Below are 53,384 nucleotides of genomic sequence, written 5' to 3' on the forward strand. Positions count from 1 at the left end.
GCGAAAGCGCCGTGGACCAGCACGAACGTGGGAGACATGCGCCGAACGTAGCGGAACGGGGGTCGGGGAGCAGTCCGGTGGGGCGCGCGCGATATGTACGTCCGTACACATGCCCGCTACGCTCCTCGCCATGACCACGGACCACTTCGCCGGAGACCCGCGCACCAACCACGAGCGCATGCTCGCGGGCGACCTGTACATCGCGGACGACCCGGAGATCGAGCGCCGCGCCCTGCGGGCCGCGCGGCTGCAGGACGAGTACGCGCGCACGGCGCCCCACGACCCGGCGGGCGCCCGCCCGGTGCTCGAGGAGCTGCTCGGCACCCTCGGTGAGGGCGCGGCGATCCGGCCGCCGCTGTACGTCGACTACGGCGAGAACCTGCACGTCGGGCCGCGGACGTTCGTCAACTACCACCTCACCGCGCTGGACGTGGCGCCGATCGTCATTGGCGCGGACTGCCAGATCGGCCCGAACGTGCAGCTCCTGACCCCCACCCACCCGGTCGAGCCGACCCCGCGGCGCGACAAGCTCGAGGCCGCGAAGCCCATCACGCTCGGCGACAACGTGTGGCTGGGCGGCGGCGTCATCGTCTGCCCCGGCGTCACGATCGGTGACAACTCCGTGATCGGTGCCGGCTCCGTCGTCACGCGCGACGTGCCCGCGAACGTGATCGCCGTCGGCAACCCCGCCCGGGTGGTGCGCAGCATCGCGGAGGACGGCGCCTGAGCGGCGCGTCGAATCGGCGCGTCGAATCGATACGAGAATCGCGGATACGATGCACCGCATGCCCGACCAGCTCCGCCGACGCCTGTCGCTGTTCTCGCTGACGCTGCTCGTGGGGCTCGGCATGTCGTCGTGGATCACCCGCACGCCCGACGTCCGGGACGCGCTCGGCGCGTCCACCGCGGGGATGGGGCTCGTCCTCTTCGGGCTGTCCGTCGGTTCGATGACCGGCGTGCTGTCGGCGGGGCCGATCGTGCGCCGCCGGGGAGCCCGCCCGGTGATCCTGGTCGGCTCCCTGCTGGTGGTGGCCGGCGTCGGGGTCATCGGCCTGGCCGCGGCCGCGGGCCTCGCGGCGGGGGCGTTCGCGGGGCTGCTGCTCGTCGGGCTGGGCGGCGGGCTCGGCGAGATCGGCCTCAACATCGAGGGCGCGGCCCTGGAGGTCGAGTCCGGGCGGCCGGTGCTGCCCGCGCTGCACGGCAGCTTCAGCCTCGGCACCGTCGTCGGCGCCCTCGTGGGCATCGCGCTCACGGCGCTCGACTTCCCCGTCGTCTGGCACCTCCTCGCCATGGCGGCCGTCATGGCCGCGCTCGTGGCCTGGGCGATGCCCGGGATCCCGGCGGGCACGGGCCGGGAGGAGGCACGGGAGGCGCGGGAGGCCGGCGCCCCGCGCGAGCGCCGCCCCAGCGTGTGGCGCGACGGGCGCCTCGTGCTCATCGGCGTCGTCGTGCTCGCGATGGCGTTCGCCGAGGGTGCCGCGAACGACTGGCTGCCCCTGCTCATGGTCGACGGCCACGGGATGTCGGCCACGCACGGCTCGCTGGTCTACGCCGGCTTCGCCGCGGCGATGACGGTGGGCCGGTTCTCCGGCGGGCCGGTGGTCGAGCGGTTCGGGCGCGCCGCGGTGCTGTCCGTGAGCGCCGTGTGCGCCATCGCCGGCATCCTCGCCGTGGTGTTCGCGCCGAGCCCGGTGGTGGCCGGCGTCGCGGTCGCGCTGTGGGGCCTGGGCGCGTCGCTCGGGTTCCCGGTCGCCATCTCGGCGGCGGGCGACGACCCGGAGCGCGGCGCCGAGCGGGTGAGCGCCGTCGCCACCAGCGGGTACCTCGCGTTCCTGGTGGGCCCGCCGCTGCTCGGCTTCCTCGGCGAGCACCTGGGGCTGCGGCTCGCGATGCTCGCCGTCGTCGTGCTGCTCGTCGTGGCGGTCTTCGCGGCCCGCGCGGCCGCGCCCCGCCCCCGGGTCACGCCTCCCGAGCAGCGAGCACCGCAGCCCGCTCGGCGTCGCTGAGCAGGATGCAGAACTCGTTGCCCTCCGGGTCGGCGAGCACCACCCAGCCGCCCTGGCCGTCCGGGCTGCGCAGGTCGGCCACCTGCGTGGCGCCGAGCGCGAGCAGGCGCTCCACCTCCTCTCCCTGCGTGCGGTCCGTGGGGCGCAGGTCGAGGTGCCCGCGGTTCTTCACCGTCTTGGGCTCGGGCACCTCGATGAACAGCAGGCGGCCGTGGCTCTCGGCGGGCGCGTCGTGGCCGGCCGGCGGCACGATCATGCACTCCTCGTGGCCGGGGAGGTTGGGGTCGCCCGGCACGTCGACGTAGCCGAGCACCTGCTTCCACCACTCGGACTGCGCATAGGCGTCGCGGCAGTCGAACGTCGTGTGCGAGATGCGTGAGGTCATCCCCGCATCGCACCACGACGACGCCTGGCGGTCCCGGCATTTTCGTCCGCGCCCACCTATCCTGCGGGCGTGAGTGCCGAGGTCAACGCCACCGTCTGGTCCGTCGTCGTCTCGGCGGTGATCTGCGGCCTGTGGGTGGCCTGGCTGGTGCACTCGCTGCGGGTGGACCGCCGCCGCCTGCGCAACGGGTTCCTCGCCCTCGCCGTCGTCTACACGGGCGTGGGGCTGGTGGGGCAGCTCTTCGCGCTGGTGCCCGGCGGCACGACCGCCATGGGGTGGCTCACGTTCCTGCTCTTCGGCGTCCTCGGCCTGGGTCTGCTCGCGCTGCCGGTCTTCCTCGTGGTCAACGGGCTGACGATGGTGCGCCGCGAGCGCCGCAGCCTCGGCAACCTCCTGTCGCTGCTGGTCGGGGTGGCGATGCTCGCCGCGCCGTTCGTCGTCGTCGCGCCGTTCGTGCTGCAGGTGCCCTGGACCATGGGGCTGGTGGTGGGCCTGCTGATGGGCACGGCGTGGCTCGGCTTCGTCTTCCTGGGCTTCGTGACCCAGACGCTGCTCTACCGCCGGTACGCGGCCCGGGTGCCCGCGCACGGCGTCGTCGTGCTGGGCTCCAAGGTGGTGGGCGGCCGGGTGCCGCCGCTCCTCGCGGCCCGCCTCACGGCGGGGCGGGACGCCGCGGACCGGCTGGGGTCCGACGGCGTCCCGGTGCCGATCGTCCCGTCCGGCGGGCAGGGCGCGGACGAGGACCGACCGGAGGGCGTCGCGATGGGGGAGTGGCTCGTCGACCACGGTGTGCCCGCCGACCGCGTGCTCGTGGAGGACCGGGCGCGCACCACCCGGGAGAACCTCACCCTCGGCGTCGCCGTCCTGCGGGAGCACGGCACGCCGGGCCCGTACCTCGTCGCGACGAACAACTACCACGCGCCGCGCGCCGCCATGGAGGCGATGGACCTCGGCCTCGACGTGCACGCGGTGGGCGCCCCGACGGCGGGCTACTTCTTCCCCAGCGCGTACCTGCGCGAGTTCGTCGCGGTGCTCCGCCGCCGCCCCGCGGTGCACGTCGTGGCGGCGGCGGGCATCGCCCTCGTGGTGGTCCTGGTGACCGTCGTCGCGGTGGCGGGCCTCTAGGCGAGTCCGACGCGACGGCCGATCCGGTCCGCCGGCCGGGTCAGAGCGCCTTCACCGAGCCTCCGTCGATGAAGTAGTCGGCGCCGGTGATGTTGCCCGCCGCGTCGGACAGGAGGAAGGCGATCAGCGCCGCGACCTCGTGCGGTTCGGTCATGCGCCCGGTGGTGATGCCGAAGGCCTCGGGGATCGCCTGCAGGAACGTGGCGTGGTCCACGCCCGACGCGGCGGCGACCGTCCCGCCGAACCCCTCGGGGTCCTCCCAGATCGCCGTGCGCACGACCCCGGGCGAGACGGTGTTGACGCGCACGCCCTGAGGCCCGAACTCCTCCGCCAGGGACTTGCCGACCGCCGTCAGGGCGGCCTTGGCCGCGCTGTAGGCGACGGGAGCGGCGGCCGGCAGCTTGGAGTTCATGGAGGAGACGTTGACGATCGCCCCGCGTCGCTCGACGAGGCTCGGTAGCGCGGCCCGGGTGGCACGGACCGCGCTCAGGAGGTTGAGGTCGAAGACCCTCGTCCACCGGGCGTCGTCGGTGTCGAGGAAGCCGCCCAGGTGGACGTCGTCGCCGGCCCCGACGTTGTTGACGAGGAGGTCGATGCCGCCCAGCGCGAGGGAGGCCTCGCGCATGAAGGCGTCGACTCCGTCCGCCGTGCTCAGGTCGGCAGCGACGGCGACGGCCCCGGTCTCCTTGAGCTCGGGCGTGATGGTGCGGGCCGCGCCGGCGACGCGCACGCCCTCGGCGACGAGGGCACGCACGGTCGCCAGTCCGACTCCCCGGCTCGCGCCGGTGACGACGGCCGTCTTGTGGGTGAGGTTGAGCTCCATGACGATGACCTTTCTTGAACTGTAGGTACACAACTGAGGTAGGACGAGCGGCTCGACGTCCCCGGGCGGGGACTCAGATGATGGCGAGGGTCGCGTCGATCACGCGGTCGAGCCGGCCGGGTCCGTCGGAGACGCGAGCGATGACCCGCATCCCCACGACGGTGTTCATGAGCAGGCTGCCGAGCGCCGCAGGGTCCCTGTCCGCGGCGACCTCGCCGGTTCGCTGACCCTCCTCGATCAGGGCGCGGAACGCGAGCTCCGTGCGATCGAGCATGCGGCGCACGTGCGCCACGGCCTCGGGGTCGACGCCGGCGAGCTCCGCGGCGGCGTTCACCGCCATGCAGCCGCGGTGGTCAGGGTCGGCCAGGTCCATGGCGGCCAGGGCCCGCAGGGCACTGCCGAGCCGCTCCCGCACGGGCCCGGGCCTCTCGAGGGTCTCCATGAGCGCCGCCGTCTGCGTGTCTCGGTACCGGCGGAGCGCCCGCTCGAAGAGCGCGTGCTTGCTGCCGAACGCGTGATAGAGGCTCCCCTTCCCGATGCCGATCGCGTCCACCAGGTCCTGAGGGGTCGTGGCGCCGTATCCCTGGCGCCAGAACACCTCCATCGCCTGGTCGACGGCGGTGTCCGGGTCGAACGTCCTGGGTCGTGCCATGGGCGACACTCTACCCCCGTTTTGTACCTCAAAGTCAACAACGCCGGACGCGCTCCCCGCGCCGCTCACCGCCCGGGCGCTCGAGGAGGCCCGGGCGGTGCTCGTGCCGGCCCGCCGTCCGGACGAGCCGGCCGACGCGCGGTGTCAGCCCACGAGAGCCGGCTCGTCGTCGGCGTCGGGGACGGCGGCCAGGTGCCGGCCCTCCTCCTGCCCGGCGCGCTGCCGCGGGATGCACAGGACGATCGCCGCGCCGACGGCCGCCGCGGCGGCGCCGATGACGAAGCAGAGCTGGAACGCGCCCCCCGTCGGGACGGCCGGGGTGCCCGGGGCCAGCACGGTGGTGTGGCTGGTCAGCACGATGGCCATGACCGCCCCCGCCACCGTGGTGCCCATGGAGCGCATGAGGCTGTTCAGCCCCACGCTCGCCGCGGACTCGGCGGCGGGCACGTTGGTGAGGATGAGGGTGGGCATCGCGGCATAGCCGATCCCGACGCCCGCGGACGCCACGCACGAGGCGAGCATGAGCTGCCACGGCGCGTCCATGAGGAAGACCGCCACCACGTAGCCGAGCGCGAGGACGCCCGCGCCGATCGCCAGGGTGGTGCGACCGCCGAGCCGGGTGAGCAGCCGGGACGAGACCGGCGTGAAGAGCATCATCATGAGGCCGGCCGGGGCCATCCACAGGCCCGCCTGGAGGATGGTCTGGCCCAGGCCGTAGCCGGTGGCCGTGGGCATCTGGAGCAGCTGCGGCACCACGATCGACTGCGCCATCATGCCGAAGCCGATGAGGACGGCGGCCACGTTGGTGAGCAGCACGGGCCGGCGGGCGGTGGTGCGCAGGTCGACCAGGGGGTCGTGGTGGCGCAGCTCGTACCAGCCCCACAGCAGCAGGACGACGACGCCGCCCACGATCATGCCGAGGGTGCTCGCGGCGCCCCAGCCCCAGTCGTTGCCCTTGGAGACGCCGACCAGCACGCCGACGAGGCCGACGGCGAGCCCGAGGGCGCCCACGACGTCGAGGCGGCCGGGGTGGGCGTTGCGCAGGTGCGGGACGACGACGAGGGTGCCGATCGTCATGACCGCGGCGAGGGCGGCCGAGACCCAGAACAGGACGTGCCAGTCGAAGTCCTGGGCGATCCACGCGGCCAGGGGAAGGCCGAGCGCGCCGCCGACGCCGAGCGTGGCGCTGATGCCGGCGACCGCGGTGTTGCGCAGGTGCTCGGGCGCCGCCTCACGCACCATGCTGATCGCGACGGGGATGTAGCCCATGGCCACGCCCTGGAGCACGCGGCCCACGATCATCGGGCCGACGGCGTCGGACAGGGCGCAGACCAGCGAGCCCACGACGAGGATCGCGGCGGACACGGCCAGGACCGGCTTCTTGCCGTAGAGGTCGGCGAGCCGCCCGGTGACCGGCATGGCGACGGCGCCGCCGAGGAGCGTGGCGGTCACGACCCAGGACGCGTTGCTGGCGGTGGTGCCGAGCAGCTCGGGCAGCTCGCTCTGGATGGGGATGACCAGCGACTGCATGAGGGCGGCGCACAGGCTGCTGAAGCCCAGCACGACGATGACGGCCACCGCGCGGGCGGAGGACCGTGACGCCGTGGCGGCGTCGGGGGACGGGGAAGAACTCACGGCACACCTCGAGATGTGTAAAGTACATATGACTGTGTGTATGCTACCTGCATATTGACCCGCGTCAACCCTGGAGGGAATCCGATGCCGCCCGTGACACCGTCGTCCGCGACGTCGCCCGTCGTCCCCGACCTGCCCGAAGGCCCCGTCCCGTCCGGTGCCGACCTGCCTGCCGACCGTCGCGTCGCGTCGCTCCTCGCGCGCCTCGACGTCTACCGGCGCCTCGCCGAGCACCGCAGCGCGATCGGCGTCGCGGACGGACGGCTGCTGTGGCTGCTCTCCGACGGTCGTCCGCGCACCCTGCGGGAGATCGCCGAGGCGCTCCGGCTCGAGCAGTCCACGGTGAACCGCCAGGTCAACGGGGCGCTCGCGGCCGGTCTCCTGCGCCGGTTCACCGAGGCCGGCCGGTCCGCGCGGCTCGTCGAGCCGACCGAGGAGGGTCGCGCGCGATTCGAGGAGGCGACGAGCCAGGCGCTCGGCGCGTACGCCGACGGTCTCGCCGCCCTCGGTGACGACGTCGACACCTTCCTCGAGCTGTTCGCCCGGTTCGCGGACGCCTACGGCGACGCGGTCCGCGAGCCGTAGCGCCGGGCGCCAGGGTGTGACCCACGTCACCGCGAGCCAGCGGGTGCCGTCCGACGTTGGAGGCGACGGATGGATCACCGCGGGGCCGACGACGGCCCGGCGCCGACGCCCGCCGAGCCTCCTCGACCGGCGCCCGCAGGGCAGGCCGTGACCCGTGGGGAAGGAGGATGCGATGAACTGCTACGAGTGCGCCACGCGCGACCGGCGGGAGAGGGTGGCGCTGGCGAGCTGCTCCACGTGCGGGGCCGCGGCCTGCCTGGAGCACGCGAGGGTCGGCGCGGCCGTGATGCACGAACAGACGCCGGGCAACCCGACCCTGACCCGGCTGCCGGGGCGGCGGCTGTACTGCGTGGTCTGCGCCCCGCCGGGGTCGGTGACGCCCGAGGATGCCGTGCGGTCGGCGGGCGAGGTGCCGGCGCCCTGACGCCGATGCCGCCGGCAATTCCAGATCCTGCCCGATTTCGGGCAGGATCTGGCATGTCGGGAACGAGGGGCGCATGATGTCCCGGTGACCGACGCCGATCTCGTCGCCCGCATCGCGACCTCCACGGGCCTGTCCCCGGCGGAGGCGGAGCGCGTCGTCGAGGACGTCCTCGCCTGGTACCGCGAACCGGTCGAGGAGTACGTCCGTCGCCGGCACGCGTCGCTGCGCACCTACGGGCGCCGCAACGAGGAGATCTACGCGCAGATCGCCGCCGAGCTGCGCGAGCGCCTCGTGGCCGCCCCGGAGCTCAGCGAGCGCCAGGTCCGTCGCACCATCTACGGCTAGACCCCCACGGCAAGGAGCAACCAGACCCATGTGCGGAATCGTCGGCTACGTCGGCCCCCAGCAGGCAGCACCCGTCCTCGTCGAGGGCCTCACGCGCCTGGAGTACCGCGGCTACGACTCGGCCGGCATCGCCGTGCTCAACCCGCGCTCCAGCGCGCACCCGTCGCGCGTCGTGCGGGCCAAGGGCCGCGTGCGCGACCTCGAGGCCGCCCTGCCCGCGCGTCTCGCCGGCACGGTCGGCATCGGCCACACGCGCTGGGCGACCCACGGCGAGCCGAGCGAGCGCAACGCCCACCCGCACACCTCCTACGACGGCCGCGTGCACGTGGTGCACAACGGCATCATCGACAACTTCCACGCGCTGCGCTCGCGCCTCACCGCCGAGGGCGTCGAGCTCACCTCCGACACGGACACCGAGGTCATCGCGCACCTCGTGGCGCGCGAGCTCGCCGGCGGGCTGGCTTTCGAGGACGCCGTGCGCGCCGCCGTCGCGCAGATCGACGGCACCTACGCGCTCGCGGTGACCGACGTGCAGAACCCGGACCGGATCGTCGTCGCGCGCAACGGCTCGCCGCTGCTGCTCGGCGTCGGCGACGGCGAGATGTTCGTGGCCTCCGACGCCGCGGCGATCGTGCGCCACACCAGCCAGGTCGTGCTGCTCGACGACGGCGACTTCGCCTCCGTGACGGCCGACGGGTTCCGCACCTTCACGAACGACGAGGAGCACACGGCGCGCGACGCCGTCACCATCGACCTCACCGTCGAGGAGCTGGAGCTGGGCGGCCACGCCCACTTCATGCACAAGGAGATCCACGAGCAGCCGGAGACGGTGGAGCGGATGCTGTCCGGCCGCCTCGACGACCGGTTCGGCACCGCCAAGCTCGACGGCCTCAACCTCGACCCGCGCCAGCTGCGCCGGTTCACCCGCGTGAAGATCCTCGGCTGCGGCTCCGCGTACTACGTGGGCCAGCTCGGGGCGTCGATGATCGAGGACCTGGCGCGCATCCCCGCCGACGCCGAGCCCGCGAGCGAGTTCCGCTACCGCAACCCGATCATCGAGCCGTCCACCCTCTACGTGGTGGTGAGCCAGTCCGGCGAGACCGCCGACACGCTCTTCGCCGTCCGCGAGGTGCAGCGCAAGGGCGGCACCGTCGTCGGGCTCGTCAACGCCGTCGGGTCGTCCATCGCCCGCGAGGTGGACGGCGGCATCTACCTGCACGCCGGTCCCGAGGTGGCGGTCGCGTCGACCAAGGCCCTCACGCACATGGGCGTCGGGTTCGCGCTGCTCGCGCTCGCGCTGGGCCGCGTGCGCGACCTGTCCTTCGCGGACGGCAAGCGGATCATCGCCGGCCTGCGGGCGATCCCCGGGCAGATCGCGCAGATCCTGGGCGACGAGGAGGACCTCGCCGCGGCGGCGAAGGAGCTGTCCGAGGCGCCGAGCCTGTTCTTCATCGGCCGCGTGCGGGGCTACCCCGTGGCGCGCGAGGGCGCGCAGAAGTTCAAGGAGATCACCTACCGGCACGCCGAGGCGTACCCGACCAGCGAGCTCAAGCACGGCCCGCTCGCCCTCATCAGCCCCGAGCTGCCGACCGTCGCGATCATGCCCGCCGACGACCTGCTGGAGCGCAACATCACCGCCGCGCAGGAGATCCGTGCCCGCGGGGGCGCCGTCGTCGCGATCACGCACCCGGGCGTCGAGCTCGGCGACGCCGCGACCGCGCGCATCGAGGTGCCGCGCAACGAGGTGGAGCTGGACCCGATCCTGCTGACCATCCCCACCCAGCTGCTCGGCTACCACGCGGCCGTCGCCCTCGGCGAGGACGTGGACCGGCCGCGCAACCTCGCGAAGTCCGTCACCGTCGAGTGACGGCGGCGGCGGGGGTGGTGCGGCGGCTCGCGGTGGAGGTCAGCCACCGACCTCGTCGAGGAGCTGCCGCACCCCCTCGCCGTCCATCAGGCCGATGACGTTGCCCGCCGGGTCGGTGAACCAGGCGCCGTCGCCGCCCTCCATGAAGCCGCGGGCGACGCCCTTCTCGTCCTGGTCGAAGCCGTCGTAGCGCTCCAGGCTCACGCCCTTCGCGACGAGGTCGTCCACCACCGGGTCGACGTCGTCCACCGCCAGGTGGAAGACGGTGAACGCCGCCGGGGTGTGGTCCTCCTTCGGGTACACGAACACCGGGGAGCTCGTGTCGAGGTGGAGCACCAGGCCCATGCCGTCGTCCAGGGTCGTGACGCGGAGCCCGAGGGTGTCCGCGTAGAAGCTGCGTGCCGCGTCGAGGTCGTCCACCGAGAAGCTGGAGAACCCGCGCCGAGTCGTGACCATCGCCGATCCACTCCCTTGTGACCGCCGGTCCCCGGGCGTGGGGAGCCGCCACGAGGGTGCCGGACCCCTCCAGGATCCGTCCGTCGGCGGCGCCACGCCGCTGCCCGGCCAAGATGGTGCGGGTGAAATGGTGCGGGCGGCGTGGGTGTCGTCACGCCGGGTCGGGCTGGTCCTCGATCTGCACGGCCTTGAGCTCCGGGGTGAAGGCGAACAGGCCGCCGTCCTGGGTGCCCACCCACCAGCCGCCGCACTGCAGCGTCGCGTCCTGCTCCTGGCCGGTGGCCCACCAGTCCGCCTCGAGCGTCGAGCCGGTGCGGTAGTCGTCGGCGGTGAGGGTGCCGCGCGCGGGCTTCGCGACGAGCGGGTGGTCGGCGTCGACGGACGTGCAGTCGGACGGCAGGGACGTCACGTCGGCGTCCATCGTGAGGATCACCTCGTCGCCGGTGGTGCGGAAGACGCCCTGGACGTCGGAGGCGTCGTCCGGCACCCAGGAGGGCAGCCCCTCGTCGGCCTTGCCGTCCGCGCCGCTGTCGTACGCGAACGCCTTGGTGTGGCCGGAGCCGCGCTCGCTCAGGGCCTCCGTGATCGCGCCGCACGCCGTCGTCGTGACGGCGACGACGGAGGCGAGGGCCAGCACGCCGACGCCGCGGTAGCGGCGCACGGGGGACGTGGTGACCGCCGAGACGTCGGCGCGGTCGGCGCGGTGGGTGCTGTGGTGGTCGTGGTGGTTCTCGTGCTGCGTCATGTCCTCGACGCTACGAACGCGCAGGTGGTGGCGTCGTCGGCCTCGGAGGGGAACCTCGCCGGCGACGCGTACGACCACGGGAGGACGGCGGGCTCAGGGCCGGCTCAGGGGTTCACCGGAGGGATCACCCGAGGAACTCGCGCACGAGCGGCGTCGCGACGGCCTCGCCCTCGTGGAAGTACGCGTGCCGCAGGCCCGGCAGCACCTCGACGCGGGCGCCGGGGATCCGCTGCCCCAGCAGGTCCGCGTTCACCGCGGGGGCGAGCACGTCGTCCGCGCCGTGCAGCACCAGCGTGGGCGCCAGCACCCGGGGCAGGGCCTCCCACGCGTCGTGGCCGTCGCTGGCGCGCAGGTGGTCGCGCCGCGCCTGCGGCGACATGGAGGGGTCGCCCTCGACGGTCGTCGGGCCGGGGTGCGCGGCCACCCAGCCCGGCGTGTACATGAGGTCCAGCAGGGCGCGCCGGGCCGCGCGCCGGTCGGGCTGCACCATCGCGCGGCGCACCTCGAGCGAGCGCTCGACGGCGTGCGCGCCGCCGGGCGTCGTGCAGCCCAGCACGAGCCGCCCCAGCCGGTGGGGGTGGTCGACGGCGAACCACTGCGCCACGCGGCCGCCCATCGACGTGCCGTAGACGTCCGCCCGCTCGACGCGCAGGTCGTCGAGGACGGCGGCGACGTCGCCCGCGAGACGCCGCGTGCTCAGCTCGCGGTCGGTCGGGCCGGACGCTCCGGTGCCGCGCCAGTCCAGGGTGATCGTGCGGCGCCCGGCGCCGAGCCCGGCGCGCACCGGGTCCCACCAGCGGTGCGAGTTCGCCTGCCCGGCCAGCAGCACCAGCGGCGGCCCGTCGCCTCGCACCTGATAGGCGATCTCGGCGGCGTCGTCGGCGATCGCGTGCGGCACGGTCACAGCGTAGGGCGCCGGTCGAGGCGCGCGGCGACGGCGGCGGCGGTGACGGCGACGGCGGTGGTGACGGTCGCCAGCCCGACCACCCCCGCCCAGCCGGCGTCCTCCCAGACGTGCGTCGCGACCGCACCCATGACGGCGCTGCCCACGTAGTACGCGAAGAGGTACGCGCTCGACGCCTGGGCGGTGCCGCGCCCCTGGCGGTGCGCCCGGTCCACGGCCCAGCCGCTGACCAGCGAGTGCGCGCAGAAGAAGCCGACCGTGAGGATCCCCAGCCCGGCGACGACGGCCACGACGGAGGGCGGCACGGTCACCGCGGCCCCGACGGCGAGCAGCACGAGGCCGGCGACGACGGCCGGACCGCGCCCGCGGCGTCGGGCCAGGAGCTGCGCGACGGACGGCGTGACGATGCCGACCGGGTACGCCAGGTACACGAGCGTCACCGCGTGCCCGAGGGAGAACGGCGGCGCCTCCAGCCGGAACGCGACCGCGTTGTAGACGCCGACGAACGTCCCCATGCTCGCGAAGCCGACGGCGCACAGCAGTGCCACGACCGGGTCGCGGAAGGCCGACGCCGTCCCCGTCAGCACGCTGCCGAGCCGCAGCGGCCGCGGCGTGAAGCGCGCCGAGCGCGGCACGAGCGCCCACAGGGCGACGGCGGCGAGGAGCGTCGTGACGCTCAGCACCTCGGTGGCCAGCGGCCACCCGCCGAGCGCGGCGAGCGGGCCGGGCACGAGCCGGCCGACGGCGCCGCCCACCGCCGTGCCCGCGATGTAGGCGGCGTTGGCGCGGGCGTGCGCGCCGGGGTGCATCTCCTCGCGCAGGTAGGCGAGCGCGACGGCGGGCAGGCCGGCCAGCGCCACGCCGGCGAGGCCGCGCAGCACCAGCAGGCTGCCCCAGGTGGGGGCGAAGGCGCTCGCGAGCCCCAGCACGCCCGAGGCGAGCAGCGACCAGCGCATCACCTCGACCCGCCCGAACCGGTCCGCGACGGGGCCGACCGCGAGCAGCGCGACCGCCATCGCCGCCGTCGTCACCGACAGCACCTGGGCCGACGCGCCCGCCGAGACCTCGTAGTGGGCGGCGACCTGCGGCAGCAGCGGCTGCACGTAGTAGAGCAGGGAGAAGTTCGCGAGCCCGCCCGCGGCGAGCCCCAGCAGGGTGCGGCGGTACGCCCGCGACCCGGGGCGGTGGCCCTCGAGCCGGGCGGTGTCGCGCGCCGACGTCGGCGTGGGCGGGGCGGTGGTCACCGGTCCACGATGCGCCCGCCGTTCCAATGCGCCAAATGATCCCGACGCCGGTCGTGATGACAGAATCGCATCAGATCGCGGGACGTGAGTCACGGGAGGTGACGTGGACGAGCAGACCCTGCGGGTGTTCCTGTCGCTGTGCGAGACGGAGAGCACGCGCGACACGGCGGCGCTGCTGCGCGTGGACCAGTCGACGGTCTCGCGCACGCTCGCCCGGCTGGAGGCGGGGCTCGGCGTCGAGCTGTTCCGCCGGCACGGGCGCCGGATCGCGCTCAACCGGGCCGGCGTGAGCTTCCGCGGCGACGCCGCGCGGGTGCTCGACGAGATCGAGGTGGCGCGCCGGCACGTGCGCCAGGAGGCGCTCGGCGCGCGCACGGTGCGCCTCGGCTTCCTCCAGTCCGTGGCGCGGTGGCTGGTGCCGCGCGTCGTGACCGAGCTGCGTCGTGACGACCCGGACCGCCGCTTCGAGCTGCGCCAGGGGTTCGCGCAGGACCTGTTCGGCTGGCTCGACGACGACGTGCTCGACCTCGCGCTCGTCACGCCCCCGCCGCCCGCCCGCACCACGGGCTGGCGGCTGCTGCACGAGCAGGTGCTGTGCGTCGCCGTCCCGCCCGGGCACCGGCTGGCGGGGCGCACGGGCGTGGGCGTCGGCGAGCTGGCGGGGGAGCGGTTCGTCGCGTTCTCCCGCACGACCGAGCTGCGCGGCGTCGTCGAGGGCATGCTCGGCGCCGCCGGGGTCGAGGTGGAGGTCGCGTTCGAGTCCAGCGAGGTCGACACCATCCGCGGCCTCGTCGCCGCGGGGATGGGTGTGGCTGTGCTGCCCCGGCCCGAGCGGCCCGACGCCGCCGACCCGGTGTACGTGCCGCTGGAGCCGCGCACCACCCGGCGGCTCGGCATCGCCTGGGCCGACGGCGCTCGCCCGCCGGACGCCGTCACCGCCGTCTGACCGCCGCCGACGGCTACGCTGCCGTTGCCCGTCCTCGCGCCCCCGGAGGTGCCCGTGCTGCCGTCGCCCGACGAGCTGCGCACGCTGCAGCGCCGCACGCTGACCGTCGTCGTCGCGAGCCAGGTGCTCGGCGGCGCAGGCCTGGCCGCGGGGGTCACCGTGGGCGCGCTGCTCGCGCAGGACATGCTGGGCACGGACCGCCTCGCCGGGGTGCCCACGATGCTGTTCACGCTCGGTTCGGCGCTGGCGGCCTTCCTCGTCGGGCGGATCACCCAGCGCGCCGGCCGCCGCGTCGGCCTGGGGCTGGGCTTCGCGGCCGGCGGTCTGGGCGCGGTCGGCGTGGTCGTGGCCGCGGCCCTCGGCGCCGTCCCGCTGCTGCTGGTGTCGCTGTTCGTCTACGGCGCGGGCACGTCCACCAACCTCCAGGCCCGGTACGCCGGCACCGACCTCGCCGCACCGGACCGCCGCGCGACGGCGGCGAGCGTCGCGATGGTGTCCACGACGCTCGGTGCGGTGGCGGGGCCGAACCTCGTGGAGCCGCTGGGCGGGCTGGCGACGTCGCTGGGGCTGCCCGCGCTCGCCGGACCGTTCCTCCTCGCGGCCGTCGCGTTCCTCGCCGCCGGCGGCACGCTGTTCGCCTTGCTGCGGCCCGACCCGTTCCTCGTCGCCAAGGCGCTGGCGCGCGCGGACGTCACCGAGCCCGGGGGGCCGGACGACGCGTCGCCGCGCACCGCGCGGCGCGTGCCCGCCGGCGTCGTCGTGGGTGCCACGGTCATGGTGCTGACGCAGATCGCGATGGTCGCGATCATGACGATGACTCCCGTGCACATGCGCGGTCACGGCCACGACCTGAGCGACGTCGGCCTCGTCATCGGCATCCACGTGGCCGCGATGTTCCTGCCGTCGCTGGTCACGGGAGTGCTGGTCGACAAGGTCGGGCGGTTGCCGATGGCGGTCGCGTCGGGCGTGACCCTGCTGCTCGCGGGGATCACCGGAGCCGTGGCGCCGGGTGACTCGATGGCACTGCTCGTGCTGTCGCTCGCGCTGCTCGGGCTGGGGTGGAACTTCGGCCTCATCGCGGGCACGGCGCTCATCGTCGACGCGACGACGCCCGCCACCCGGGCCCGCACCCAGGGCACGGTCGACGTGCTCATCGCCCTCGCCGGAGCCGGCGGGGGTGCGATGTCAGGGGTCGTGATGGCCGGATCGAGCTACGCCACGCTGGCCCTCGGCGGCGGCGTCCTGTCGCTGCTGCTGATCCCGGTGCTGTTCCTCACGCGGAGGCCGTCGCGGGCGTCGGCGTGAGCGCGGAGAGCGAGCCGGCGAGGCCCGCGACGGCGCCCGGCACCGCGCGGTAGTACGCCCAGCGCCCGCGCTGCTCGCGCTCGAGCAGGCCCGCCTCGACGAGGATCTTGAGGTGGTGGCTGACGGTCGGCTGCGCCAGGCCGACCGGCTCGGTGAGGTCGCAGACGCACGCCTCGTGGCCCTCGTGGGCGGTCACGATCGACAGCAGCTGCACGCGCGTCGGGTCGGCGAGCGCCTTGAACGTGCGGGCGAGGTCGCGCGCCTCGGCGACGTCCACCGGGGGAGCGGCCGTGCCGCAGCAGCCGCCGTCGGTGGACACGGGCGTCAGCGGCAGGTCGATCGTCGTCATGCCTTCATCTTGCCACGCATCGAAGAATGTGGATACGTTGTCCCCGTTCAGTCATCGAAGTTCATCGATACGAGGGAGTGCGAGATGGTCGAGACGGTGCGGAGCGAGCTCCCGGTGGTCGTGATCGGCGCGGGCCCGGTGGGCCTGGCGGCGGCGGCGCACCTGCTGGAGCGCGGCCTCGAACCCCTGGTGCTGGAGTCCGGCGAGAGCGCCGGCGCGGCCGTCGCCTCGTGGGGGCACGTGCGGCTCTTCTCGCCGTGGCGGTACGACGTCGACGCCGCGGCCCGGCGGCTCCTGGAGCCCACCGGGTGGACCTCGCCCGACCCCGACGCCCTGCCGACCGGCGGCGAGCTCGTCGAGGGCTACCTCGCCCCGCTGGCCGCGACCCCGCAGATCGCGTCCCGGCTGCGCACCGGCACGCGTGTGCTCGCCGTCGCCCGGGACGGGGCGGACAAGACCCGCTCGCTCGGCCGTGAGCGCCGCGGCTACCGGGTGCGGACCATGGACGCCACGGGCCGCGTCGCCGACGTCCTGGCCCGCGCCGTCGTCGACGCCTCCGGCACCTTCTCGACGTCGAACCCGCTCGGCGTCAGCGGCCTGCCCGCGGCCGGCGAGGCCGACGCCGCGCCGTTCGTCACCGGGCCGCTGCCCGACGTCCTGGGCGCCGACCGCGCCCGCTTCGCCGGGCGGCACGCGCTGGTCGTCGGGATGGGCCACTCCGCGGCGAACACCCTGCTGAGCCTCGTGGAGCTCTCCGAGTCCGAGCCCGGTACGACCGTCACGTGGGCGATCCGCGGCGGCTCCGCGCGCCGTCTGTTCGGCGGCGGCGCCGACGACGAGCTGCCCGCGCGCGGGCTCCTCGGCACCCGGCTGCGCGAGGCCGTCGACGCCGGCCGGCTGCGCCTGCTGACCCGGGTGTCGATCGAGCAGCTGGTCCCCGGGGCCGACGCCGTGCAGGTGCTCGGCACCGCCAAGGACGAGCCGCTGGCCCTCGAGGTGCACGCGATCGTCGACGCGACCGGCTTCCGGCCCGACCTGGGCATGCTGCGCGAGGTGCGCCTCGACCTCGACCCCGTCGTCGAGGCCCCGAGCGCGCTCGCGCCGCTCATCGACCCGAACCAGCACTCCTGCGGCACGGTGCCGCCGCACGGCGAGGCGGTGCTGCGCCACCCCGACGACGGGTTCTACCTCGTCGGCATGAAGTCCTACGGCCGGGCCCCGACGTTCCTCCTGGCCACCGGGTACGAGCAGGTGCGCTCCGTCGCCGCCGCGCTGGCCGGCGACCGGGCCGCCGCCGACGCCGTCGAGCTGGACCTGCCCGCCACCGGCGTCTGCTCCAGCGACCTGGCGCTGGCGGCCGACGGCGAGTCGTCGGCCGGGTCGTGCTGCGGCACCGCCCCGGCGGAGCCGCAGCTCGTCACGCTGGGCGTCGGCGCGCCCGCCGGGGTCGGCTTCGCCTCCGGCGTCGCGCACGGCCGATCCGGCGACGGCGAGGACGCCTGACGGCGGCAGCGGGGTCAGTGGGCGACGGGGTCGACGCCCAGGGACGCGAGCAGCCCGAGCACCCGGCGCCGGATCTCGTCGCGGATGGGGCGGACGGCCTCGATGCCCTGGCCGGCGGGGTCGTCGAGCTCCCAGTCCTCGTACCGCTTGCCGGGGAAGATCGGGCAGGCGTCGCCGCAGCCCATGGTGATCACGACGTCGGACGCCTGGACGGCGTCGGTCGTGAGCACCTTGGGCTGCTCGGCGGTGATGTCGATGCCGGCCTCGGCCATGGCCTCGACGGCGACGGGGTTGATGCGGTCGGCGGGCATGGAGCCGGCCGATCGCACCTCGACGGCGCCGCCGGACAGGGCGCGCAGGTAGCCCGCGGCCATCTGGGAGCGGCCGGCGTTGTGCACGCAGACGAACAGGGCGGCCGGCCGGGCGCCGTCGTCGGGGAGGGTGGACATGCCCTCATATTGATCGACGTCGATGCGCGACGCAAGGGCGCGGCGCGCCGGGCTCAGGACTCCGGCTCCACCGGCCCGTCCTCGCCCACGGCGAGCTCGCCGCAGCTCGTCCCCTGCGCCGTGACGACCACGGGGTCGTCGGGGCCGGCGCCCTCCGCGACCGTCGACGCCTCGCCGTTGGACGCCGCCAGCGCACCGTCGTCCAGGTCCACGAACGTCCGCTCGACGGTGAAGGAGCCGTCGGCGGACGTCGCGTTCAGGCCGGCGAGGTGCAGCGCCCCGTCGACCTCGGTGCAGCCGACCCCCGTGCCCTGGCCCGTGAAGCCCTTGTCGAACGTGTAGGGCGCGCCCGCGAGGTTCTGCGTCGCGGCGAGGTCGCAGTCGGCGGCGGAGAACAGCAGCACCTCGCGGCCCGTGTCGACGAGCGCGATCGGCGCGGTGTCGTCGCCCGCCGCCACGACGTTCACGACGGCGGACGCGCGCTGAGGGCTCGCGGAGTCGACCGCGACCGAGAAGGTGGCGCCGGACGCCGTCGTGATCCCGAACCGGCGGTCGGCGCCCCCGGTGAGCCATGCGGTGTCGGCCTCGCCGTCGCCGTCCACGTCGACCGTCTCGTGCGTGTCGGCGCCCTCCGGCGTGCCCTCGTCGGTCTCGGCGCAGCCCGCGGCGCCGGTCGTCGTGGGCGAGGCGGAGGGGTCGGGGGAGGCGTCCTGGGTCGCGGTCGCGGTGGGGGGCGGCGACGCGGCCGTCGCGCCGTCGCCGCCGTCGTCCCGCACGACCAGCCAGACGACGACGGCGACCACCACGACTGCGGCGAGCACGATCACCCGCCAGGTCCAGGGGTTGCGGGCGGGGGCGGGGTCGGGAGAGTCGCTCATGTTCCCCAGGCAAACACCGTCAGGCGGGGTCGTGCACCTCGTGAGCCCCGTGCAGGCGGGCGTGCAGGTCGCGCACCTCGTCGGCGAGCTCGGGCGCGGGCCCGCGCGTGGGGATCCCGGGCGCGACGTCGCCCACGGGCAACGGGGTCACCGGCCCGGGTGCCACGCCCCACTCCTGGAGCCACGCGGTGAGCTGGGCCGTGCTGGTGGCGTACACGATGGGGCCGAGACCGACCCAGGCGTGCGCCGCGCTGCACATCGCGCAGTGCTCGCCCGACGTGTACGCGGTGGCGCCCGCCCGCTCCTCGGGCGTGAGGTGCGCGGCGGCCCAGCGGGCGATCTCGAACTCGGGATGGCGGGTCTGGTCGCCGCCCTGCACGCGGTTGCGGTCCTCGAACACGACGGCGCCGGTCACGTCGACGAGCAGCGAGCCGAACGGCTCGTCGCCGTCGTCCAGCGCCTCGCGCGCGAGCTCCACGCAGCGGCGGAGGAACGGCAGGTCGGCGTCGGTCGTCGCGGACGGCTTCTGGTATCCCATGCGGCCCATCATGCCTCGCCGCGGGCGTCGCCGGCGGGCGGTGCGGGAGCGTCGTCGAACAGCGCCAGCTGGGCCTGGACGGCGGCGCCGACACGCGCGACGTCGTCGGTGGCGAGCAGGTCGAGCAGGGCGCCGCGCAGCAGGGCGAGGATCGCCGTGCGGCGGCGGGCGCCGGCCTCCGACTCCCGTTCGCCGGCGGGCTGGTGGGCCGCGAGCAGGGCGAGCCAGTCGTCCACCGTGCCGCGGGCGAAGCCGTGCCACGGCCCGTCGGCCGCGCCGAGCGACCGGGTGTAGGACTCGGCCCACAGCCGCAGGAGGGGCCGGTGCTCCGGGTCCGCCAGCCACTCCCACACGTGCCGGCCGGCGTCGGCGAGTCCCCGTCTGTCGCCCCGGTGGTCGAGGAGGGCGGTCTCGTCCTCGCGCGCGCGGGCGAGCACGGCCCGGAGCAGGCCCTCCTTGCTGCCGAACAGCAGGATCAGCACCCGCGGGCTCGATCCCACCGCCGCCGCGAGGGGACGCAGCGAGAGGTCCGTCAGCCCGTGCTCCAGCGCGTAGCAGTACGCGGCCTCGAGCAGCTCGGTGCGGCGGGGGGAGGGGGGTGGTGCCTGGCGCGTCATGGGGGCTAACCTAGCGGACGAGTGAAACGGTCGTTTCAGTCCGGTGGCCGAGGGGTCGCCGACCCGATGTGAGGAGGGGCCATGACCGGGACGGTCGTCCGGCATGCCGTCGTCGTCCGGCCCGCGGACCGGCCGGGGGACCTCGGGTGGATCGTGCAGACCCACGGCGAGGTGTACCACCGCCAGTTCGGCTGGGACGCGGACTTCGAGGTGCTCGTGGCCCGGATCGTGGCCGACTACGCGAGCGCCCACGACCCCGCGCGCGAGGCCGCGTGGATCGCTGAGGTGGACGGCCGGCGCGCGGGCTGCATCCTCCTGGCGGCCGACCAGGAGGACGGCGTGGCGCGGCTGCGCCTCCTGCTCGTCGTGCCGGAGGCGCGCGGCCACGGAGTCGGTGGCCGCCTCGTCCAGGAGTGCCTGCGATTCGCCCGGGAGGCCGGCTACCGGCGCGTCGTGCTGTGGACCAACGACGTGCTCGCGTCCGCCCGGCACCTCTACCAGGCGGCCGGGTTCGCGCTGGTCGACGAGCAGCCGCACCACAGCTTCGGGCACGACCTCGTCGGCCAGACCTGGGCGCTCGACCTCACCTGACCCGCCTCACGACCGCCGGCGCAGGGCGGGGTCGTCCTCGTTCGCCTCGAGCGCGGCGATGAGCGTGCGCGCGTCGTGCGGCCCGCGGTGCCGGTCGCCGTCGAGGAAGAACGTCGGCGTGCCGCGCGCACCGCTGGCCGCCGCGCTCGCCGCGTCGTCGCGGACGCGCGCGTGCAGGGCCTCGTCCGTCATGTCGTCGTCGAACCGTCCGAGGTCGAGGCCGATCTCGGCGGCGTGCTCGCGCAGGTCGTCGGGCTCTAGGCGGGACTGGTGCGTGAACAGCCGGTCGTGCATCTCCCAGAACTTCCCCTGCCGGTGCGCGGCCTCGGCCGCGACGGCGGCCAGGTAGGCGTGCGGGTGCACGTCCTCCAGCGGCAGGTGCCGCACGACGTACCGCACGCGGTCGCCGAAGTGCTCGCGCAGCTCGGCCCCCATCCCGGTCGCGCGGGCGCAGAACGGGCACTCGAAGTCGAGGTACTCGACGACGGTGTGCGCGGCGTCGGGGTCGCCCTTCGCGTGGTCGCGCTCGGGGTCGACGGCGGGGGTGAGGGTGACGGGCAGGTCCGCGCTCGCCTCGCCGTACCGCACGCGGGCGACGGTGAAGATCGCCCACCCCAGCAGGGTGGACAGCACCATCGCGATGAGGATGCCGACCGTCGCGGCCTGCCCGGCGGGCGTGCCGTCGAACGCCAGGTCCACGACCAGCAGCGACACGGTGAACCCGATGCCGGACAGGGCCGCACCGCCGAGCACGCTGCCCGGGCCCACGCCGTCGGGCAGCCGGCCGAGACCCGCGCGGACGGCGCCCCAGGTGCCGAGCCCGATGCCCACGAGCTTGCCCACGACCAGCCCCGCCACGACGCCCCAGGTGATCACCGACCCGAGCGCCGCGCCGAGCGCGCCGCCCCGCAGGTCGATCCCGGCGTTGGCCAGCGCGAACAGCGGCACGACGACGAGGGACACGGGCCCGCGCAGCACGTCGTGCAGGCGGTGGTTGACCGAGATGGACCGGGCCAGGCCGACGCGGGCGTTGCGCGCCACGCTGGCGCTGGGCGACTGCCAGTAGTCGCGGAACAGGCTCTTGGCCTGGAGCACGTCGTCGCGGCGTGTGGCGACCGCCGGCACCAGCAGCCCGGCGAGCATCCCCGCGATCGACGGGTGGATGCCCGCCTGGACGGTCGCGCCCCACAGCACCACGACGACGAGGACGTACGGCGAGCTGCGCCACTCCCGCATGCGGCCCAGCAGCCACAGGACGCCGAGCGCGGCGAGGGCCACGAGGAGCGGGGCGAGCCGCACGTCCTCGGAGTAGACGACGCCGATGATGCCGACGGCGAGGAAGTCGTCCACCACGGACAGCGTGAGCAGGAAGACGCGCAGCTGGCTCGACATCGCCGGCCCGACCAGGGCGAGCACGCCCAGCAGGAACGCCGTGTCCGTGCCGACGACGACGCCCCAGCCGTGCGGGTCGGCGTGCCCGGCGACGGCGAGGAAGACCAGGGCGGGGACGATGACGCCGAGCGTGCCCGCCACGAGGGGCACCAGGCGCTGGCTGCGCTGCCGCAGCGACCCGATCGCGAGCTCCTGGCGGACCTCGAGGCCGACGACGAAGAAGAACAGCACCATGAGGCCGTCGTTGACCCAGTGGTGCAGGTCCATGTCGAAGCGCAGGTCGCCGACGTCGACGTGGATCGGCAGCTCCCACAGGTGCTCGTACCAGCCCGACAGGGGCGAGTTCGCCCACACCAGGGCCAGCAGCGTCACGCCCACGAGCAGCAGCGCCGCACCGGACTCGGTGCGCAGCCGTTCGGCGAGCGCGCGTGCGGCCATGCGTGTGTCTCCCGTCCGTCGTGGATGCGGGTCCGCGAGGAGCCTATGACGCTCGCGGCCGTCGGTCGCGTGGACCGGCGCCGTGGCCCGCGCGGGAGGAACAGCGCTCAGCCGGTCCGTGTTCCCAGCCACGGCGCCAGGACGTCCTCGCGCCCCAGCCAGCGCAGCCCGCCGTCCGCCACCTCGTCGCCGGTGGCCAGGGCCTCGCCGAAGGCGTCGAGGATGCGGTCGTGCACCCCGCGCGCGTCGCGCGGCTCGCCCGCCCCCACCACGAGGATGCGGGTGACGGGCGGGTGCCCGGCCGCGACCTCGTCCCACGTGCCGAGGTCGGCGACGCACAGGGCGCCGCCCGCGCCGTCCCACAGGCACGCGGAGTCGGGCCGGTTCGGCACGTGGAAGACGCCGCGGCTGCGGACCGGCCCGGTGCCGAGGTCCTCGACGTGGGCCAGCAGCCGCTCCGGGTGGAACGGCCGGTCGCTGCGCAGGAGGAGGCTCCAGCTCCGGTCGCGGGGGTCCTTGGCGCGCCGGCGGGCCCCGCGCGCACCGAGGGGGTGGGCGCGGCGCTCGGCCGCGGCGGGCGCGTGCGAGCGGGCGGCGAGCGCGACCGGGTCGAGGTCGTGCAGGCCGTCGACGCGGTGGCTGTCGACCGCGCGCAGCCGGTCGACGAGGCCGCCGCCCGTGGCCGAGCCGCCGGTCGTGACGACCACGTCCACCTGTTCGAGCTGGGCCGCGAGGGCCTCGCCGACGGGCCGCTGGTCGTCGTCGGTGAGCGCGAGCCCGCGCTCGTCGACCAGCTCGTCGCCGAGGAGGTCGGCCTCCAGGTCGTCGAGGTCGACGACGCCGACCGTCGCGGCGAGCCGCAGGTCCTCGAGCGCGCCTCCCGGCTCGGCCTGGGCGGCCATGGCCCGGGCGACCGGGAGCGGCTCGGCGGTGACGGGCAGGGCGAGCACGAGGTGGGCCCAGCGGCCGTCGTCGGCGAGGCGGGCGAGCGCCGGCACGGCGTCCTCGCGCACGCTGCACGAGACGCACGCGTGCTCCAGCGCCACGGTCTCGTCCTCCAGGACGCCGGTCGCGTCGACGACGACGCGGCGCAGCGCCCCGTCGTCCGGGAGCAGGTCGTGCCGCACGACGACGACGTCGGGCGCGCCGAGCGTGAGGCTCGCGGCGGCGGCGTCACGCAGCACGGGGTCGACGGCGACGAGCACGCTCAGCGCGGGCGGGACGGGGGCGTGCGGGCGGTCGGGAATCACGGGCACCTCCGGCGGGTTGGGGATGACGGTACTTGAGAACAGTTCTCAAGTCTGTCACTCTAGCGCCCTGATGAGAACCGTTCTCATGAAGGAGGCATCGATGTCCGCCCGCTGCCAGGTGCTCGGCACCGTGCCGGGGTTCGGCCACGCGATCTCGCACTCGCACGTGCGGACCAAGCGCCGGTGGGACCCCAACGTCCAGAAGAAGCGCTACTGGGTGCCCTCGCTCGGCCGCACCGTCACGCTGCGGGTGAGCGCCCGGGGCATCAAGACCATCGACCGCGACGGCATCGACGTCGTGGTCGCCAGGATCCAGGCACGAGGAGAGAAGGTCTGATGGCAACCCGCACCGACCTGCGCCCGGTCGTCAAGCTCCGCTCGACGGCGGGCACGGGCTTCACGTACGTCACCCGCAAGAACCGTCGCAACGACCCCGACCGTGTCGTGCTGCGCAAGTACGACCCGGTCGTGCGCCGGCACGTCGACTTCCGCGAGGAGCGCTGATGGCCAAGACGTCGAAGATCGCCGCCGACGCGCGGCGCCGCGACGTCGTCGAGCGGTACGCCGCCCGGCGGGCCGACCTGAAGCGCGTCGTCGCGTCGCCGTCGTCCACGGCGGAGGAGCGGGCCACGGCCGTCATGGAGCTGCAGCGTCAGCCCCGCGACGCGAGCCGCACCCGCCTGCGCCACCGCGACGTCGTCGACGGCCGCCCCCGCGGCTACCTGCGCCGCTTCGGCCTGTCCCGCATCCGCCTGCGCGAGCTGGCGCTGCGGGGCGAGCTGCCCGGCGTCACCAAGTCCAGCTGGTAGAGGAGACACCACCATGAAGCAGAGCATCCACCCCACCTACGGCCCCGTCGTCTTCCGCGACACCAGCGCCGGTACCGCGTTCCTCACGCGCTCCACGCTGGCGGGGGACGCCGCCTCCGGGCCCGGCCGCCCCACCCGCACGATCGAGTGGGAGGACGGGAACACCTACCCGGTGGTCGACGTCGAGATCTCGAGCGCCAGCCACCCGTTCTGGACGGGGGCCGCGCGCGTCGTCGACACCGCGGGCCGCGTCGAGAAGTTCCGCCGCCGCTACGGGCAGGGCGCCCGATGAAGGTCCGCGCCTCGCTGCGGTCGCTGAAGCGGCTGCCGGGCGCCAAGGTCGTCCGCCGCCGCGGCAGGACGTTCGTCATCAACAAGCAGAACCCCCGGTTCAACGCCCGCCAGGGCTGAACCGGGGGTTCCCCCCCGAGACCACCGAGACCGACGAGAGGAGCGGCCGTGGCCGTCCCCAAGCGCAAGACCTCCCGCTCGCGCACCCGCAGCAGGCGGGCCCGCTGGAAGGCCGCACCGACGGCCCTCGTGCCCGTCACCACGTCCGACGGCGTGGTGCAGGTCCCGCCGCGGCTCGCGCGCGCCGTGCGCCGGGGAGTGCCGCTGGCCTGACAGGATCGTCCGGACGACCGCGAGAGAGAAGGTGGACGATGGCGATCACCCTGTGCGTGCTGCTGTGGGCAGCCGACGGCGAGGCCCAGGCGCTGGCGGACTACGAGACCCAGGTGCTGGCGCTCGTGCCGCGGCACGGCGGGCGGGTGCTGCACCGCGTGACCAACGTGGCGCACACGGACGACGCCGCGCACGGCGCCGTCCAGCCGACCGAGGTGCAGCTCATCGAGATGCCTGACGAGGAGGCGCTCGCGGACTTCATGGCGGAACCCGACCGCGAGGCGCGGCTCGACGTGCGCGACCGCGCGATCGCGCGGACCGAGATCCTGCGCGTGCGTCCGGTGGGATGAGCGCACCCGGGGCGGGGCTGGCCCGGCAGTCCGCGATCTACCGGGCGGGGGTGCTGGGCCGGCGCCCCCGCGTCCCGACGAGCTCCGCGGCCCTGGAGCGGGCCGCCCGCCGGGCCTCCGGCGCGCGGGCCTGGGCGTACGTGGCGGGCGGCGCGGGCGAGGGCCGCACGATGCGGCGCAACCGGGAGGCGTTCGACCGTTGGGCGGTCGTGCCGCGCATGGCCGCCGGGGCCGTGGAGCGGGACGCGTCGGTCGAGCTGTTCGGCACCCGGCACGCGAGCCCCCTGCTGCTCGCTCCGGTGGGGGCGGCGGCGCTGCTGGGCGCCGACGCCGACCTCGCCGTCGCGCGCGCGGCCGCCGCGACCGGCGTCCCGTACGTGCTGTCCAACCAGGCCTGCCACCCCATGGAGGCGTGCGCGGCCGAGATGGGCGACGCGGCGCGCTGGTTCCAGCTCTACTGGAGCACCGACGAGGACCTCGTCGACTCGTTGATCGCGCGGGCCGAGGCGGCGGGCGCCGGCGCGCTCGTCGTCACGCTCGACACGACCGTGCTCGGGTGGCGCCCCCAGGACCTCGACCTCGGCTCGCTGCCGTTCGCCCGCGGCCTCGGCATCGCGCAGTACACGAGCGACCCGCGCTTCTCCGAGCTGGTGCGCGAGCGGGTCGCGCGGGCCGCGGCGTCCGGGGCGCGCGACGCCGTGCAGGTCACCGCCGGCGCGGTGCGCTCGCTGCTCGCCATGACGCGCGCCTACCCCGGGCGGTTCCGCGACAACCTGCGCTCGCCCGAGCCGCGCGCCGCCGTCGAGACGTTCCTCGACGTGTACTCCAACCCCGGCCTGTCGTGGGAGCACCTGGCCACGCTGCGCGACCGCACCCGGCTGCCGGTCGTGCTCAAGGGGATCCTGCACCCGGACGACGCGCGCCGGGCGTTCGACCTCGGCGTCGACGGGATCGTCGTGTCCAACCACGGCGGGCGGCAGGTGGACAACGCCGTCGCGTCGCTCGACGCGCTCGTCGCCGTGCGCGACGCCGTCGGCCCCGGCCCCACCGTGCTGCTCGACAGCGGGGTGCGGACCGGGGCCGACGTGCTGGTCGCCCTCGCCCTGGGGGCCGACGCCGTCCTGCTCGGGCGGCCGTACCTCTACGGGTACGCGGTGGCCGGGCAGGCCGGTGTCGAGGAGGTGATCCGCAACGTGCTCGCCGAGCTGGACCTCACGATGGCGCTCACCGGCGCGCGCGACGTCGCGGCCCTCACGCGGGACCTCGTGGTCCCGGCGAGCCCATGAGTCAGTCGGTCGTCACCTCGGCGACGACGCGCCCGGTGACCTCGTGGGCGCGGAGCTTGTCGAGGTACGCGGGGATCTCCTCGAAGGCGATCGTCGTGACCTGGGGCACGACGGCGCCCGACGCGAGCAGCTCGTAGACCTCGGCGACGTCGGCCTTGGTGCCGCCGTTCGAGCCGAGCACCCGCGCCTGCTTGAGGATGACGTCCATGGTGTCGAGCGTGAACTGGAGCCGGGCCATGCCGACCAGGACCACGGTGCCGTCCCGGCGGATCGCCTTGACCGCGTTCGTCGTCGTGGTGCCGAAGCCCGCGTAGTCGACGACGAGGTCGAAGTCCTGGCCCGCCCACTCGGCGGCATCCTTGACCACGCCCGCCGCGCCGATCGCCCGGGCCTGCTCCCACAGGGCCTCGTTGGGCTCCGCGACGTGCAGCTCCGCGCCGCGGACGACGGCCACCTGGGCGCCGATCTGACCGAGCCCGCCCAGCCCGATGACGCCGACCTTCTGGCCGGCCTCCAGGGCGCCGATCGTCGTGATCGCGTGGTAGGCGGTCATGCCGGCGTCGGTGCCGAGGGCGGCGAGCCCGAAGGAGAGGTCGTCGGGCATGCGGACCAGGTCGCCCGCGGCGACGCGGTGCTTCGGGGCGAAGCCGCCGTCGCGGCCGTAGCCGGGGGAGACGCCCGAGTCGCCGGTCGGGCAGACGCCGACACGGTCCCCGACGGCCCAGTCCGTGACGCCCTCGCCGACCGCGGAGACCACGCCCGCGATCTCGTGGCCCATCGTGATCGGGCGGTTCGGGATGATCGCGAGCCAGGTCTCGTCGTCGAGCACGCCGACGTCGGAGTGGCACAGCCCGGCGACGCGGACGTCGAGGACCACCTCACCGGGGCCGGGGGTGGGCTCGGCGATCTCCCGCAGCTCGAGCGGCTCGTGCGTGGTGGTGAACTGCCAGGCCTTCATGGTTTCCCTCGCTCCCGGTACGGATGCTTGTGAATGTCTTCACAATACAGCATCCAGGCCCCGGAGGAGGCCGCACGCGGCGGGGACGGGCTCGACGATCGTGACGGCGACGGTCTCGCGCAGGCGTCGCGCGGTCTCGCTGAGCGGCCCGCCGGCCACGATCACCGCCTCCGCCCCGCGACGCTCGGCCGCCCGGACCGCGTCGAGGAGCTGGCGGTACTGCTCCTCGGGGTCGGCGGCGAGCTCGAGCGGACCGTCGCGGGTGAGCTCCACGCCGGTGAACCCCGCGGAGCAGCCGTGCGCGGCGACGAGGTCGCCGAGCGCGCCGGCCAGCCGGTCCGTCGTCGTCACCATGCCGAAGCGGCGCCCGCCCGCCGCGGCGGCGAGCACCGACGCCTGCCCGATGCCCACCACGGGGACGTCGAGCTCGGCCGCGAGCGCGGCCCGGCCCGGGTCGCCGATCGCGGCGACGACGACGGCGTCGGGCCGGTCGCGCGCGACCACCTCGCGTACCGCGTCGAGCACGGCGGCCTCGGCCGCGACGAGCGCGTCGGGCTCGACGATCATGGCGGGGCCGTGCGCCGCCGTGACCTCGACGACGTCGGCCCCGACCGCCGCGAGCTCCGCCCGGGCGAGGTCGGCCATCATCGTCGTGGTGCGCCGGTTGGTGTTCGGGTTGACGAGCGCCACGAGCGGGCGGCGGTCACGGGGTCTTGTGGTCGACGTCGACGTCGGCATCGGCGGTCTCCTCCTCTTCCATGGGCTTGCCGAAGGTCTCCGGCGGGAACTGGACCACGACGGCGAGCACCACGAACAGCGCGGCGAGCACGCCGAACATCCCGACGATGCCGTACCGGTCGAAGACGGCGCCGCTGACCAGCGGGAACAGCCCGCCCGACAGCGAGCCGGCCGCGAGGATGATCGATGTGCCGAAGCCGCGCACGCGCGTCGGGTAGAGCTCGGGGGCGAACAGCCAGATCGTCGTGTTGAGCACGATGATCGCGAAGTTGAACGCGACGCCGAACAGCAGCACGAAGACGATGTCCTCCCCGAGCAGCGCGATGGCGAGCCCGGAGCCGCAGCCGATGACGGCGGCCGCCGTGAGCACCTTCTTGCGCGCGAGGCGCCTGGCGAGGAACGCCGCGGTGGCGGCGCCGAGCAGCGACCCGCTCTGCATGAGGAGCGTGAACCACAGGCTCTGGTTGAGCGCGTAGCCGGTGGCGACCAGGACGGTCGGCATGAGGGTGAGCATCGAGATCTGCGCCGCGTACGACATGGCGACGGCGACGACCAGCAGTATCGTGCGCCGGCGGTACGGGGCGCGGAACACCATCCGCCAGGCGCCGCGCGACGTCGGGGCGAGGGCGGCGGCCTGCACGGCGGGCTCGACGAGGAACTCCTCGGTCTCGACGCGCCCCGCGAGCCGGCCGCGGGCCATGCGGGTGAGCACCTCGTTGGCCTCCCGCAGCCGACCGGTGGCGGCGAGGTAGCGGGGCGTCTCGGGCACGTAGCGGCGGAACCACAGCACCAGCAGGGCCGGCAGGAAGAGCAGGCCGAACACCCAGCGCCACTTGTCGGGGCCGTCGAAGACGGTGAAGACGAGCACGCCGAACGCGGGGGCGAGCATGTTGCCGAGGCCGCCGGCGGTGACGTTGATGAGCCCGACGGCGGTGCCGCGGTGCCGGGCGGAGAAGAACTCGGCCATCATGATGACGGCCACGGCGATCTCGCCGCCGAGCCCGAAGCCGACGATGAACCGGCCGATCGCGAGCACGGCGTAGCTCGGCGCCAGCGCGCAGAGCAGCGAGCCGAGCGCGAAGACGATCAGGTTGATCGTCAGCATGTTGCGGCGGCCGAACCGGTCGACGATGAGGCCGGTCGCGATGCGTCCCAGCGCCGTCGCCGTGAACGTCATCGTGTTGAGGAAGCCGATCTCGGCGCCGCCGAGCCCCCAGCTCTCCTGCAGCACGGGGCCGGTGATGCCCACCGCGTTCTGCTCGAGCGCGTCGAAGAAGACGCCGAGCAGGATCATCACCACGATCTGCCGGTGCGCGGCGGTCACGCCGATCCGCTGGTAGGTGTTCTCGATCTGGTCCGGGATCGAGGCGGTCGGGGCCTCGCCCCGGGGTGCTGTCGTCGCCATGGTGCGTGTTCTCCTCGTCGAGAAACGTCGGGGCCGAGCGGTGACTTTCGGGGAATGGAAGACTTGTTCCGCAGAGCGCGGTATACCAAAGTTAGAGGGGGTGTCGTCGGGTGTCAACGCCCGGCCGGGCGCCGGGCCGCCACTCGTCGCGCTACCGCCCCCGGCGCCCCTCCTTGCGCGACGTCACCGAGCGCGGGGGCAGGGCCCGCATGTGGTCGCGCACCCGCGGCAGGACGTCGGCGAGCGCGGCCAGGTCGGCGTCGGAGAGCTGGTCGAAGAGCATCCGCCGGACGGCCTCGAGGTGGCCGGGCATCACCTGTTCCACGCGGCCGCGGCCGGCCGCGGTGATCTCCACGAGCGTCGCGCGCTGATCCTCCGGGTGGCGCGCGCGGGTGACGAGCCCCGCCTTCTCGAGGAGTCCCGCCTGGTGCGTCAGCCCGCTGCGGCTGTAGACGACGCCGTCGGCCAGGTCGGTCATCGTCGCCTGCCCGCCCTCGTCGACCAGGCGGGCGAGCACCTGGAACTGGACGTAGCTGAGGTCGCCGTCGGCGCGCAGGTGCTGCTCCACCGTGTGGTGCAGCAGCGCGGCGGACTCGACGAGGGCGAAGTAGGTCTGGAGCTCGCGGGGCGACAGGCCGGCGGGTGAGGTCATGCGCCCATCCTAGTTGCTTCGATGTCGAAGCAGTGTTAGCGTCCAAGTGTTACGACATCGAAGCAAATCTCGGAGGTTCTCATGCGTGCAGTGCGTTACTCGCGGTACGGCGACAGCGACGTCCTCGGCGTCCAGGAGGTCGGGGCGCCCGCGCCCGGCCCTGGCGAGGTGCTGGTGCAGGTCGCCGGGACCACCTTCAACCCGGTCGACGCCGGGATCCGGGCGGGCGGCCTGGCGCAGGTCTTCCCGCTGACGTTCCCGCACACGCCGGGCATCGACGTCGCGGGGACCGTCGTCGCCGTCGGGGACGGGGTGATCGTCCCCGCGGTCGGGCAGGCGGTGATCGGCTTCCTGCCCATGAACGAGGACGGTGCGGCCGCGGAGCTCGTCGTCGCCCCAGCCGCGGCGCTCGTCGCCGCACCTCGCTCGGTCGACCTGGCCGACGCCGCCGCGCTCCCCGTGGGAGGGCTCACGGCGTGGCAGGCGCTCTTCGACGCGGCGGGGTTCGAGGCTGGCTGGCGCGTCTTCGTGCACGGCGCCGAGGGCTCGGTCGGCGGGTACGCCGTCCAGCTCGCGCACCAGGCGGGCGCCCATGTCACCGCCACGGCAGGCGACCGCAGCGCCGCCCGGCTGACGGCCTACGGCGCCGACGAGCTGGTGCCGCGGCTCGACCTCGGCAGCTCGCCGCTGAGCGTCCCGGGCGCGCCGTTCGACGTCGTCCTCAACCTGGTCGGCACCAGCCCCGCGCAGACGGCGGCGCTGGCGGACCTCGTGGCCGACGGCGGCGCGCTGGTCAGCACCACCACCCCGCCGCCGCCCGAGGCCGGCCGCGGGATCCGCACTGCGCGGGTGTTCCTCGAGAGCCGGGCCGACCAGCTCGCGGCGCTCGTCGAGCGTGTCGACGCCGGCGACCTGGCCGTCCACGTCGCCGCCCGCCGTCCGCTGGCGGACCTGCGGGCGGTCCACGAGGAGGCCGCCGCGGGCCGGCTCGCGGGCAAGACCGTCCTGGTCCCGTGAGCCCGGGGCCGGCGGGCCGGCCCTCGGCTCAGGCCAGGAGGTCGGCCACGGCCTCCACGGTGCGCGGCACCCACCACGCCCAGTCGTGGCCGCCGGTCACGACCTGGGACGACACGTCCGCCCCGCGCAGCACCAGCGCGCGGGCCAGCTCCTCGGACGCGGCGGGCCCCTCGTACCGGCCCGCCTGCAGGCGCAGCCGCACGCGCGGCGCGACGCGCGCGAGCGGCTCCACGAGCGCCCCGGCCGGGTAGCGCCACAGCGACGGCGACTGCGCGACGGCGGCCCCGAGGGCCTCGGGGAAGCGGGCCACGGCGAACAGCGCGGACAGCCCGCCGAAGCTGGAGCCGGCGACGACGGTCCGGCGCGGGTCGGCGTCCACCCGGTGCCCGCCCAGGCGCTCGCGCCGCACCCGCGGCACCAGCACCTCGCCCACCCAGCGGGCGACGCCGCCGGGCACGCCCAGCACCCCCGCCCGGTCGGGGCCGGACGCGACCAGGACGACGGCGACGGGCGGCAGCGCCCCGGAGGCGACGGCGTCCGCGAGCACGCGCGCGGTGCCGAGCCGCTCCGCGTGCGCCTCGCCGTCGAGCAGCACGAGCAGCGGCAGCGGGTCGCCGGCGGGCCGCTCGGGCGCCCACCACCAGGCGCGCGGCTCGTCGTCGCTGGTGGGCAGTCGCCGCGGGACGGCGGAGGTGTCGCCGAACCCGGCCAGCCAGGGCCGCTCGCCCGCGCCCGGCAGCCACAGGGCCGAGCTCGCCAGGCCGCGGCCCGCGCCGTGACCGTGCGGGTTCAGCGGGTCGGCGCGGCCCGGGGCGCCCGGGTCGCGCAGGCCGTGGGTCCACCAGCCGGGCTGCTGCCGTCCGTCGTGGCCGCCGTCGTGCACCAGGAAGCGGTAGCTCGCCTCCCAGTCGTCCGGGACGTCGAACGTGCCCTGCCACCAGCCGTCCGGCCGCGGCGAGAGGTCGCAGGCCTCGGGGCGCTGCGGCTGCCACCAGCCGCTCGCGGCCAGCGCCACGGCCTGCGCCCCGGGGGCGTGCAGCCGGAACGTCACGTGCGCGCGCCCGCCCGGGCGCAGCACGACGTCCGGGCTGCGGCGGTCCGGCGGGGCGGGCAGCGGCGGCTCCGGCGCGCGGAGCACCTCGACCGTCGTCCGCGCGCCGGGCCGGGGGAGCGGCGTCCAGCCGTCCCAGCCCGTCACACCGGCACCACCAGCGGCAGCCCGGACACCGGGTGGTCGAGCACGCACACCTTCTGCCCGTACACCTCGGCGACGCGCTCCTCGGTGATCACGGCGCGCGGGTCGCCGTCGGCCACCAGGCGGCCGCCGTGGAACACGGCGACGCGGTCGGCGTACCGGGCGGCGAGGGTGAGGTCGTGCAGGACGACGACGACGCACGCGCCCGCGTCGGCGAGCCGACGCGACGTGCGCATCACCGCCTCCTGGTGGCGCAGGTCGAGGGCCGCGGTCGGCTCGTCGAGCAGCACCAGCGGCGTCTCCTGCGCCAGCACGCGCGCGAAGACGGTGCGCGCCAGCTCGCCGCCCGACAGCGTCGTGGCGTCGCGGCCGGCCAGCGGCTCCAGGTCGGCATCGGTCAGGGCGGCGTCGACCACGGGCTCGTCACGGTCGGACGCGCGGTGCGGGATGCGGCCCATCGCGACGATCTCGCGGACGCTGAACGAGAACCGCACGTCGTGCTGCTGCACCATGACCGACCGCTCCCGGGCGAGGTCCGCGGCCCGCCAGTCCTGCGGCGCGCGGCCCGCGACGAGCAGCCGGCCCGACGTCGGTGTCCGGTCGCCGGACACGAGGCCGAGCATCGTGGACTTGCCCGCACCGTTGGGCCCGACGAGCGCCACGACGCTGCCGCCGTGCAGCTCCAGGGACACGTCGTCGAGCAGGGTGTGCTCCCCGACGCGGAACCCCACGCCCTGCGCCTGGACGACGGGCGCCTGCACGACCGGTGCGCTCATGCCCCGGCCCCCGGCCGCTCGCGCAGCACGAGCCACAGGAAGAACGGCGCGCCGAGGGCGGACGTGAACAGCCCGATCGGCACCTCCGACGGCGGTGCGACGGTCCGCGCGGCGGTGTCGGCGAGCACGATCAGCAGGCCGCCCACCAGCGCGGACATCGGGATCAGCGCGCGGTGCGCGGGCCCGAACGCCATCCGCACGATGTGCGGCACGACCAGCCCGACGAACCCGATGATCCCCGCGAACGCCACGGTGACGGCGGTGAGCAGCGCGGTCACGACGACCAGCACCGCCCGCGCCCGCGTCACGTCGAGCCCCAGGTGCCGGGCCTGCCGCTCGCCGAGGGTCAGCATGTCGAGGCGGCGGTGCATGGCGACCAGCACCGCGACGCCGGCGGCCACCACCACGGCCCCGATCGCGAGCTCCGTCCAGTCCACGGAGGCGAGCGAGCCCATCTGCCAGAAGACGATGTCGCGGAGCTGGTCGTCGTCGGCCATGAAGGTGCAGAACCCGGTGATCGACGCGCACGCGGCGCCGACCGCGATGCCCACCAGCAGCAGCCGGGACGTGCCGGTGCCGCGGCCGGGCCGAGCGAGCGCGTAGATGAGGCCGGTGGCGAGCAGGCCGCCGGCGAACGCCGCCGCGGGCACCGCCCACGCGGAGCCGCCCGCCGCGGGCAGCGCGACGATCGCGAGCACCGCCCCGGCGGACGCGCCGCCGCTCACGCCGATGACGCCCGGGTCGGCGAGCGGGTTGTTGAACAGGCTCTGCAGCGCCGCGCCCGACGCCGCCAGCGCCGCGCCGGCCAGCGAGCCGAAGAGCACGCGCGGCATGCGCAGGTCCATGACGACGGTCGTGGCGAGGCGCTCGCCGCCGTCGCCCGCGCCGAACAGCTCGTGGGCGACGACGGCGACGACGTCGCGGGGCGCGAGCGCGATCGGGCCGACGCCGATCGACAGCACGACGGCGGCGAGCAGCAGCACGCCTCCGACGGCCACGCCGGCGGCGAGAGGTGCGCGGCGGACGGACCCGGTGCGGAGGCTCACTCCGCCGTCTCGGCGAGCGCCCGCGCGAGGGCGAGGGCGCCGGCGCCGGAGGCGGGCCCGCTCACCTTGATCTGGTCGTCCGGCATGACGATCACGCGGTCCGCCTGGCCGGCGGGGGTGTCGAGCAGGGTCGGGAAGGCGGCGGCGAAGCCCTCGAGCCCGCCCCACTCCTCGAGGTCGGCGGTGCCCAGCAGGATGACGTCGGGGTCGGTGCCGAGCAGGCCCTCGTCGCTGTAGTCGCGCGAGAAGCCGCGCAGCTTCGCCTCGACGCCCACGCTGGTCACGCCGAGCGCCTCGGCGACGTCGGCCCCGGCGGTGCCCGTGCCGACGACGGCGTTCGCGCCGCCCGCGCCGGACGACGTCACCTGGAGCACGCGCAGGTCGCCGAGCCCGGACGCGGTCTCGGACGCCTCGGAGAGCTGCGCGTCGACGTCCGCGGCGAGCTCCTCGCCCGCCTCGTCGACGCCGAGGTAGGACGCGACGGCGCGGATCTTGTCGCCGGTGCTCTGCTGGTCGTCCACGACGACGGCATCGACCCCGGCCTTGCGGAACTGGGCCGCGACGTCGCCGTGGCGGGCGGTGTTGTTGCCGATGAACAGCGTGCCGCCCACCGAGAGCAGGCCCTCGGTGCCGGTCTCCTGGCTGAACTCGTACTGCTCGGGCGCGGCGAGGGAGATCTCGGACGCGCTGTTGGTCGGGGCTGCGTACACGAGGTCGGCGAGGCCGAGGCCGCCGAGGATCTCCGCGACGTCGTCGCCGCCCACGATGATCCTGCTCGCGTCGGTCACGGTGACCTCCGTGCCGGTGCCGTCCACCACGTCGACGGGCAGCGCGGGCTCGGCCTCGACCGACGGCACGTCCGACCCGGCGGCGAAGGTCCAGCCGTCGGGCAGGTTCTCCGGTGCCGCGACGTCGGTGGCGGCACCGGAGGCGGAGGCGTCGGGCGCGTTCCCGGGGGTGTCGGCGTCGGCGGGCGAGCAGGCGGCGAGACCGAGAGCCAGCGCGGCGACGGCGAGGGAGGGAGCGAGACGGGACCGGGTGCGCACGGGGGCTCCTGGTGGACGGGCCGGACGAGAGCCCGGCAGCGACTAAGGCAAGGCAACCCTAAACAGTTGCCCGATGGTCGCGTAAGCCTCCGGCGAGTGGGGTCGTTCACACCCCGGTGTCAGATCGGCGGAACCGGGTCACGCCGTCGCGGGCATGTCCCGCCCCGAGATGAGGAGCTCCTCCGGGAAGCAGTAGCCCCAGTGCTCGCCGGGCTCGAGGGACCGCATCACGGGGTGGGCGCTGGCGTGGAAGTGCGCCGTCGCGTGCTTCGACGGCGACGAGTCGCAGCAGCCCACGTGCCCGCACTCCAGGCAGGCCCGCAGGTGCACCCACGTGCCGCCGGCGGCCACGCACTCGGGGCACTCGCCGGTGGTCTCGGGCGGGACGGGGGCGATCTGGTCGAGGTGCTCGCACGTGGTCGTCATGTCGCGTCCCTCTCGTCGGGTGTCGCCGTGGGGCGGCGGACGCCGCGACTGCGAGTCTAGGGAGACCTCCGGACGACGGTGACGTCCGCCGCGCTGCGCTCCGGGCAACCGGCTAGCGTGTCGACATGCCCGCAGGCACTCCGCTCCCGAGCGGTTCCGACGACGCCCGCGAACGCACGGCCGTCATCGTGGAGGACGATCCGGACATCCGCGAGCTGCTCGACGCGGTGCTCACCCAGGCCGGGTTCGCCACGTACACGGCCGCCGCCGGCCGTCCGGGCGTGGACCTGGTCCACGAGGTCGACCCGCTGGTCACGACGCTCGACGTGAGCCTGCCCGACATCGACGGCTTCGAGGTCTGCCGGCGCATCCGGGCCGTCTCGGACACCTACGTGGTCATGCTGACGGCGCGCACCGACGAGATCGACGCCCTCATGGGCCTGGACGCCGGCGCCGACGACTATCAGACCAAGCCGTTCCGCCCGCGCGAGCTGCGGGCGCGGATCGAGGCGATGCTCCGCCGCCCTCGTCGTGCCGAGCCTCCGGCCGCGACGCCGCCGGTGGTGCCGGGACCCGACCTCGGGCACGACGCCGCGACGGTCGTCGCGGGCGGCCTCGTCGTCGACGTCCCGGGGCGCGTCGTCGACGTCGACGGTGCGGAGGTTCCCCTCACGCGCAGCGAGTTCGACCTCCTGGCCGCGCTCGCAGGCGCCCCGGGCCGGGTGCTCGCCAAGGACGCGCTCGTGCGTGTCCTGTGGGGCGACGCGTACGACGTCGGGACCCCGGTGACGGACGCCGACCGGCGCAGCGTCGAGGTCCACCTCGCCAACCTGCGCCGCAAGCTCGGCGACGACCCGGCCGCACCACGGTGGATCCGCACCGTGCGTGGCGTCGGCTACCGGTTCGACCACCGTCCCTGAGCGAGGGTCGACACGACGAGCAGCGTCGCGGACCGCGACTGCGCGGACACGTCGTCCAGGTGGCGGCGCGCGCCCGGCACACCGTCGTGGCCCAGCGCCTCCAGGGCTCGGTCGGCCGCGCCCGCGAGACCCTCGACGCCCAGCATGGTCGAGGTGCAGCCGAAGGAGAGCAGGGCGTCCCGGACCGCCTCGTGGTCGCCGCGGCGCAGGGCCCGGTCCAGCGCGCCGACCCGCCCCGCCAGGAGCCCGACCCACGACGCCGCGAACCGGGCCACGGCGGCACGGTCGCCGTCCAGCTCGTCGGCGAGGGAGGACCAGGCGGCGTCGAGGGCGGCGGCCTCCGAGGGGTCGGGGGTGACGGGCGCGTTCACGCCCGCAGCCCGTGGTGGCGGCGCAGCAGCCGTCGCACCATGACCACCGTCTGCAGCACGGTGATCACGCCGAGGACCGGCCAGCCGACCGCGAGCGCGGCGGACTGCGCCGCCGTCGGGAGGAGCGTCCACGCCCACACGACACCGGCGAGCGCGACGGCCGCGACGACGAGCGGGGTGAGGTACGCCCAGCCGGCGCCGCGCTCGGCCTTGGCCTGCGCCGCCCAGTTGTCCGTGCGGGACCTCGACAGGAACTTCGACCAGGCGCGGACGAAGTGCCCGATGCGGATCCACATGTACAGCTCGGCGGGCACGAGCGTGGCGGCGAACAGGACGTCGCGCCACGTGCGGTCGCGCATGGTCAGCGCGATGCGCACGTTGAGCGCGACGGCGACGACCGGCGGCACCAGCCAGACGGGGGAGAACTCGAAGGCGCCGATGCTCAGCGCGCCGGCGAGGAGCAGGCCGAACAGCAGGCGCGTGGCGGCGTTGACGACCATGCCGATGTTCTCCGTCCAGCGCAGCCGCAGGTTCGGGTGGAACGGCTGGCCGCGCGTGTCGCCGCGCTGTCCGGGCCACATGAGGTCGATCGCGCCGTAGTTCCACTTGACCTGCTGGCCGTCGAGCGCCCGCAGGGTGGTCATGCCACCCACCACGGCACGGGCCGTGGCGCTGATCTTCGTGGAGTACCCGAGCGACTTGATCTGCAGGCTCAGCAGCGAGTCCTCGACCTCCGAGTCGCTCACCCAGGGCGCGCGCTGGTGGTGGGCCAGCATGACGTCCTCGAGCGCCGACATGCGGAACAGCGAGGCCTGCCCGCCGAGGACGGCCATGTTCCGGCCGCGCAGCAGGTTCTGCATGGTGAAGGCCGCGAACTGCGCGCGCTGACCGGTGAGCAGGAAGCGGGCGAAGGGGCCCCGGGGGGTGGTGTCGACCGTGTAGATCGCGGAGATGCCGCCGATGCGCGGGTCCGCCTCCATCTCGGCCTCGAGCTGCTCGAGGGCGGTCTTCGCCAGGACGGTGTCGCCGTCCACGCCGAGCAGGTAGTCGGCGCCGCGCACGAGTCGGTAGCCGTAGTTGAGGGCGCCGACCTTCTTGTCGGGCACCTGCCCCATGTCGTGCACGTAGACGCGGGTCGTCTGCTCGCGGCCCCGCCGCATGACCGTGTGCTCGCCGGCCAGCCGGGACGCCTTCCGGAACGTCTTGTCCGTCGTGTTGTTCACGACGACGTGGATCACGTCGGGCAGGCGCGTCTGGCGGAGCAGCCCCTTGAGGACGGCCTTGATCGTGGCCCCCTCGTTGTACGCGGGGACGACCGCGCCGATGGTGGCCCGCCGCGGGGCCTCGGCGACGACGAGCTCGGACGGCGTGAACTCGTACCGGTCGAGCTCGGTGCCGAGCGCGAGGGGCAGGTCGAGCACGGGCGACGTGCCGGGCTCGGTGAGGGTGGCGGTCATGGCGGGCTCCGTCGTGTTCCGGGATCGAGGTCGTTCGAGATTCAACGACCGCCATCCTCCGGACCGAACCCGCGTGGACCGTCGGGGTCGCCGCAAGGAATCCTCAGGATCGGCTCAGGATCGCGCGACGAGGTCCGCGCGGGCCGTGCGCACCAGCTCCGCGAGCGCGTCCGCGCCGCCCGCCGCCCGGCCCTCGGCGACCTCCAGGACGATCGTGTCGCCGTCGAGCTCGACCGGGCGGTCGAGCAGCTCGCGACGGACGTCCGACACCCAGCCGGCGTCGTCGACGCCGTCGGGGAGCACCACCAGCACCTCGTCACGCGCGGCCCGGTCCGACCCGGCCGCGCCCCCGGCGGGGAGCAGCCTCAGCACGACGTCCGCCAGGTGCGCCCACGCCTGCTCACGCCCCTCGGGGCCGAACGCGTCCCGGACGGCGGCGCCGTCCCGGCAGCGCAGGGCCACCACGCGCACCGGCGTGACCGCCGGCCTGCCCCCCGGGTCGGTGACGGTCCGGCCGAGGTGCGCCAGCGTCCGCGTGCCGAGCACCGGGTCGAAGCGGACGGCCGCCGCCACGGTGGTCTCGCGGGTGCGGAGCGCCATCATCGCGAACGCGCCCACGAGGACGAGGACGAGATTGACGAGCGTGGTGGTCGTGGTCGGGAACCAGCGCTCGAAGGTGGGGGACGTGGGGCCCCCCGCCGCGAACACCACCGCCCGGGCCGCGTAGAACGCGCTCGCGACGGCGCAGGTGAACCCCAGCGCCACGGCCTCCGGCGCCCGGCGTGCCGCGGGACCGGCACGGCCGAGGAGCTCGACCGCGGCGAGCATCGACCACGCCGCGACCCCGAGCAGGTAGGCGAGGCCACCCGCCCACGGGCCCCCGTCCGGCCCGTCGACGAGGGCGGCGAGCGCGACGACGACGGCCGACGTCGCGACGACCCAGAGCAGCGAGCGGCGGCCCGCCCGGGCACGCGCCCCCGCCCAGATCGCGCCGAGGGACAGGACGAAGGCGCCGTTGCCGAGGCCGGTGGCCCACCAGGTGGCGGCGGACGCACCGCCCGCCAGGTAGGCGAAGGTCGTGACGATCGCGGCGAGGAAGGTGAGGGTCCAGCACCGGTCGACGACGTCGGTGCGCGTCCGCCGGACCACGCCCACGACGTAGAGCGTGGACACCACCAGCAGGACCACCGGCGTGACCACCAGCAGCGTCGTCTCGTCCAGCCCGCTCATCCCGCACCTCCCGCCGTGCCGGTCGGGCGGCCCGTGGCGGCCGGGAGCCGGACCGCGACCGTCGTGCCGACCCCGGGCTCGCTCGTCAGGCCGATCGTCCCGCCGTGCGCCTCGACCACCTGACGGCAGATGTGCAGGCCGAGGCCGGTGCCGTGCCGGGTGCCCTGCCGCACGGCGGGCGCACGGTAGAAGCGGGCGAAGACGCGTTCGACGTCGTCGGGTGCGATGCCGACGCCCTCGTCCCGGACCTCGAGGACGACGGTCGCCCCGTCGTCGTCGACCGCGGCCGACACGGTGCCGCCCGCGTCGGAGTACTTCACGGCGTTCGACAGCACGTTGTCCACCACCTGGCGCAGCATCGCCGCGTCGCCCCGCACGCGCGCGCCGCCCGCAGGGCCGCGGTGCACCACCACCCGCAGGCCGGCGCTCGCGGCGAGGGGACCGATGGTGGTGACGGCCTCGTCGACCACGGCGGCGAGGTCCACCTCCTCGCGTGCCGGGTCCAGCTCGCCGCCGCGCGTCGCGGCGGCCGTCAGCAGACCGTTCACGAGAGCGAGGAGCCGGTCGGCGTTGCGTGCCGCCACGTCGACGTGGCGCACGACCTCCGGGAGCGCCCCCGGGACGTCCGCGGCGAGCTCGAGATGGCCGACGATCGAGGTCAGCGGCGTCCGCAGCTCGTGCGACGCGGCGGCGACGAAGTCCTCCTTGAGCTCGAGCGCGCTGACCTGGTCGGTGAGGTCCTCGAACGTGACGACGGCGAGCCGTCCGCCGGTGCCCGGGTCGGCCCGTGCCAGCTGCACGACGGACGTGCGCAGCGCCCGGCGTCCGGTGGGCAGCGGCCACCAGGCCACGTCGCCGGTCAGCGAGTCGCCGGACACGGCGCGCTCGACCGGCCCGGCCGCGGACCAGGAGCCGTCCAGCGCGGTGGGCCGCAGGTCGGGCAGGTCCTGGACGTGGAGGCCGGGACGGAGCATGCCGTCCGTGGCGTCGACGGCCAGGCGGTTCACGAGCACGATGCGGCCGTCGGCGTCGAGCAGGAGGATGCCCACCCCCGCGGTGCCCACCACGGCCTCCAGCAGGCGCCGTTCGGCGCCGAGCTCCGCGGCGGCCCGACGCAGCTGCGCGCCCTGGCGTCGCAGCAGGAGGTTGCGGGCGTCGGACCGACGCTGGATGGCGCCCACGGACAGGGCGACGGCGGAGAGGACCACGGGCACGAGCGCGACCCTGGCGAGCTGGCTCGACGTCGTGACCGCGCCCGTCGCGACGGTGGGCAACCAGGTGACGGCGAACGCCCCCGCGACGGCGAGCCCGACGCCGACCCGGCCCTGCCGCTGGGCCAGCCACAGCACGGGGAAGACGGCCAGGAGGGACACGGGCGCGTCGGCGGACACGAGCAGGGCGGTGGCCGTCAGGTCCAGCAGCGGCACCGCGATCTCGGCACGACGGCCGAGTCGGTGCCACGGGACGAGGAGCGTCGCCGCCAGCGCCACGACCAGGACCACCACGCCGGCGACGTACCAGCCCTCGGTCACGGTGGAGCGGTCGTAGACGGTGAGCCCGACCGTCGCGAGGGCGGCCGTCGCCAGGAACGGGAGGTGGACGACGAGCACACCGGACCGCCGGACGGGCAGCGGCTCCGCGCGACGTGCCTCGGCGTCAGCTCGCATCCGTCGACAGTAGCGACGGCGCCTGCGTGCCGCGCGACGCGGCGCACGGCCCTACGCTGACCGCATGTCCGAACCTGCCGTCGGCAGCCCCGTGATCCTGCTCGTCGCCGACGCCCACGCGCCGCAGGTGGAGGAGGAGTTCCGGGCCCGCTACGACCGCGACTACCGCGTCGAGCTCGTGCGCACCGCCGACGCCGCGATGGACCGGCTGCGCGACCTCGTGTCCGCGCGGGAACCGGTCGCGATGATCGCGGCGGAGCGTCGGCTCCCCGACGCCGCCGGCATCGAGCTGCTGCACCAGGTGCCGGCCGTCGTGTCCACGGCGCGGCGGGTGGCGCTGATCCCGGGCGACGAGTTCTCCGGCGCGCTGGACGAGATGCGGGCCGCGCTGCTGCGCCGCGACATGGACACGTTCGTCGGCATCCCGCGCGGCGCGCGCGACGAGGAGTTCCACACGGCGCTGGTGGAGCTGCTGTCGGAGTGGGGGTGGTCGGTGGACCGGCCCACCGTGACGTCCACCGAGATCGTCGCGGCCCCCGGCGACCGCGACGCGGCCGCCGTCCGCGACCTGCTCGAGCGGCTCGGCGTCCCGAACCGCGTGCTCGGGCCGGACGACGCCGCGGCGCGCGAGATCCTCGCGGAGGCGGGACCGGGCGCCGTCCTGCCCGTGGTGCGCACGTTCGCCGGCCGGGTGCTGTCGGGGGCGACGGCGTCCGCCGTCGCGGAGGCGATGTACGGCGGTTACGACTCCATCCCGCCGGGCGAGATCGCGGACGTGGCCGTGGTCGGCGCGGGGCCCGCGGGGCTGGCGGCCGCGGTGTACGCGGCGTCCGAGGGCCTGTCGACCGTGGTGCTGGAGCGCGACGCGATCGGCGGGCAGGCCGGGTCGAGCTCGATGATCCGCAACTACCTCGGCTTCCCGCGCGGCATCTCCGGGATGCGCCTGGCGTTGCGCTCGCGCATCCAGGCGGGGCGGTTCGGCGCCCGTTTCTACACGGGCCGCGCCGTGGCGCGGATCGAGCCCGGCCCGGCGGACGAGCCGGAGCACCACCACGTGCACGTGGACGGCGCGCAGCTGTGCGCCCGCACGGTCGTGCTCGCGACGGGCGTCTCGTACCGGCGCCTGGGCGTGCCCGGGGTCGACGACCTCGTCGGTGCGGGCGTGCACTACGGGGCCGCGAGCTCGATGGCGCGCGAGATGACGGACCGGGACGTCGTCGTGGTGGGCGGCGGCAACTCCGCGGGCCAGGCCGCCGTGCACCTGGCGAAGTTCGCCGGGTCGGTGACGGTCCTGGTGCGGCGCGGAAGCATCGCCGAGACGATGTCGGACTACCTGGTCCGCGAGATCGCCGTGACGCCGAACGTCGCCGTGCTGCCGCGCACGGCGGTGGTCGACGGCGGCGGGGACGGCCGCCTGCAGTGGCTGATCACCCAGGACCTGGACACGGGCGAGCGCTCCAAGACGCACGCCGACGGCCTGTTCTGCCTGCTCGGGGCCGAGCCCGACTGCTCGTGGCTGCCGGGTGGCGTCGCGCTCGACGACCACGGCTTCGTCCTCACCGGCCGCGACGTGCCGCAGGAGCGCTGGGTGGACGGCCGACCGCCCGCGAGCCTGGAGACGACGCTGCGCGGCGTGTTCGCCGTGGGCGACGTGCGGGCCGGCTCGATGAAGCGCGTCGCCTCGGCCAGCGGCGAGGGGGCGTCCGTGCTGCCGCTGGTGCACTCGCACCTCGCCTGGTTGCGGGCGCAGGAGTTCGGGGGAGGGAGCCCGGCGTGACCGACGGTCCTCACGAGGGCGGCCCGCAGGAGCCGCGCACGTTCCGGCGCAGTCGCGCCCGCGACGTCGGCGACGCGGTGATCAGCGTGTTCGTCCGGCTCGGGGTGGTGCCGGGCACGTCCCTGCTGACCACCCGGGGCCGGCGTTCCGGGCTGCCCCGCACCAACCCCGCGACCCTCGTCACGCTCGACGGGCGACGCTGGCTGGTGGCCCCGTACGGCGTCGTGTCGTGGGTGCACAACGTCCGCGCCGACCCGCGGGTGCTGGTGCGGCGCGGCCTCTCCCGGCACGTGTTCGTGGTCCGGGCGGCGTCGGCCCAGGAGGCCGGCCCGGTGCTGCGGCAGTATCTGCGCCGGTCCCGGCCCACGCGGCCGTACTTCACGGCGACCGTCGACTCCGCGGTGGAGGAGCTCGTCGCCGAGGCGGACCGGCACCCGGTGTTCGAGCTGGTGCCGTACGACACAGGTCGCTGACCCGCCGCGCGGCACGGGACGAACCGCGGTCGAATGGGCGGCATGGGATCTGCGCAGGACGTCGCCACGGAAGCGACCCCCTGGTCACGACCGCCCGCCGAGGTGCTCTCCGCGCTGCGCACGGACGACGGCGGGCTGAGCGCCGCCGACGCGAGGGAACGGCTCGCGGAGGTCGGCCCCAACCGGCTGCCGCCGCCGGAGAAGGACCCGCTGTGGAAGCGGGTCCTGGTGCACTTCGACGACGTGCTCATCTACATCCTGCTGGTCTCCGCCGTGCTCAAGGCGATCCTCGGCGACTGGGTCGACTTCACCGTGATCCTGCTGGTCGCGGTGGTGAACGCGGCGATCGGCTTCATCCAGGAGGGGCGGGCCGAGAGCGCGCTGAACGGCATCCGCCAGATGCTCTCCGTGCACGCCGAAGCCCGCCGCGACGGCGCCTGGGCGAAGATCGACGCCGACGACGTCGTGCCGGGCGACGTCGTGCGCGTACGCTCGGGCGACCGGGTGCCCGCCGACGTGCGCCTGCTGCAGGCGACCAACCTGCGCGTCGAGGAGTCGGCGCTCACGGGGGAGTCGGTCGCGGCGAGCAAGCGCGTCGACGCCGTCGACGCCGACGCCGGGGTGGGCGACCGCACCAGCATGCTGTTCTCCGGCACGCTCGTGGCCGCGGGCCAGGGCGTCGGCGTGGTCACGGCCACCGGCGAGCGCACCGAGATCGGCCGCATCCAGACGATGATCTCCGAGGTCACCAGCCTGGAGACCCCGTTGACCAAGCAGCTCGACCGGTTCGGCAAGCTGCTCGCGGTGCTCATCCTCGGCATGGCCGTCGTGATGGTCGTCATCGGGCGCGTGGTGCACGACTTCTCGGTGCCGGAGCTGGTGTCCGCGTCCATCGGGTTCGCCGTCGCCGCCGTCCCGGAGGGCCTGCCCGCCCTGGTGACGATCACCCTGGCGCTCGGCGTGCAGCAGATGGCCCGCCGCCGCGCCATCACGCGCAAGCTGCCCGCCGTCGAGACCCTCGGCTCGGTCACGACGATCTGCTCCGACAAGACCGGCACGCTGACCAAGAACGAGATGACCGCGCGGCTGGTGCGCACCGCGGGCCGGTCGTTCGACGTCGCGGGGGCCGGGTACGCGCCCGTCGGCGAGCTCACGCTCGTGGGCGAGGGGTCGCGGCACGCCGACCTCGCCGACGACCGCGACCTCACCGCCGTCGTCGCCGCGATGATGCTCTGCAACGACGCCCGCGTGGTGCCGGGGGAGCCCGGCGAGCAGGGCGAGGACTGGCGGCTGGTGGGCGAGCCGACGGAGGGCGCGCTGCGCAGCCTCGGCATGAAGGCCGGCTTCGACACCGCGGGCTGGTCGCGGCAGGACCTGGTGCCGTTCGAGTCGGAGAACAAGTACATGGCCACCCTCGACCGGGACGCGGACGGCGGGCAGGTCGTGCACCTCAAGGGCGCGCCCGACCGGGTGCTGGACCGCTGCATCACGCAGACCGCGCCGGACGGCACGGCGCAGCCGATCGACCGCGCGTTCTGGGAGGCGCAGATCGACGAGATCGGAGGCCGGGGCCTGCGGGTGCTGGCCGCGGCCCGCCGCCGCGTCGACCCGTCCGCCGAGCCGTCCACCCCGCTCGCCGACACCCTCGTCGACCTGGAGCTGTGCGGCCTGGTCGGCATCGTCGACCCGCCGCGCCCGGAGGCGATCGACGCCATCGCGCAGTGCCGCGACGCGGGCATCGCCGTCACGATGATCACGGGCGACCACGCGGGGACCGCGGTGGCGATCGGCCGCGAGATGGGCATCGTGCACGACGAGGTCGGTCCCGACGGCGCGGGACCCGCCGTGCTCACGGGTGCCGAGCTGGAGGCGATGAGCACCGCGCAGCTGCGCACCGTCGTGCAGGACGTGCACGTGTACGCCCGCACCAGCCCGGAGCACAAGATCCGCATCGTGTCGGCGCTGCAGGCGCACGGCGAGGTGGTCGCGATGACGGGCGACGGCGTCAACGACGCCCCCGCGCTCACGCAGGCGGACGTCGGCGTCGCGATGGGCATCAAGGGCACGGAGGCCACGAAGGACGCGGCGGAGGTGGTGCTCGCCGACGACAACTTCGCGACCATCGAGCGGGCCGTGGAGGAGGGGAGGCGGATCTACGACAACATCCGCAAGTCCGTGCTCTTCCTGCTGCCCACCAACGGCGCGCAGTCGCTGGTCATCCTCGTGGCCGTGCTGTTCGGCCTGGTGCTGCCGCTCGCGCCCGTGCAGGTGCTGTGGATCAACATGATCACCGCCGTCACGCTGTCCCTCGGCCTCGCGTACGAGAAGGCGGAGCCCGACGTCATGTCGCGGCCCCCGCGCGACCCGAAGGCGTCGATCCTCGACGCCGTGTTCGTGCGCCGCATCCTCATCGTGTCCCTGCTCATCGGCGGCGCCACGCTGTTCGTCTTCTACGCCGAGCGGGCGCAGGGCGCTCCGCTCGCCGAGGCGCAGACCACGGCCGTGACCATGCTCGCGCTGGGCCAGCTGGCGTACCTGTTCAACTGCCGGTTCCTGGACCGGTCGAGCCTCACGGTCGACGTGCTGCGGGGCAACCGCGTCATCTGGATCTCCGCGGTCGCGCTGATCGGCCTGCAGTGCGTGTTCGTGTACACGCCGTTCATGCACGACTGGTTCGACGCCGCCCCCATCGGCCTCGAGGAGTGGGGCAAGACCCTCGGCCTGGCCGTCGTCGTCTTCCTGCTCGTCGAGGTGGTCAAGGCGGTGGGTCGGGCGCGCGAGCGGCGGGCCCGCGCCTGATCAGCCGCGGCGCACGCGCACCTCGTGCTCCCCGTGCCCGACGACGGCGGGCGGGGCGCCCGGGACGTCCAGCTCGGCGGTGGTGCCGACGGGCGCCACGCAGCGCACCACGAGCTCCTCGCCGTCGGCGCCGTCCTCGATCCGCCACGCGACCTCGGCGGTGCCGTACGGCGTGACGTGCCGGGCCGAGGCGTGGGTCAGCCCGCCGCCGGGCCGCGGGGCCACCCGGAAGGTGCGGTACCCCGGCTCGAGCGGGGCGAGGCCGGCGACGACGCGGTGCAGCCAGTCGGCCACGGACCCGAGGGCGTAGTGGTTGAACGACGTCATCTCGCCCGGGTTCACCGTGCCGTCCGTGAGCATGCTGTCCCAGCGCTCCCAGATGGTCGTGGCGCCGAGGTCCACCATGGCGAGCCACGACGGCGACGCGTGGCTGAGCAGCAGCGCGTACGCGGCGTCGAGCTGCCCGGTGCCGCTCAGGGCGTCGGCGACCAGCGGCGTGCCGGCGAACCCGGTGCCGACGGTGTTCCCGCCGTCGCGCACCAGGGCCGCGAGCCGTTCGCCCGCGCGGCGGCGGGCGTCGTCGCCGTCCAGCAGGTCGAAGACGATCGACAGCGCGTGCGCGGTCTGGGTGTCGTGCATCGCGTCGCCGCTGTCGACGTAGCGCTTGCGGTACGCGGCGGCGACCTCGTCGGCGAGCGTCCCGTAGCGGGCGGCGTCGGCGTCGCGCCCGAGCGTGCGGGCCGTGTCCGCGACGGCCCGCGCCGAGCGGGCGAGGTAGGCCGTGGCCACGAGGTACGGGTCGGTCTGCGCGCGCAGCGGGTCCTCGGGCGGGGCGGTCGGGTCGAGCCAGTCGCCGAGCTGCATCCCGGTGTCCCACAGCCGGTCGGCCCCGGCGAGGCCGGCCACCTTGTCCACCCAGGCGACGGCGCTCGCGTACTGCCGCGCGAGCAGGTCGCGGTCGGCGGAGTCGCGGTGCAGCGCCTCGGGCACGAGGGTGGCGGCGTCGCCCCACCCGGCGATGTCCTGCGACGGCTGCCAGTACGTGCCGCCGGGGATCCACGGCACGTACACGGGCACGGTGCCGTCGAACCGCCGCTGCTCGGCCGACAGCGACCGCAGCCAGTCGGCGAGCATCCCGTGCACGTCGTAGAGGAACGCGGCGGTGGGCGCGAACGCCTGGATGTCGCCGGTCCAGCCGAGGCGCTCGTCGCGCTGCGGGCAGTCGGTGGGGATGTCGACGAAGTTGGAGCGCAGGCTCCAGACGACGTTCTCGTGCAGGCGGTCCAGCGCCGGGTCGCTGCTGGCGAACCAGCCCGTGCGGGCCATGTCGCTGTGCAGCACGCGGGAGACGATCGCCGGGGCGTCCTCGCCCGGCCAGCCCGTGACGTGCGCGTACCGGTAGCCGTGCACGGTGAACCGCGGCTCCCAGGTGAGGGCCTCACCGTCGAGCACGACCTCGTCGGTGGCGGCGGCCTCCCGCAGCGTGCGCGTGTAGAGGGTGCCGTCCTGCAGCACCTCGGCGTGCCGCACGCGCACCACGGTCCCGGCGGGGGCGGCCGGCACGACGAGGCGGGGGCGGCCGGAGTGGTTCTGCCCGTAGTCGACGAGCCAGCCGTCCTCGCCGTCCGGTCCGGGCGCACGGGTCACGCTCACGGGCGCGAGCTCGCCCGTGCAGCGCACCGGCGGGCCGTCGGGGGCCGCGAGCACGGCGCGGTCCAGGGGGTGCACGACGACGGGCGCCCATGCGGCGTCGTCGAAGCCGGGCTCCGACCAGCCCGCGGGCAGCAGGCGCGCGTCGAAGGTCTCGCCGTCGTACAGGGAGGCGCGCGTGAGCGGGCCCGGGGCACTGCGCCACGACGCGTCGCTGCCCACCACGACCGTGCCCGTGTCGGTGACCACCTCGAGCTGGGCGAGCACGCCCACGTGGTCGCCGTACAGGTCGCGGTGGCCGCCCTCGAAGCCGTACCGGCCGCGGAACCAGCCGTCGGCCAGCCACGCGCCGAGGGCGTTCTCGCCCGGGCGCACGAGGTCCGTGACGTCGTAGACGGACACGCGCAGGCGGTCGTCGTAGGGGGTCCAGCCGGGCACCAGCTCGTCGGCGCCCACGCGCCGCCCGTTGAGCTCCGCCTCGACCAGGCCGTGCGCGGTGAGGTGCAGGCGCGCGGACCGCACGGCGTCACCGGGGACGTCGAACCCGCGGCGCAGCAGCGGGGCGCGCCGGCTCTCGACCGGGCCCTCGTCGTACCCGGGCCCGACGAGCTCGGCGGTCCAGCCGGCCGCCGTCAGCCCGCGCTCCACGACGACGGGCTCGCTCCACGGTCCCCAGCCCGCCTCGCCCGCTTCCTCGTCGGCGCCGCCGTCCCGGGTGCGCACGCGCACCTCGGCGCGGGCACGGGGGGCGAGCGGCGCGCCCGGCCAGGGCACGAGGACCTGCGCGGAGCCGTCGACGACGGCGGTCGCCTCGTCGAGGACCGTGCCGTCCGGCGCCGTCGTGCGCCACGCGACCTCGTACGCGCCCTGCCGGTAGGCCGCGTGCGCGGCGTCGAGGTGCCAGGACAGGCGGGGCCGGTCCTCGCCGACGCCGAGGGCGGGCTGCGGGTGGTGCTCGACGCGCAGGACGGGCGCGGGGACGGTCATCGGGCTCCCTCGATCGGGGTGGGGGTGGTGGTCGCCGGGGCGGCGGGCTCGTCGTCGGCGACGCGCGGGTACCGGGTGATCCAGAAGTACCCGATCACGCCGCCCACGGCGATGCACACCGCCACGAACACGAACAGCACGTTCGGGCTGGCCGCGAGCAGGGTGGGTGTCCACAGCGCGACGACGGCGGCGACCACGCGGGTGAACGCGATCATCACGCCCTGCGCGGTGCTGCGGTAGGTGGTGGGGATGAGCTCCTGCGCCCACACCTTGAACATCGGCTCGCCCGCGACGGCGCCCGCGATGGAGCCGACCACGCCCATAGTCACGAGCGTCCAGACCTCGACGCCGAAGACCACGGGGACCAGGTAGCCGAGGGTGTAGAACACGGCCATCACGGCGAACCAGCGCATGCGGTGCGCGCCGTCGACGATCCGCATCAGCCCGTAGGTGGCCGCGAACGCGATGGCGAAGGTGACGAACCCGACCGTGGACGCGAACCGCACCGTGGAGCCCGCCATCTCCGTGTACATGAGGGTGGAGAACTGGCCGCCGGTGTTCGCGCCGACGTTGACCAGGGCGTAGAAGAGCGCGACGGCGACCATCGGCATGAGGTACGGGCCGTGCAGCAGCCGCTTGAGGGTGCCGAGGTCGACGGCGTCGGCGCCCGGGTCGCTGGCCGCGGCGCCCGCGTGCGCGGCCTGCCAGCGCGACGACTCCGGCATCCCGGCCCGCAGCACCAGCACGACGAGGGCCAGCACCAGGAGCTGCCCGTACATGATCCGGCCGCCCGTCATGCCCATGCCGCCGACGACGATGCCGAACAGCTGCGCGGCGATGATGCCGACGAGCCACAGGATGTGGGAGAACGAGATCAGCTTGCCGCGGTGCTCGGGCGGCGCCTCCTCGGCGATCATCGCGAGCGACGCGGGCAGGTCCGCGCCGACCGCGAGGCCGAGCAGCACGACGCCGGCGTACAGCGCCCCGGTGCCCGGCGCGGCCACGAGGACCGCCGCGCCGGCGACGTACACCGCCATCGTGGCGAGGAAGACGCGCTTGCGGCCGAACAGGTCGGCCAGGCGGCCGCCGACCAGCGCGCCCGCCGCGATCATGAACGTCAGCAGGGCCGAGTACTGGCCGAACTGCGCGTCGCTGATGCCCAGCGGCTCCTTGTACAGCACCAGCGCCGTGCCGGTGGTGATGATCGCGCCGGCGTCGAGGTACGACGCCATGCCCGCCACCGTGGTGCGGTACCAGGTCCTGCCCGGGATCTTTCCCGGTGCCGTCGAGGTCGTCATCGTTCTCCCACTTCTACTTTGAAGCGCTTCAAATTGAGTCGTTTCTCGAGGATGCCCGGACCGCGCCCGCGTGTCAACATCCGACCACGGGGCCTACCGTGCACGCATGAGCCGAGCGACCGACCGTCGCGAGCGCCGCAGGCGCCGTCGCGACCAGCTCACGCCGGACCAGCGGGCCGACCGCCTCAAGGAACGCGTGTACGTCACCTTCGCGGCGCTGGCGGTGGTGCTGGCGCTCCGGGGGCACGTCGAGGGCCTCACGCCAGGCCGGGCGGCGACCACCCTGGTCATCACCGTCGGCGGCACGCTCCTCGCCGTCTTCCTCGCCGACCTCGTGTCGCACGTCGTGGTGCACAACCACCTCCCGACGCGCGCCGAGAGCCGCCACATGGTGGGCGTGGTCTCCAGCGCCGGCGGCGTCGTCGTGCTGCCGCTCGTGTTCCTGTGGCTGGCCGGGCGCGGGACGTGGACGACGGCGGGCGCGCTCACCGCCTCGACCGTCGCGCTGGTCGCGAGCCTCGGCCTCGTCGGGTACGTGGCCGTGCGGCGCGCGGCGATCCCCACCTGGCAGAAGTGGCTCCTCCTGCTGGCCGAGGTGGTGCTCGGGGTGGCGGTCGTGGCCCTCGAGGTGCTCGCGCACGGCTGACCCCACCGGGGGAGGATGGCGGACGACGGCACGGGGACCGTGCCGACGAGGGCGAGCGAGGGAGCGGCGCATGGCGAGCAGCGAGGTGACGGTCGTCGTCGGGGTCGGCGGGATGGGGGAGGAGATCGCGCGCCGCACGCCGCCGGGCCGGACGCTGCTGCTCGCCGACTTCTCCGACGAGGCGGTGACCCGCGTGGCCGACGCGCTCGGCGGCACCCACGACGTGCGGGCGCGCGTCGTCGACGTGTCCGAGCGCGAGTCGGTGGCGGAGCTCGCCGCGGAGGCCGCGTCGCTCGGGCCCGTGACGTCCGTCGTGCACACCGCGGGGCTCTCGCCGACGCAGGCGGCGGTGGGCCCGATCCTGGCCGTCGACCTGCTGGGCGTCGCGCACAGCCTCGACGAGTTCGGCGCCGTGGTCGCGCACGGCGGCGCCGGCGTGGTCATCGCGTCCATGGCAGGGTCGATGGCGGTCGGCCGCCTCCCCGCCGAGCTGGAGGCGGCGCTCGCGCGCACCCCCACCGACGCGCTGCTCGACCTCCCGTTCCTCCGCGGGGACGCGGTCGCCGACCCGGGCGCGGCCTACGGCATCGCGAAGCGCGCCAACCAGCTGCGCGTGCAGACGGCCAGCCTCGCCTGGGGGCGGCGCGGCGCCCGCGTGAACTCCGTGAGCCCCGGCGTGATCGTCACCCCGATGGGGGAGCAGGAGCTCCAGGGCGAGTCCGGGGCGGGGATGCGCGCGATGGTCGAGGCGTCCGGCACCGGCCGCCTCGGGCGCCCCGACGACATCGCCGCGGCCGTCGCCTTCCTGCTCGGGCCCGACTCGTCCTTCGTCACCGGCACGGACCTCCTCGTCGACGGCGGCGTCGTCGCGGCCGTCCGCTCGGGGGCGCTCACGCTGCCGGGCGCCTGACCACCCTGGCGCCATGACCTGGCTGCTGCTCGTCGCACTCGCGGTGCCGGCGGTGACGGCCGTCGTGCTCCTCGTGCGGTCGTCGCACGGGCCCGACCTCGGGCCGGACCGCCTGGTCCGGGCGGCGCCGCTCGCCCTCGTCCCGGTCGTGGTGGTGGACCTGCTCGGCCCCGTCCGCGGCGCGGCCCTCCAGCTGGACGTCGTGGGGAGGCCGCTGCTCCTGTTCGTCGGGGTGCTGTACGCCGCGGCGCTCGCCCTCACGGCGCGGTCCGCGGACGCGCGGACGGCGTCGCGCAGCGGGCTGCTGCTCGTCGCGTTCGTCGGCACCGCGACGGTGCTCGTCGCCGCCGACGCGGTGACGTTCCTCGCCGGGTGCGTGGTGACGACGGTCGCCGCGCACCGGCTGATCCTGCACCCCCGCACGACGACGGCGCGGCGCGCGGGCCGGCTCTACCTCGTCCTGGCGGTGGCCAGCGACGTCGTCCTCGCGGCCGCCGTCGTGCTCGTGGTCGCGGCCGGCGGGCTGCACCTGGCCGACGCCCCTGCGGCCGTCGCCGCCGCCCCCACGGGCGGGGTGGTCGTGGGTCTCCTCCTGCTCGGGTTCGGCATCAAGGCCGCCACCTTCCCGCTGCACGGGTGGCTGCCGATCGACGAGGCGGCCGCGTCCGTGCCGGTCGGGGCCGTGCTGAGCGGCACCGTGGTGAAGGTCGGCCTGGTGGGCTGGCTCCGCTTCCTCCCGCTGGGGCACGAGGCGATGCCCGGCTGGGGCACCCTGCTGGTGGTCGCGGCGCTCGTCGGAGCGTTCGGCGTGCTCGTGCCGGGCGTCCTCACCGACGACCCCGAGGTCTCCCTCGCCTACAGCACCGTGGGCCAGATGGGGTTCCTCGCCATGGTCGTCGGGGTGGCCCTCGGGGCCCCCGACCTGGCCGAGGCGTGCGTGCTCACCGCCGTCGTCTACGCGGTGCACCACGGCATGGCGAAGGGCGGGCTGATCATGGCGGTGGAGGTCTGGGAACGCTACGGCGCCGGCCGCGCCCGAGCCGTGGTGCTGGGCGGCGCGTTCGTGCTCGCCCTGGCGATCACCGGCGCGCCCCTGGGCAGCGGCGCCGTGGCCAAGTACGCCGCCAAGCGGGCCGTGGGGGAGGCGCCGTTCCTCGTCGACGTCACCGCGGTGCTCCCGTTCGTCGCGACCGTGTCGACGCTGCTGCTCCTTCGCGCCCTCGTGCTGCTGCGGGCGTCGGGCCACCCCGGCCCGGCCGCGCCCGACGGCGGGCTGTGGTCGTGGGTCGTGCTCGCCGTCGGCGGCACGGTCGGCACCTGGGTGCTGGCGTGGCTCTGGCTGCCGCCGGAGAAGGTGCCCGGGCTCGACGCCGTGACGGCCTGGGGCGCGGTCTGGCCGGTCCTGCTCGGGCTGGCCGT

The 53,384-nt window shown here is 75.1% G+C and carries 58 protein-coding genes (2 of these 58 running past the window's edge); 27 read left to right on the top strand and 31 right to left on the bottom strand.

The window, feature by feature from the left end; translation table 11 throughout:
• On the bottom strand, nt 1-38 hold the beginning of the coding sequence (locus ACFQ80_RS00525; RefSeq protein ID WP_430562154.1) for an alpha/beta fold hydrolase. Its footprint begins 811 nt before the window's first position; the window shows 38 of its 849 coding nt (coding positions 1-38); its start codon is at nt 36-38; its stop codon lies beyond the left edge, outside the window.
• Nucleotides 39-130: 92 nt separating this feature from the next.
• Between ACFQ80_RS00525 and ACFQ80_RS00530 the strand changes: the two genes are divergently transcribed.
• Nucleotides 131-727 (top strand): sugar O-acetyltransferase, encoded by a 597-nt coding sequence (locus ACFQ80_RS00530; RefSeq protein WP_430549320.1) that lies wholly within the window; start codon nt 131-133, stop codon nt 725-727.
• A 58-nt stretch (nt 728-785) separates the two neighbouring features.
• Nucleotides 786-2,006, top strand: a complete 1,221-nt coding sequence (locus ACFQ80_RS00535; RefSeq protein WP_430562155.1) for an MFS transporter — start codon at nt 786-788, stop codon at nt 2,004-2,006.
• Here ACFQ80_RS00535 and ACFQ80_RS00540 read toward each other — a convergent pair.
• On the bottom strand, nt 1,960-2,391 hold the full coding sequence (locus ACFQ80_RS00540) for a VOC family protein (RefSeq protein WP_430562156.1): 432 nt from the start codon (nt 2,389-2,391) through the stop codon (nt 1,960-1,962). The two genes, ACFQ80_RS00535 and ACFQ80_RS00540, sit on opposite strands and share 47 nt — an antisense overlap.
• A 69-nt stretch (nt 2,392-2,460) precedes the next feature.
• On the opposite strand from ACFQ80_RS00540, the gene ACFQ80_RS00545 reads away from it, so the two are divergent.
• Nucleotides 2,461-3,516 (top strand): YdcF family protein, encoded by a 1,056-nt coding sequence (locus ACFQ80_RS00545; RefSeq protein WP_430562157.1) that lies wholly within the window; start codon nt 2,461-2,463, stop codon nt 3,514-3,516.
• Between the two features lie 40 nt (nt 3,517-3,556).
• Here the strand turns inward: ACFQ80_RS00545 and ACFQ80_RS00550 are convergent, their stop codons facing one another.
• From ACFQ80_RS00550 to ACFQ80_RS00560, 3 genes are all read right to left on the bottom strand, one after another.
• A complete protein-coding gene (locus ACFQ80_RS00550; RefSeq protein ID WP_430562158.1) occupies nt 3,557-4,339 on the bottom strand; it encodes an oxidoreductase in 783 nt (260 codons plus the stop codon).
• A 73-nt stretch (nt 4,340-4,412) separates the two neighbouring features.
• Nucleotides 4,413-4,991, bottom strand: coding sequence for a TetR/AcrR family transcriptional regulator (locus ACFQ80_RS00555; RefSeq protein ID WP_430562159.1), 579 nt, complete (start codon nt 4,989-4,991; stop codon nt 4,413-4,415).
• Between the two features lie 144 nt (nt 4,992-5,135).
• The gene (locus ACFQ80_RS00560; RefSeq protein ID WP_430562160.1) at nt 5,136-6,626 is read right to left on the bottom strand and encodes an MFS transporter; all 1,491 of its coding nucleotides are present in this window, start codon (nt 6,624-6,626) and stop codon (nt 5,136-5,138) included.
• Between the two features lie 93 nt (nt 6,627-6,719).
• Here ACFQ80_RS00560 and ACFQ80_RS00565 point away from each other — a divergent pair, with 93 nt between their 5' ends.
• The 4 genes from ACFQ80_RS00565 to glmS all read left to right on the top strand — a co-directional run bounded on the left by ACFQ80_RS00565 (nt 6,720) and on the right by glmS (nt 9,847).
• The gene (locus ACFQ80_RS00565; RefSeq protein ID WP_430549313.1) at nt 6,720-7,211 is read left to right on the top strand and encodes a MarR family winged helix-turn-helix transcriptional regulator; all 492 of its coding nucleotides are present in this window, start codon (nt 6,720-6,722) and stop codon (nt 7,209-7,211) included.
• A 172-nt stretch (nt 7,212-7,383) separates the two neighbouring features.
• The gene (locus tag ACFQ80_RS00570; protein ID WP_430562161.1) at nt 7,384-7,635 is read left to right on the top strand and encodes a hypothetical protein; all 252 of its coding nucleotides are present in this window, start codon (nt 7,384-7,386) and stop codon (nt 7,633-7,635) included.
• An 84-nt stretch (nt 7,636-7,719) separates the two neighbouring features.
• Nucleotides 7,720-7,980 (top strand): hypothetical protein, encoded by a 261-nt coding sequence (locus tag ACFQ80_RS00575; RefSeq protein WP_430549311.1) that lies wholly within the window; start codon nt 7,720-7,722, stop codon nt 7,978-7,980.
• 28 nt (nt 7,981-8,008) lie between these two features.
• Nucleotides 8,009-9,847 (top strand): glutamine--fructose-6-phosphate transaminase (isomerizing), encoded by a 1,839-nt coding sequence (gene glmS / locus ACFQ80_RS00580; protein ID WP_430549310.1) that lies wholly within the window; start codon nt 8,009-8,011, stop codon nt 9,845-9,847.
• 39 nt (nt 9,848-9,886) lie between these two features.
• On the opposite strand, the gene ACFQ80_RS00585 is transcribed toward glmS, so the two are convergent.
• The 4 genes from ACFQ80_RS00585 to ACFQ80_RS00600 form a co-directional block, all read right to left on the bottom strand.
• Nucleotides 9,887-10,303: a VOC family protein gene (locus ACFQ80_RS00585; RefSeq protein ID WP_430549309.1), complete on the bottom strand. Its 417-nt coding sequence runs from the start codon at nt 10,301-10,303 to the stop codon at nt 9,887-9,889.
• 151 nt (nt 10,304-10,454) lie between these two features.
• Entirely contained in the window at nt 10,455-11,048 is a 594-nt protein-coding gene (locus ACFQ80_RS00590) for a hypothetical protein (protein WP_430562162.1), read from the bottom strand.
• A gap of 124 nt (nt 11,049-11,172) precedes the next feature.
• Nucleotides 11,173-11,946, bottom strand: coding sequence for an alpha/beta fold hydrolase (locus tag ACFQ80_RS00595; protein ID WP_430562163.1), 774 nt, complete (start codon nt 11,944-11,946; stop codon nt 11,173-11,175).
• Between the two features lie 2 nt (nt 11,947-11,948).
• Nucleotides 11,949-13,196 carry an MFS transporter gene (locus ACFQ80_RS00600; RefSeq protein ID WP_430562164.1) on the bottom strand — a complete coding sequence of 416 codons (1,248 nt, stop codon included), beginning with the start codon at nt 13,194-13,196 and terminating at the stop codon, nt 11,949-11,951.
• Between the two features lie 103 nt (nt 13,197-13,299).
• Here ACFQ80_RS00600 and ACFQ80_RS00605 point away from each other — a divergent pair, with 103 nt between their 5' ends.
• Together ACFQ80_RS00605 and ACFQ80_RS00610 are read left to right on the top strand one after the other, a co-directional pair.
• Complete coding sequence (locus ACFQ80_RS00605) at nt 13,300-14,142, top strand: LysR substrate-binding domain-containing protein (protein ID WP_430549305.1); 843 nt, start codon at nt 13,300-13,302, stop codon at nt 14,140-14,142.
• A 24-nt stretch (nt 14,143-14,166) separates the two neighbouring features.
• Nucleotides 14,167-15,447 (top strand): MFS transporter, encoded by a 1,281-nt coding sequence (locus tag ACFQ80_RS00610; RefSeq protein ID WP_430562165.1) that lies wholly within the window; start codon nt 14,167-14,169, stop codon nt 15,445-15,447.
• Here ACFQ80_RS00610 and ACFQ80_RS00615 read toward each other — a convergent pair.
• The gene (locus ACFQ80_RS00615; protein WP_430549303.1) at nt 15,416-15,796 is read right to left on the bottom strand and encodes an ArsR/SmtB family transcription factor; all 381 of its coding nucleotides are present in this window, start codon (nt 15,794-15,796) and stop codon (nt 15,416-15,418) included. The two genes, ACFQ80_RS00610 and ACFQ80_RS00615, sit on opposite strands and share 32 nt — an antisense overlap.
• Before the next feature lie 84 nt (nt 15,797-15,880).
• Between ACFQ80_RS00615 and ACFQ80_RS00620 the strand changes: the two genes are divergently transcribed.
• Nucleotides 15,881-17,299, top strand: a complete 1,419-nt coding sequence (locus tag ACFQ80_RS00620) for an FAD-dependent oxidoreductase (protein ID WP_430562166.1) — start codon at nt 15,881-15,883, stop codon at nt 17,297-17,299.
• 14 nt (nt 17,300-17,313) lie between these two features.
• On the opposite strand, the gene ACFQ80_RS00625 is transcribed toward ACFQ80_RS00620, so the two are convergent.
• The 4 genes from ACFQ80_RS00625 to ACFQ80_RS00640 are packed head-to-tail and all read right to left on the bottom strand — an operon-like array spanning nt 17,314 to nt 19,781.
• Nucleotides 17,314-17,748: an arsenate reductase ArsC gene (locus tag ACFQ80_RS00625; RefSeq protein WP_430562167.1), complete on the bottom strand. Its 435-nt coding sequence runs from the start codon at nt 17,746-17,748 to the stop codon at nt 17,314-17,316.
• 53 nt (nt 17,749-17,801) lie between these two features.
• A complete protein-coding gene (locus ACFQ80_RS00630) occupies nt 17,802-18,626 on the bottom strand; it encodes a hypothetical protein (RefSeq protein WP_430562168.1) in 825 nt (274 codons plus the stop codon).
• Between the two features lie 19 nt (nt 18,627-18,645).
• Nucleotides 18,646-19,164 (bottom strand): nucleoside deaminase, encoded by a 519-nt coding sequence (locus ACFQ80_RS00635; RefSeq protein ID WP_430562169.1) that lies wholly within the window; start codon nt 19,162-19,164, stop codon nt 18,646-18,648.
• Nucleotides 19,165-19,172: 8 nt separating this feature from the next.
• A complete protein-coding gene (locus tag ACFQ80_RS00640; RefSeq protein ID WP_430562170.1) occupies nt 19,173-19,781 on the bottom strand; it encodes a TetR/AcrR family transcriptional regulator in 609 nt (202 codons plus the stop codon).
• 81 nt (nt 19,782-19,862) lie between these two features.
• On the opposite strand from ACFQ80_RS00640, the gene ACFQ80_RS00645 reads away from it, so the two are divergent.
• Complete coding sequence (locus ACFQ80_RS00645) at nt 19,863-20,372, top strand: GNAT family N-acetyltransferase (RefSeq protein WP_430562171.1); 510 nt, start codon at nt 19,863-19,865, stop codon at nt 20,370-20,372.
• 6 nt (nt 20,373-20,378) lie between these two features.
• On the opposite strand, the gene nhaA is transcribed toward ACFQ80_RS00645, so the two are convergent.
• Both nhaA and ACFQ80_RS00655 read right to left on the bottom strand, forming a co-directional pair.
• On the bottom strand, nt 20,379-22,202 hold the full coding sequence (nhaA, locus tag ACFQ80_RS00650) for a Na+/H+ antiporter NhaA (RefSeq protein WP_430562172.1): 1,824 nt from the start codon (nt 22,200-22,202) through the stop codon (nt 20,379-20,381).
• Nucleotides 22,203-22,309: 107 nt separating this feature from the next.
• Entirely contained in the window at nt 22,310-23,452 is a 1,143-nt protein-coding gene (locus ACFQ80_RS00655; RefSeq protein ID WP_430562173.1) for a GTP-binding protein, read from the bottom strand.
• A 100-nt stretch (nt 23,453-23,552) separates the two neighbouring features.
• Between ACFQ80_RS00655 and rpmB the strand changes: the two genes are divergently transcribed.
• The 8 genes from rpmB to ACFQ80_RS00695 are packed head-to-tail and all read left to right on the top strand — an operon-like array spanning nt 23,553 to nt 26,521.
• On the top strand, nt 23,553-23,789 hold the full coding sequence (rpmB, locus tag ACFQ80_RS00660) for a 50S ribosomal protein L28 (RefSeq protein WP_429730821.1): 237 nt from the start codon (nt 23,553-23,555) through the stop codon (nt 23,787-23,789).
• Complete coding sequence (gene rpmG / locus ACFQ80_RS00665) at nt 23,789-23,956, top strand: 50S ribosomal protein L33 (RefSeq protein ID WP_430549294.1); 168 nt, start codon at nt 23,789-23,791, stop codon at nt 23,954-23,956. The genes rpmB and rpmG overlap by 1 nt, the downstream gene beginning before the upstream one ends.
• On the top strand, nt 23,956-24,261 hold the full coding sequence (rpsN, locus tag ACFQ80_RS00670) for a 30S ribosomal protein S14 (protein ID WP_430549293.1): 306 nt from the start codon (nt 23,956-23,958) through the stop codon (nt 24,259-24,261). Before rpmG ends, rpsN begins: the two co-directional genes overlap by 1 nt.
• 13 nt (nt 24,262-24,274) lie before the next feature.
• The gene (locus ACFQ80_RS00675) at nt 24,275-24,553 is read left to right on the top strand and encodes a type B 50S ribosomal protein L31 (protein WP_429730811.1); all 279 of its coding nucleotides are present in this window, start codon (nt 24,275-24,277) and stop codon (nt 24,551-24,553) included.
• Nucleotides 24,550-24,672 (top strand): type B 50S ribosomal protein L36, encoded by a 123-nt coding sequence (gene ykgO, locus ACFQ80_RS00680; RefSeq protein ID WP_430562174.1) that lies wholly within the window; start codon nt 24,550-24,552, stop codon nt 24,670-24,672. Before ACFQ80_RS00675 ends, ykgO begins: the two co-directional genes overlap by 4 nt.
• Before the next feature lie 48 nt (nt 24,673-24,720).
• Complete coding sequence (rpmF, locus tag ACFQ80_RS00685) at nt 24,721-24,885, top strand: 50S ribosomal protein L32 (protein WP_430549292.1); 165 nt, start codon at nt 24,721-24,723, stop codon at nt 24,883-24,885.
• Nucleotides 24,886-24,923: 38 nt separating this feature from the next.
• A complete protein-coding gene (locus ACFQ80_RS00690) occupies nt 24,924-25,235 on the top strand; it encodes a DUF1330 domain-containing protein (protein WP_430562175.1) in 312 nt (103 codons plus the stop codon).
• Complete coding sequence (locus ACFQ80_RS00695; protein ID WP_430562176.1) at nt 25,232-26,521, top strand: alpha-hydroxy-acid oxidizing protein; 1,290 nt, start codon at nt 25,232-25,234, stop codon at nt 26,519-26,521. The genes ACFQ80_RS00690 and ACFQ80_RS00695 overlap by 4 nt, the downstream gene beginning before the upstream one ends.
• Nucleotide 26,522: 1 nt before the next feature.
• On the opposite strand, the gene ACFQ80_RS00700 is transcribed toward ACFQ80_RS00695, so the two are convergent.
• The 4 genes from ACFQ80_RS00700 to ACFQ80_RS00715 form a co-directional block, all read right to left on the bottom strand.
• Nucleotides 26,523-27,479 (bottom strand): zinc-binding dehydrogenase, encoded by a 957-nt coding sequence (locus ACFQ80_RS00700; RefSeq protein WP_430562177.1) that lies wholly within the window; start codon nt 27,477-27,479, stop codon nt 26,523-26,525.
• A gap of 39 nt (nt 27,480-27,518) precedes the next feature.
• A complete protein-coding gene (locus ACFQ80_RS00705; protein WP_430562178.1) occupies nt 27,519-28,217 on the bottom strand; it encodes an aspartate/glutamate racemase family protein in 699 nt (232 codons plus the stop codon).
• Nucleotides 28,183-29,622 carry an MFS transporter gene (locus ACFQ80_RS00710; protein ID WP_430562179.1) on the bottom strand — a complete coding sequence of 480 codons (1,440 nt, stop codon included), beginning with the start codon at nt 29,620-29,622 and terminating at the stop codon, nt 28,183-28,185. The genes ACFQ80_RS00705 and ACFQ80_RS00710 overlap by 35 nt, the downstream gene beginning before the upstream one ends.
• A gap of 151 nt (nt 29,623-29,773) precedes the next feature.
• Entirely contained in the window at nt 29,774-30,274 is a 501-nt protein-coding gene (locus ACFQ80_RS00715; RefSeq protein ID WP_430562180.1) for a MarR family winged helix-turn-helix transcriptional regulator, read from the bottom strand.
• An 81-nt stretch (nt 30,275-30,355) separates the two neighbouring features.
• Between ACFQ80_RS00715 and ACFQ80_RS00720 the strand changes: the two genes are divergently transcribed.
• Nucleotides 30,356-31,291 (top strand): NADP-dependent oxidoreductase, encoded by a 936-nt coding sequence (locus tag ACFQ80_RS00720; protein ID WP_430562181.1) that lies wholly within the window; start codon nt 30,356-30,358, stop codon nt 31,289-31,291.
• A gap of 28 nt (nt 31,292-31,319) precedes the next feature.
• Here the strand turns inward: ACFQ80_RS00720 and ACFQ80_RS00725 are convergent, their stop codons facing one another.
• The 5 genes from ACFQ80_RS00725 to ACFQ80_RS00745 form a co-directional block, all read right to left on the bottom strand.
• Nucleotides 31,320-32,489, bottom strand: a complete 1,170-nt coding sequence (locus tag ACFQ80_RS00725) for an alpha/beta hydrolase-fold protein (protein ID WP_430562182.1) — start codon at nt 32,487-32,489, stop codon at nt 31,320-31,322.
• Nucleotides 32,486-33,262: a heme ABC transporter ATP-binding protein gene (locus ACFQ80_RS00730; protein WP_430562183.1), complete on the bottom strand. Its 777-nt coding sequence runs from the start codon at nt 33,260-33,262 to the stop codon at nt 32,486-32,488. The genes ACFQ80_RS00725 and ACFQ80_RS00730 overlap by 4 nt, the downstream gene beginning before the upstream one ends.
• Entirely contained in the window at nt 33,259-34,308 is a 1,050-nt protein-coding gene (locus ACFQ80_RS00735) for a FecCD family ABC transporter permease (RefSeq protein WP_430562184.1), read from the bottom strand. Before ACFQ80_RS00735 ends, ACFQ80_RS00730 begins: the two co-directional genes overlap by 4 nt.
• The gene (locus tag ACFQ80_RS00740) at nt 34,305-35,354 is read right to left on the bottom strand and encodes an ABC transporter substrate-binding protein (protein ID WP_430562185.1); all 1,050 of its coding nucleotides are present in this window, start codon (nt 35,352-35,354) and stop codon (nt 34,305-34,307) included. The genes ACFQ80_RS00735 and ACFQ80_RS00740 overlap by 4 nt, the downstream gene beginning before the upstream one ends.
• 138 nt (nt 35,355-35,492) lie before the next feature.
• Nucleotides 35,493-35,780 carry a UBP-type zinc finger domain-containing protein gene (locus ACFQ80_RS00745; RefSeq protein ID WP_430562186.1) on the bottom strand — a complete coding sequence of 96 codons (288 nt, stop codon included), beginning with the start codon at nt 35,778-35,780 and terminating at the stop codon, nt 35,493-35,495.
• Between the two features lie 125 nt (nt 35,781-35,905).
• On the opposite strand from ACFQ80_RS00745, the gene ACFQ80_RS00750 reads away from it, so the two are divergent.
• A complete protein-coding gene (locus ACFQ80_RS00750; protein ID WP_430562187.1) occupies nt 35,906-36,700 on the top strand; it encodes a response regulator in 795 nt (264 codons plus the stop codon).
• Here ACFQ80_RS00750 and ACFQ80_RS00755 read toward each other — a convergent pair.
• The 4 genes from ACFQ80_RS00755 to ACFQ80_RS00770 all read right to left on the bottom strand — a co-directional run bounded on the left by ACFQ80_RS00755 (nt 36,676) and on the right by ACFQ80_RS00770 (nt 41,425).
• The gene (locus ACFQ80_RS00755; protein ID WP_430562188.1) at nt 36,676-37,071 is read right to left on the bottom strand and encodes a hypothetical protein; all 396 of its coding nucleotides are present in this window, start codon (nt 37,069-37,071) and stop codon (nt 36,676-36,678) included. The genes ACFQ80_RS00750 and ACFQ80_RS00755 overlap by 25 nt on opposite strands.
• The gene (locus ACFQ80_RS00760; RefSeq protein ID WP_430562189.1) at nt 37,068-38,528 is read right to left on the bottom strand and encodes a glycosyltransferase family 2 protein; all 1,461 of its coding nucleotides are present in this window, start codon (nt 38,526-38,528) and stop codon (nt 37,068-37,070) included. The genes ACFQ80_RS00755 and ACFQ80_RS00760 overlap by 4 nt, the downstream gene beginning before the upstream one ends.
• A 114-nt stretch (nt 38,529-38,642) precedes the next feature.
• Nucleotides 38,643-39,758 (bottom strand): hypothetical protein, encoded by a 1,116-nt coding sequence (locus ACFQ80_RS00765; RefSeq protein ID WP_430562190.1) that lies wholly within the window; start codon nt 39,756-39,758, stop codon nt 38,643-38,645.
• Nucleotides 39,755-41,425 carry a sensor histidine kinase gene (locus ACFQ80_RS00770; protein ID WP_430562191.1) on the bottom strand — a complete coding sequence of 557 codons (1,671 nt, stop codon included), beginning with the start codon at nt 41,423-41,425 and terminating at the stop codon, nt 39,755-39,757. The genes ACFQ80_RS00765 and ACFQ80_RS00770 overlap by 4 nt, the downstream gene beginning before the upstream one ends.
• A gap of 64 nt (nt 41,426-41,489) precedes the next feature.
• Between ACFQ80_RS00770 and ACFQ80_RS00775 the strand changes: the two genes are divergently transcribed.
• From ACFQ80_RS00775 to ACFQ80_RS00785, 3 genes are read left to right on the top strand one after another with little or no spacing between them, the layout of a single operon-like run.
• A complete protein-coding gene (locus tag ACFQ80_RS00775) occupies nt 41,490-43,202 on the top strand; it encodes an FAD-dependent oxidoreductase (RefSeq protein ID WP_430549276.1) in 1,713 nt (570 codons plus the stop codon).
• Nucleotides 43,199-43,675: a nitroreductase family deazaflavin-dependent oxidoreductase gene (locus tag ACFQ80_RS00780; protein WP_430549275.1), complete on the top strand. Its 477-nt coding sequence runs from the start codon at nt 43,199-43,201 to the stop codon at nt 43,673-43,675. Before ACFQ80_RS00775 ends, ACFQ80_RS00780 begins: the two co-directional genes overlap by 4 nt.
• 42 nt (nt 43,676-43,717) lie before the next feature.
• Nucleotides 43,718-46,474 (top strand): cation-translocating P-type ATPase, encoded by a 2,757-nt coding sequence (locus ACFQ80_RS00785; protein ID WP_430562192.1) that lies wholly within the window; start codon nt 43,718-43,720, stop codon nt 46,472-46,474.
• Here ACFQ80_RS00785 and ACFQ80_RS00790 read toward each other — a convergent pair whose 3' ends face one another.
• A complete protein-coding gene (locus ACFQ80_RS00790) occupies nt 46,475-49,111 on the bottom strand; it encodes a family 78 glycoside hydrolase catalytic domain (protein ID WP_430562193.1) in 2,637 nt (878 codons plus the stop codon).
• On the bottom strand, nt 49,108-50,409 hold the full coding sequence (locus tag ACFQ80_RS00795) for an MFS transporter (protein ID WP_430562194.1): 1,302 nt from the start codon (nt 50,407-50,409) through the stop codon (nt 49,108-49,110). Before ACFQ80_RS00795 ends, ACFQ80_RS00790 begins: the two co-directional genes overlap by 4 nt.
• Before the next feature lie 106 nt (nt 50,410-50,515).
• On the opposite strand from ACFQ80_RS00795, the gene ACFQ80_RS00800 reads away from it, so the two are divergent.
• From ACFQ80_RS00800 to ACFQ80_RS00810, 3 genes are all read left to right on the top strand, one after another.
• Nucleotides 50,516-51,055, top strand: coding sequence for a hypothetical protein (locus tag ACFQ80_RS00800; protein WP_430549271.1), 540 nt, complete (start codon nt 50,516-50,518; stop codon nt 51,053-51,055).
• Between the two features lie 70 nt (nt 51,056-51,125).
• Nucleotides 51,126-51,965, top strand: coding sequence for an SDR family oxidoreductase (locus ACFQ80_RS00805; protein ID WP_430549270.1), 840 nt, complete (start codon nt 51,126-51,128; stop codon nt 51,963-51,965).
• Between the two features lie 13 nt (nt 51,966-51,978).
• Nucleotides 51,979-53,384 carry the 5' portion of a proton-conducting transporter membrane subunit gene (locus tag ACFQ80_RS00810; RefSeq protein ID WP_430562195.1) on the top strand. Its footprint extends 169 nt past the window's final position, so only the first 1,406 of its 1,575 coding nucleotides appear in the window; the start codon lies at nt 51,979-51,981; its stop codon lies beyond the right edge, outside the window.

This window comes from Isoptericola sp. NPDC056578, assembly GCF_042793275.1.
In the GTDB taxonomy this organism is placed as follows: domain Bacteria; phylum Actinomycetota; class Actinomycetes; order Actinomycetales; family Cellulomonadaceae; genus Isoptericola.

Excerpts from the sequence above, each read along its gene's own strand:
- ACFQ80_RS00535 (WP_430562155.1), top strand. The coding sequence starts at position 786 with ATGCCCGACCAGCTCCGCCGACGCCTGTCGCTGTTCTCGCTGACGCTG.
- ACFQ80_RS00540 (WP_430562156.1), bottom strand. The coding sequence starts at position 2,391 with ATGACCTCACGCATCTCGCACACGACGTTCGACTGCCGCGACGCCTAT.
- ACFQ80_RS00530 (WP_430549320.1), top strand. The coding sequence starts at position 131 with ATGACCACGGACCACTTCGCCGGAGACCCGCGCACCAACCACGAGCGC.
- ACFQ80_RS00795 (WP_430562194.1), bottom strand. The coding sequence starts at position 50,409 with ATGACGACCTCGACGGCACCGGGAAAGATCCCGGGCAGGACCTGGTAC.
- ACFQ80_RS00625 (WP_430562167.1), bottom strand. The coding sequence starts at position 17,748 with ATGTCCACCCTCCCCGACGACGGCGCCCGGCCGGCCGCCCTGTTCGTC.
- ACFQ80_RS00715 (WP_430562180.1), bottom strand. The coding sequence starts at position 30,274 with ATGACCTCACCCGCCGGCCTGTCGCCCCGCGAGCTCCAGACCTACTTC.
- rpmB (WP_429730821.1), top strand. The coding sequence starts at position 23,553 with ATGTCCGCCCGCTGCCAGGTGCTCGGCACCGTGCCGGGGTTCGGCCAC.
- ACFQ80_RS00550 (WP_430562158.1), bottom strand. The coding sequence starts at position 4,339 with ATGGAGCTCAACCTCACCCACAAGACGGCCGTCGTCACCGGCGCGAGC.
- ACFQ80_RS00770 (WP_430562191.1), bottom strand. The coding sequence starts at position 41,425 with ATGCGAGCTGACGCCGAGGCACGTCGCGCGGAGCCGCTGCCCGTCCGG.
- ACFQ80_RS00630 (WP_430562168.1), bottom strand. The coding sequence starts at position 18,626 with ATGAGCGACTCTCCCGACCCCGCCCCCGCCCGCAACCCCTGGACCTGG.
- glmS (WP_430549310.1), top strand. The coding sequence starts at position 8,009 with ATGTGCGGAATCGTCGGCTACGTCGGCCCCCAGCAGGCAGCACCCGTC.
- ACFQ80_RS00590 (WP_430562162.1), bottom strand. The coding sequence starts at position 11,048 with ATGACGCAGCACGAGAACCACCACGACCACCACAGCACCCACCGCGCC.
- ACFQ80_RS00615 (WP_430549303.1), bottom strand. The coding sequence starts at position 15,796 with ATGACGACGATCGACCTGCCGCTGACGCCCGTGTCCACCGACGGCGGC.
- ACFQ80_RS00700 (WP_430562177.1), bottom strand. The coding sequence starts at position 27,479 with ATGAAGGCCTGGCAGTTCACCACCACGCACGAGCCGCTCGAGCTGCGG.
- ACFQ80_RS00760 (WP_430562189.1), bottom strand. The coding sequence starts at position 38,528 with ATGACCGCCACCCTCACCGAGCCCGGCACGTCGCCCGTGCTCGACCTG.
- nhaA (WP_430562172.1), bottom strand. The coding sequence starts at position 22,202 with ATGGCCGCACGCGCGCTCGCCGAACGGCTGCGCACCGAGTCCGGTGCG.
- ACFQ80_RS00750 (WP_430562187.1), top strand. The coding sequence starts at position 35,906 with ATGCCCGCAGGCACTCCGCTCCCGAGCGGTTCCGACGACGCCCGCGAA.
- ACFQ80_RS00765 (WP_430562190.1), bottom strand. The coding sequence starts at position 39,758 with ATGAGCGGGCTGGACGAGACGACGCTGCTGGTGGTCACGCCGGTGGTC.
- ACFQ80_RS00675 (WP_429730811.1), top strand. The coding sequence starts at position 24,275 with ATGAAGCAGAGCATCCACCCCACCTACGGCCCCGTCGTCTTCCGCGAC.
- ACFQ80_RS00730 (WP_430562183.1), bottom strand. The coding sequence starts at position 33,262 with ATGAGCGCACCGGTCGTGCAGGCGCCCGTCGTCCAGGCGCAGGGCGTG.
- ACFQ80_RS00620 (WP_430562166.1), top strand. The coding sequence starts at position 15,881 with ATGGTCGAGACGGTGCGGAGCGAGCTCCCGGTGGTCGTGATCGGCGCG.
- ykgO (WP_430562174.1), top strand. The coding sequence starts at position 24,550 with ATGAAGGTCCGCGCCTCGCTGCGGTCGCTGAAGCGGCTGCCGGGCGCC.
- ACFQ80_RS00775 (WP_430549276.1), top strand. The coding sequence starts at position 41,490 with ATGTCCGAACCTGCCGTCGGCAGCCCCGTGATCCTGCTCGTCGCCGAC.
- ACFQ80_RS00800 (WP_430549271.1), top strand. The coding sequence starts at position 50,516 with ATGAGCCGAGCGACCGACCGTCGCGAGCGCCGCAGGCGCCGTCGCGAC.
- ACFQ80_RS00785 (WP_430562192.1), top strand. The coding sequence starts at position 43,718 with ATGGGATCTGCGCAGGACGTCGCCACGGAAGCGACCCCCTGGTCACGA.
- ACFQ80_RS00720 (WP_430562181.1), top strand. The coding sequence starts at position 30,356 with ATGCGTGCAGTGCGTTACTCGCGGTACGGCGACAGCGACGTCCTCGGC.
- ACFQ80_RS00645 (WP_430562171.1), top strand. The coding sequence starts at position 19,863 with ATGACCGGGACGGTCGTCCGGCATGCCGTCGTCGTCCGGCCCGCGGAC.
- ACFQ80_RS00745 (WP_430562186.1), bottom strand. The coding sequence starts at position 35,780 with ATGACGACCACGTGCGAGCACCTCGACCAGATCGCCCCCGTCCCGCCC.
- ACFQ80_RS00805 (WP_430549270.1), top strand. The coding sequence starts at position 51,126 with ATGGCGAGCAGCGAGGTGACGGTCGTCGTCGGGGTCGGCGGGATGGGG.
- ACFQ80_RS00570 (WP_430562161.1), top strand. The coding sequence starts at position 7,384 with ATGAACTGCTACGAGTGCGCCACGCGCGACCGGCGGGAGAGGGTGGCG.
- ACFQ80_RS00635 (WP_430562169.1), bottom strand. The coding sequence starts at position 19,164 with ATGGGATACCAGAAGCCGTCCGCGACGACCGACGCCGACCTGCCGTTC.
- ACFQ80_RS00695 (WP_430562176.1), top strand. The coding sequence starts at position 25,232 with ATGAGCGCACCCGGGGCGGGGCTGGCCCGGCAGTCCGCGATCTACCGG.
- rpmG (WP_430549294.1), top strand. The coding sequence starts at position 23,789 with ATGGCAACCCGCACCGACCTGCGCCCGGTCGTCAAGCTCCGCTCGACG.
- ACFQ80_RS00705 (WP_430562178.1), bottom strand. The coding sequence starts at position 28,217 with ATGCCGACGTCGACGTCGACCACAAGACCCCGTGACCGCCGCCCGCTC.
- ACFQ80_RS00640 (WP_430562170.1), bottom strand. The coding sequence starts at position 19,781 with ATGACGCGCCAGGCACCACCCCCCTCCCCCCGCCGCACCGAGCTGCTC.
- rpsN (WP_430549293.1), top strand. The coding sequence starts at position 23,956 with ATGGCCAAGACGTCGAAGATCGCCGCCGACGCGCGGCGCCGCGACGTC.
- ACFQ80_RS00555 (WP_430562159.1), bottom strand. The coding sequence starts at position 4,991 with ATGGCACGACCCAGGACGTTCGACCCGGACACCGCCGTCGACCAGGCG.
- ACFQ80_RS00710 (WP_430562179.1), bottom strand. The coding sequence starts at position 29,622 with ATGGCGACGACAGCACCCCGGGGCGAGGCCCCGACCGCCTCGATCCCG.
- ACFQ80_RS00790 (WP_430562193.1), bottom strand. The coding sequence starts at position 49,111 with ATGACCGTCCCCGCGCCCGTCCTGCGCGTCGAGCACCACCCGCAGCCC.
- ACFQ80_RS00585 (WP_430549309.1), bottom strand. The coding sequence starts at position 10,303 with ATGGTCACGACTCGGCGCGGGTTCTCCAGCTTCTCGGTGGACGACCTC.
- ACFQ80_RS00690 (WP_430562175.1), top strand. The coding sequence starts at position 24,924 with ATGGCGATCACCCTGTGCGTGCTGCTGTGGGCAGCCGACGGCGAGGCC.